The 55,902-nt window shown below is 67.2% G+C and carries 54 protein-coding genes, 1 other RNA gene and 2 pseudogenes (2 of these 57 running past the window's edge); 25 read left to right on the top strand and 32 right to left on the bottom strand.

Annotation, left to right across the window (positions count from 1 at the left end; translation table 11 throughout):
- From spt to ACS8Y6_RS03395, 4 genes and pseudogenes are all read right to left on the bottom strand, one after another.
- A pseudogene (gene spt / locus ACS8Y6_RS03410) lies at positions 1-466 on the bottom strand (serine palmitoyltransferase) (its annotated part extends 713 nt beyond the left edge of the window); the annotation flags it as partial.
- A gap of 11 nt (positions 467-477) precedes the next feature.
- Positions 478-597 (bottom strand): hypothetical protein, encoded by a 120-nt coding sequence (locus ACS8Y6_RS03405; protein ID WP_304572175.1) that lies wholly within the window; start codon positions 595-597, stop codon positions 478-480.
- 355 nt (positions 598-952) lie between these two features.
- A pseudogene (locus tag ACS8Y6_RS03400) lies at positions 953-1,672 on the bottom strand (NAD-dependent epimerase/dehydratase family protein); the annotation flags it as partial.
- 6 nt (positions 1,673-1,678) lie between these two features.
- On the bottom strand, positions 1,679-3,460 hold the full coding sequence (locus ACS8Y6_RS03395) for a fatty acyl-AMP ligase (protein WP_440851284.1): 1,782 nt from the start codon (positions 3,458-3,460) through the stop codon (positions 1,679-1,681).
- Positions 3,461-3,556: 96 nt separating this feature from the next.
- Between ACS8Y6_RS03395 and ACS8Y6_RS03390 the strand changes: the two genes are divergently transcribed.
- From ACS8Y6_RS03390 to ACS8Y6_RS03370, 5 genes are all read left to right on the top strand, one after another.
- Positions 3,557-3,772: a hypothetical protein gene (locus ACS8Y6_RS03390; protein WP_440851285.1), complete on the top strand. Its 216-nt coding sequence runs from the start codon at positions 3,557-3,559 to the stop codon at positions 3,770-3,772.
- A gap of 223 nt (positions 3,773-3,995) precedes the next feature.
- On the top strand, positions 3,996-5,144 hold the full coding sequence (locus ACS8Y6_RS03385) for an N-acetyltransferase (RefSeq protein ID WP_440851286.1): 1,149 nt from the start codon (positions 3,996-3,998) through the stop codon (positions 5,142-5,144).
- Complete coding sequence (locus ACS8Y6_RS03380) at positions 5,141-5,947, top strand: nucleotidyltransferase family protein (RefSeq protein WP_440851287.1); 807 nt, start codon at positions 5,141-5,143, stop codon at positions 5,945-5,947. Before ACS8Y6_RS03385 ends, ACS8Y6_RS03380 begins: the two co-directional genes overlap by 4 nt.
- A 78-nt stretch (positions 5,948-6,025) precedes the next feature.
- Positions 6,026-7,027, top strand: coding sequence for a diacylglycerol kinase family protein (locus ACS8Y6_RS03375; RefSeq protein ID WP_440851288.1), 1,002 nt, complete (start codon positions 6,026-6,028; stop codon positions 7,025-7,027).
- A gap of 7 nt (positions 7,028-7,034) precedes the next feature.
- The gene (locus tag ACS8Y6_RS03370) at positions 7,035-7,985 is read left to right on the top strand and encodes a hypothetical protein (protein WP_440851289.1); all 951 of its coding nucleotides are present in this window, start codon (positions 7,035-7,037) and stop codon (positions 7,983-7,985) included.
- Positions 7,986-8,195: 210 nt separating this feature from the next.
- Here the strand turns inward: ACS8Y6_RS03370 and lpxC are convergent, their stop codons facing one another.
- The 17 genes from lpxC to rsmI all read right to left on the bottom strand — a co-directional run bounded on the left by lpxC (position 8,196) and on the right by rsmI (position 26,789).
- Positions 8,196-9,125 carry a UDP-3-O-acyl-N-acetylglucosamine deacetylase gene (gene lpxC, locus ACS8Y6_RS03365; RefSeq protein WP_440851290.1) on the bottom strand — a complete coding sequence of 310 codons (930 nt, stop codon included), beginning with the start codon at positions 9,123-9,125 and terminating at the stop codon, positions 8,196-8,198.
- A gap of 246 nt (positions 9,126-9,371) precedes the next feature.
- Positions 9,372-10,520: a cell division protein FtsZ gene (gene ftsZ / locus ACS8Y6_RS03360; RefSeq protein ID WP_440851291.1), complete on the bottom strand. Its 1,149-nt coding sequence runs from the start codon at positions 10,518-10,520 to the stop codon at positions 9,372-9,374.
- 87 nt (positions 10,521-10,607) lie between these two features.
- Entirely contained in the window at positions 10,608-11,843 is a 1,236-nt protein-coding gene (gene ftsA / locus ACS8Y6_RS03355) for a cell division protein FtsA (protein ID WP_440851292.1), read from the bottom strand.
- Positions 11,840-12,577, bottom strand: a complete 738-nt coding sequence (locus ACS8Y6_RS03350; protein ID WP_440851293.1) for a cell division protein FtsQ/DivIB — start codon at positions 12,575-12,577, stop codon at positions 11,840-11,842. Before ACS8Y6_RS03350 ends, ftsA begins: the two co-directional genes overlap by 4 nt.
- Positions 12,578-12,677: 100 nt before the next feature.
- Positions 12,678-14,129, bottom strand: coding sequence for a UDP-N-acetylmuramate--L-alanine ligase (murC, locus tag ACS8Y6_RS03345; protein WP_440854966.1), 1,452 nt, complete (start codon positions 14,127-14,129; stop codon positions 12,678-12,680).
- Positions 14,129-15,217 (bottom strand): undecaprenyldiphospho-muramoylpentapeptide beta-N-acetylglucosaminyltransferase, encoded by a 1,089-nt coding sequence (gene murG / locus ACS8Y6_RS03340; protein WP_440851295.1) that lies wholly within the window; start codon positions 15,215-15,217, stop codon positions 14,129-14,131. The genes murC and murG overlap by 1 nt, the downstream gene beginning before the upstream one ends.
- Entirely contained in the window at positions 15,214-16,365 is a 1,152-nt protein-coding gene (gene ftsW, locus ACS8Y6_RS03335) for a putative lipid II flippase FtsW (protein ID WP_440851296.1), read from the bottom strand. Before ftsW ends, murG begins: the two co-directional genes overlap by 4 nt.
- Positions 16,362-17,702, bottom strand: coding sequence for a UDP-N-acetylmuramoyl-L-alanine--D-glutamate ligase (murD, locus tag ACS8Y6_RS03330; protein ID WP_440851297.1), 1,341 nt, complete (start codon positions 17,700-17,702; stop codon positions 16,362-16,364). The genes ftsW and murD overlap by 4 nt, the downstream gene beginning before the upstream one ends.
- On the bottom strand, positions 17,699-18,781 hold the full coding sequence (gene mraY, locus ACS8Y6_RS03325; protein ID WP_440851298.1) for a phospho-N-acetylmuramoyl-pentapeptide-transferase: 1,083 nt from the start codon (positions 18,779-18,781) through the stop codon (positions 17,699-17,701). The genes murD and mraY overlap by 4 nt, the downstream gene beginning before the upstream one ends.
- The gene (locus ACS8Y6_RS03320) at positions 18,775-20,160 is read right to left on the bottom strand and encodes a UDP-N-acetylmuramoyl-tripeptide--D-alanyl-D-alanine ligase (RefSeq protein ID WP_440854965.1); all 1,386 of its coding nucleotides are present in this window, start codon (positions 20,158-20,160) and stop codon (positions 18,775-18,777) included. Before ACS8Y6_RS03320 ends, mraY begins: the two co-directional genes overlap by 7 nt.
- Positions 20,157-21,662, bottom strand: coding sequence for a UDP-N-acetylmuramoyl-L-alanyl-D-glutamate--2,6-diaminopimelate ligase (locus ACS8Y6_RS03315; protein WP_440854964.1), 1,506 nt, complete (start codon positions 21,660-21,662; stop codon positions 20,157-20,159). Before ACS8Y6_RS03315 ends, ACS8Y6_RS03320 begins: the two co-directional genes overlap by 4 nt.
- A gap of 1 nt (position 21,663) precedes the next feature.
- Complete coding sequence (locus ACS8Y6_RS03310; RefSeq protein ID WP_440851698.1) at positions 21,664-23,391, bottom strand: peptidoglycan D,D-transpeptidase FtsI family protein; 1,728 nt, start codon at positions 23,389-23,391, stop codon at positions 21,664-21,666.
- The gene (ftsL, locus tag ACS8Y6_RS03305; protein WP_440851697.1) at positions 23,388-23,657 is read right to left on the bottom strand and encodes a cell division protein FtsL; all 270 of its coding nucleotides are present in this window, start codon (positions 23,655-23,657) and stop codon (positions 23,388-23,390) included. The genes ACS8Y6_RS03310 and ftsL overlap by 4 nt, the downstream gene beginning before the upstream one ends.
- On the bottom strand, positions 23,654-24,598 hold the full coding sequence (gene rsmH, locus ACS8Y6_RS03300; RefSeq protein ID WP_440855045.1) for a 16S rRNA (cytosine(1402)-N(4))-methyltransferase RsmH: 945 nt from the start codon (positions 24,596-24,598) through the stop codon (positions 23,654-23,656). Before rsmH ends, ftsL begins: the two co-directional genes overlap by 4 nt.
- A gap of 47 nt (positions 24,599-24,645) precedes the next feature.
- Complete coding sequence (mraZ, locus tag ACS8Y6_RS03295; RefSeq protein WP_440851696.1) at positions 24,646-25,107, bottom strand: division/cell wall cluster transcriptional repressor MraZ; 462 nt, start codon at positions 25,105-25,107, stop codon at positions 24,646-24,648.
- 382 nt (positions 25,108-25,489) lie between these two features.
- Positions 25,490-25,844: RNase P RNA component class A (gene rnpB, locus ACS8Y6_RS03290), an RNA gene on the bottom strand.
- Positions 25,845-25,946: 102 nt separating this feature from the next.
- A complete protein-coding gene (gene rsmI / locus ACS8Y6_RS03285; protein WP_440851695.1) occupies positions 25,947-26,789 on the bottom strand; it encodes a 16S rRNA (cytidine(1402)-2'-O)-methyltransferase in 843 nt (280 codons plus the stop codon).
- A 239-nt stretch (positions 26,790-27,028) separates the two neighbouring features.
- Here rsmI and ACS8Y6_RS03280 point away from each other — a divergent pair, with 239 nt between their 5' ends.
- Genes ACS8Y6_RS03280 through ACS8Y6_RS03270 form a run of 3 tightly spaced genes read left to right on the top strand, consistent with a single transcriptional unit; the run spans position 27,029 to position 30,025 of the window.
- Positions 27,029-29,077, top strand: coding sequence for a penicillin-binding protein activator (locus ACS8Y6_RS03280; protein ID WP_440854963.1), 2,049 nt, complete (start codon positions 27,029-27,031; stop codon positions 29,075-29,077).
- Positions 29,059-29,427, top strand: a complete 369-nt coding sequence (locus ACS8Y6_RS03275) for a YraN family protein (RefSeq protein WP_440854962.1) — start codon at positions 29,059-29,061, stop codon at positions 29,425-29,427. The genes ACS8Y6_RS03280 and ACS8Y6_RS03275 overlap by 19 nt, the downstream gene beginning before the upstream one ends.
- Complete coding sequence (locus ACS8Y6_RS03270) at positions 29,417-30,025, top strand: D-sedoheptulose-7-phosphate isomerase (RefSeq protein ID WP_440850247.1); 609 nt, start codon at positions 29,417-29,419, stop codon at positions 30,023-30,025. The genes ACS8Y6_RS03275 and ACS8Y6_RS03270 overlap by 11 nt, the downstream gene beginning before the upstream one ends.
- 29 nt (positions 30,026-30,054) lie before the next feature.
- Here the strand turns inward: ACS8Y6_RS03270 and ACS8Y6_RS03265 are convergent, their stop codons facing one another.
- From ACS8Y6_RS03265 to ACS8Y6_RS03230, 8 genes are all read right to left on the bottom strand, one after another.
- Positions 30,055-30,498: a ClpXP protease specificity-enhancing factor gene (locus ACS8Y6_RS03265; protein WP_440850252.1), complete on the bottom strand. Its 444-nt coding sequence runs from the start codon at positions 30,496-30,498 to the stop codon at positions 30,055-30,057.
- A gap of 35 nt (positions 30,499-30,533) precedes the next feature.
- On the bottom strand, positions 30,534-31,163 hold the full coding sequence (locus ACS8Y6_RS03260; RefSeq protein WP_440850246.1) for a glutathione S-transferase N-terminal domain-containing protein: 630 nt from the start codon (positions 31,161-31,163) through the stop codon (positions 30,534-30,536).
- A 180-nt stretch (positions 31,164-31,343) separates the two neighbouring features.
- Positions 31,344-32,642 (bottom strand): histidinol dehydrogenase, encoded by a 1,299-nt coding sequence (gene hisD / locus ACS8Y6_RS03255; RefSeq protein ID WP_440855044.1) that lies wholly within the window; start codon positions 32,640-32,642, stop codon positions 31,344-31,346.
- A 2-nt stretch (positions 32,643-32,644) separates the two neighbouring features.
- Entirely contained in the window at positions 32,645-33,304 is a 660-nt protein-coding gene (gene hisG, locus ACS8Y6_RS03250) for an ATP phosphoribosyltransferase (RefSeq protein WP_440850245.1), read from the bottom strand.
- On the bottom strand, positions 33,301-34,593 hold the full coding sequence (murA, locus tag ACS8Y6_RS03245) for a UDP-N-acetylglucosamine 1-carboxyvinyltransferase (RefSeq protein ID WP_440850244.1): 1,293 nt from the start codon (positions 34,591-34,593) through the stop codon (positions 33,301-33,303). The genes hisG and murA overlap by 4 nt, the downstream gene beginning before the upstream one ends.
- A gap of 1 nt (position 34,594) precedes the next feature.
- Positions 34,595-34,837 (bottom strand): BolA family protein, encoded by a 243-nt coding sequence (locus ACS8Y6_RS03240; RefSeq protein WP_440850243.1) that lies wholly within the window; start codon positions 34,835-34,837, stop codon positions 34,595-34,597.
- A gap of 320 nt (positions 34,838-35,157) precedes the next feature.
- Positions 35,158-35,913 carry an ABC transporter permease gene (locus ACS8Y6_RS03235; RefSeq protein WP_440850242.1) on the bottom strand — a complete coding sequence of 252 codons (756 nt, stop codon included), beginning with the start codon at positions 35,911-35,913 and terminating at the stop codon, positions 35,158-35,160.
- Entirely contained in the window at positions 35,910-36,842 is a 933-nt protein-coding gene (locus tag ACS8Y6_RS03230) for an ABC transporter ATP-binding protein (protein WP_440850241.1), read from the bottom strand. The genes ACS8Y6_RS03235 and ACS8Y6_RS03230 overlap by 4 nt, the downstream gene beginning before the upstream one ends.
- Positions 36,843-36,964: 122 nt before the next feature.
- Between ACS8Y6_RS03230 and ACS8Y6_RS03225 the strand changes: the two genes are divergently transcribed.
- The 14 genes from ACS8Y6_RS03225 (at position 36,965) to mgtE (ending at position 48,660) form a co-directional block, all read left to right on the top strand.
- Positions 36,965-37,942 carry a KpsF/GutQ family sugar-phosphate isomerase gene (locus ACS8Y6_RS03225; protein WP_440850240.1) on the top strand — a complete coding sequence of 326 codons (978 nt, stop codon included), beginning with the start codon at positions 36,965-36,967 and terminating at the stop codon, positions 37,940-37,942.
- A complete protein-coding gene (locus tag ACS8Y6_RS03220) occupies positions 37,939-38,463 on the top strand; it encodes a KdsC family phosphatase (protein WP_440850239.1) in 525 nt (174 codons plus the stop codon). The genes ACS8Y6_RS03225 and ACS8Y6_RS03220 overlap by 4 nt, the downstream gene beginning before the upstream one ends.
- Position 38,464: 1 nt before the next feature.
- Positions 38,465-39,019 carry an LPS export ABC transporter periplasmic protein LptC gene (lptC, locus tag ACS8Y6_RS03215; RefSeq protein WP_440850238.1) on the top strand — a complete coding sequence of 185 codons (555 nt, stop codon included), beginning with the start codon at positions 38,465-38,467 and terminating at the stop codon, positions 39,017-39,019.
- Entirely contained in the window at positions 39,000-39,548 is a 549-nt protein-coding gene (gene lptA, locus ACS8Y6_RS03210) for a lipopolysaccharide transport periplasmic protein LptA (RefSeq protein WP_440850237.1), read from the top strand. The genes lptC and lptA overlap by 20 nt, the downstream gene beginning before the upstream one ends.
- Positions 39,548-40,309, top strand: coding sequence for an LPS export ABC transporter ATP-binding protein (lptB, locus tag ACS8Y6_RS03205; protein WP_440850236.1), 762 nt, complete (start codon positions 39,548-39,550; stop codon positions 40,307-40,309). Before lptA ends, lptB begins: the two co-directional genes overlap by 1 nt.
- Positions 40,306-41,760: an RNA polymerase factor sigma-54 gene (locus ACS8Y6_RS03200; RefSeq protein ID WP_440850235.1), complete on the top strand. Its 1,455-nt coding sequence runs from the start codon at positions 40,306-40,308 to the stop codon at positions 41,758-41,760. The genes lptB and ACS8Y6_RS03200 overlap by 4 nt, the downstream gene beginning before the upstream one ends.
- 53 nt (positions 41,761-41,813) lie before the next feature.
- A complete protein-coding gene (gene hpf, locus ACS8Y6_RS03195; RefSeq protein ID WP_440850234.1) occupies positions 41,814-42,140 on the top strand; it encodes a ribosome hibernation-promoting factor, HPF/YfiA family in 327 nt (108 codons plus the stop codon).
- Positions 42,141-42,158: 18 nt separating this feature from the next.
- Positions 42,159-42,623 (top strand): PTS sugar transporter subunit IIA, encoded by a 465-nt coding sequence (locus ACS8Y6_RS03190; RefSeq protein WP_440850233.1) that lies wholly within the window; start codon positions 42,159-42,161, stop codon positions 42,621-42,623.
- 40 nt (positions 42,624-42,663) lie between these two features.
- Positions 42,664-43,662 (top strand): HPr(Ser) kinase/phosphatase, encoded by a 999-nt coding sequence (gene hprK, locus ACS8Y6_RS03185; RefSeq protein WP_440854961.1) that lies wholly within the window; start codon positions 42,664-42,666, stop codon positions 43,660-43,662.
- Positions 43,653-44,510, top strand: a complete 858-nt coding sequence (rapZ, locus tag ACS8Y6_RS03180; protein WP_440850231.1) for an RNase adapter RapZ — start codon at positions 43,653-43,655, stop codon at positions 44,508-44,510. Before hprK ends, rapZ begins: the two co-directional genes overlap by 10 nt.
- Entirely contained in the window at positions 44,510-44,917 is a 408-nt protein-coding gene (locus ACS8Y6_RS03175; RefSeq protein WP_440850230.1) for a PTS sugar transporter subunit IIA, read from the top strand. The genes rapZ and ACS8Y6_RS03175 overlap by 1 nt, the downstream gene beginning before the upstream one ends.
- Before the next feature lie 32 nt (positions 44,918-44,949).
- Positions 44,950-45,219 carry an HPr family phosphocarrier protein gene (locus tag ACS8Y6_RS03170; RefSeq protein ID WP_440854960.1) on the top strand — a complete coding sequence of 90 codons (270 nt, stop codon included), beginning with the start codon at positions 44,950-44,952 and terminating at the stop codon, positions 45,217-45,219.
- A 37-nt stretch (positions 45,220-45,256) separates the two neighbouring features.
- Positions 45,257-46,996, top strand: coding sequence for a phosphoenolpyruvate--protein phosphotransferase (gene ptsP, locus ACS8Y6_RS03165; RefSeq protein WP_440850228.1), 1,740 nt, complete (start codon positions 45,257-45,259; stop codon positions 46,994-46,996).
- Positions 46,997-47,295: 299 nt separating this feature from the next.
- Entirely contained in the window at positions 47,296-48,660 is a 1,365-nt protein-coding gene (mgtE, locus tag ACS8Y6_RS03160) for a magnesium transporter (RefSeq protein ID WP_440850227.1), read from the top strand.
- 41 nt (positions 48,661-48,701) lie between these two features.
- Here the strand turns inward: mgtE and pmbA are convergent, their stop codons facing one another.
- Positions 48,702-50,066: a metalloprotease PmbA gene (gene pmbA, locus ACS8Y6_RS03155; RefSeq protein WP_440850226.1), complete on the bottom strand. Its 1,365-nt coding sequence runs from the start codon at positions 50,064-50,066 to the stop codon at positions 48,702-48,704.
- A 94-nt stretch (positions 50,067-50,160) separates the two neighbouring features.
- Here pmbA and ACS8Y6_RS03150 point away from each other — a divergent pair, with 94 nt between their 5' ends.
- Genes ACS8Y6_RS03150 through ACS8Y6_RS03140 form a run of 3 tightly spaced genes read left to right on the top strand, consistent with a single transcriptional unit; the run spans position 50,161 to position 53,562 of the window.
- Entirely contained in the window at positions 50,161-51,654 is a 1,494-nt protein-coding gene (locus tag ACS8Y6_RS03150; RefSeq protein ID WP_440850225.1) for an ATP-binding protein, read from the top strand.
- Positions 51,620-52,201 carry a hypothetical protein gene (locus tag ACS8Y6_RS03145; RefSeq protein ID WP_440850224.1) on the top strand — a complete coding sequence of 194 codons (582 nt, stop codon included), beginning with the start codon at positions 51,620-51,622 and terminating at the stop codon, positions 52,199-52,201. The genes ACS8Y6_RS03150 and ACS8Y6_RS03145 overlap by 35 nt, the downstream gene beginning before the upstream one ends.
- Positions 52,198-53,562 carry a sigma 54-interacting transcriptional regulator gene (locus tag ACS8Y6_RS03140; protein WP_440850223.1) on the top strand — a complete coding sequence of 455 codons (1,365 nt, stop codon included), beginning with the start codon at positions 52,198-52,200 and terminating at the stop codon, positions 53,560-53,562. The genes ACS8Y6_RS03145 and ACS8Y6_RS03140 overlap by 4 nt, the downstream gene beginning before the upstream one ends.
- A gap of 912 nt (positions 53,563-54,474) precedes the next feature.
- Here ACS8Y6_RS03140 and mpl read toward each other — a convergent pair.
- A complete protein-coding gene (gene mpl, locus ACS8Y6_RS03135; protein WP_440854959.1) occupies positions 54,475-55,830 on the bottom strand; it encodes a UDP-N-acetylmuramate:L-alanyl-gamma-D-glutamyl-meso-diaminopimelate ligase in 1,356 nt (451 codons plus the stop codon).
- A gap of 8 nt (positions 55,831-55,838) precedes the next feature.
- Positions 55,839-55,902: the 3' portion of a hypothetical protein gene (locus tag ACS8Y6_RS03130; RefSeq protein ID WP_440850221.1), read on the bottom strand. Its footprint extends 467 nt past the window's final position; the window shows 64 of its 531 coding nt (coding positions 468-531); its start codon lies beyond the right edge, outside the window; the stop codon is at positions 55,839-55,841.

The raw sequence follows: 55,902 nt of genomic DNA, 5'->3' as shown, positions 1-55,902 counted from the left end.
CGGCCGGGTCGTTGTGCTTGAACAACAGCGTTCGGGCGCCGCCGAGCTTGAGTCCGTCGTAGATGCTGGCGTGGCAATCGGCATCGAGCATCACGGTATCGCGCGGGCCAGCCAGGGCCGCCAGCATGCCGAGATTGGCCTGATAACCGGTGGAGAACACGACCGCGTGGCCCATGCCGTAGAACGCGGCGAGCTCCGCTTCAAGCGCAACATGGCCGTCATAGGAACCATTGGCCATGCGCGAGCCGGTGGTGCCGGTACCCTGGGACCGCACGGCAGCGACCGCCGCCTCGACGCAGTTGTCGTCGAAGGTCAGGCCGAGATAATTGTTGGTGCCGGCGAGAATCATGCGACGCCCGCGGATCACGCCCTCGCTGGCCGAAATGACGCGCTCGATCGGCACACCCAGGGGATCGATGCCCGAGGCCTCGATGTCGCGACGCACGCGGGCGATCGGCTCGAACTTGTCGAACAGACTCAGGCCGCCAGACTGTCGTTCATCGCTTTCACCAGGTCGTCCATCGTCTCGACGTCCGGCAGGAAGTTCATCGGAATCGAGGCGTCCAGCCGATCCTCGAGCTCCATCAGGACTTCCATCACCTGGACCGAGTCCAGCCCCAGGTCGTCCACCAGCCGGGTCTGGGGCTCGATCGTCGTACCCGCAGGCACGAAAGGCACGAGCAATTCGTTCAGATGGGCGTAGATTTCGTCGTAGCGGTTGCTCATCGTTTGATCCGTTGTCGGGCGAAGCGCCGGCCCAGTCGCAGGTTGCGGCCAGGCCCGCCGGCAGATCCAGTTGCGGTTGCCAGTCGATGACGCCGGCCAGCGAGGCATTGTCGGCCACCCAGTCGGCATGACGCAGCTCGCGCAGCTTGCCCGGCGTGAACATGGGCGCCTGCCCCGCAAGGCGCGCCCAACCACTGTTGAGCGCCGCCGTCGCCCGCAGCGCGCTCAGCGGCAATACCATGCGGCGGATCGGCGCGCCGCGCAGCCGCCCCGCGATGGCCACGATCTCGTCCCAGCTGTAGCCGCCGGCGTGGCCGTCGTGAATCTCGAAAATCCCGCTCGCGCGCGCGCCGCCATCGACCCAGGCCACGATCGCGGCGGCGAGATCATGCACGTGGATCAGCGAAACCCGGGCGTGCGGATTACCGGGAATCGGCGCGAAGCCCCGCCCCATGGCCTCGAACAACGGGGCCAGCTCACGATCGCCCGGCCCATAGACCGCCGGCGGGCGCAGCACGAAGGCCGGCGCCGGCGCATCGGATTCGGCCAGCAGGCACTCCATGGTGCGCTTGCTCAGCGCGTAGTGCGACAGCGCGGGCTCGCGCGCGGCAAGGGACGACAAGGCGAGCACAGGGCAGCCGGCCCGGTGCGCGGCCGCAAACAGGCGGGCACTACCGGTCACATTGACCTCGGCGAAATCCCGATGCGACACGCCGCGAACCTGGCCGGCGCAATGCACCAGCGCATCGACGCGGTATACCAACTCGGCCAACCGCCCCGGACTGCACAGATCGCCGCGCACCGGGATCGCGCCCATGGCACGGACCGCGCCGGCGGCCTCCGGCGAGCGCGCCAGCGCCTGGACCCGATGCCCGGCGGCGCGTAACGCGCCGACCGTGGCGCGACCGATAAAGCCGGTGGCCCCGGTGACTGCTACAACCGCCACGGGGGTCTAGCCGGCCTGTCGATCGCTTTCGACCACCGCCGCCTCGGCGGGCGAAACCGCCTGTCGACGCCGGAGTCGCTCAGCCAGCCGCTCGATGTAGTCACGACGCGCGCCGGCACGCGAAAGCTTGCCCGACGACGTTCGCGGCAGGGTATGCGGCTCGACCGCCTCGACCAGGCACTCGACGCCGCACTCGCGACGCATCAGTCCTTCCAGCCGTTTGATCAAGGCCTCACGGTCCGCCGGATCGCGCACCCGGCACTGGATGACCAGCACCGCGCCATCGCTGCCGGACTCGGACGGCGCCGCGAAGGCCAGTGCATCGCCCGGGCGCAGCTCGGGCTGGGATTCGGCCAGCCACTCGAGATCCTGCGGCCAGATGTTGCGGCCATTGACGATGATCAGATCCTTGGCACGACCGGTAATCACGATGCGGCGGCCGATGCGATAACCCAGGTCGCCGGTATTGAGCCAGCCGTCGTCCGAGAGCACGCGCGCGCTTTCCTCGGGCTGCTCGAAGTAGCCGGACATGACGCTCGGGCCGCGCACATGCACGGTGCCGACCTGGCGCTCACCGAGCGCCTCACCGGCGTCGCCACGAATCTCGAAGTCGTATTCAGGCAGGATTTCGCCGCATTCGACAAAACGCGCCGCCCGCTGATCGCTTGCCGACGAGGCCGGCACGGCGACTCCGGACTCAGCCAACGCCTCGGCGTCGACATGATCAACCGCCAATCCCCGGTCCAGCGGCGCAAAACTGATCGCCAGCGAGCACTCGGCCATGCCATAGCACGCCACGAACGCGCGACGATCGAACTTGGCGGGTGCCAGCGTATCGGCGAAGCGATCCAGCGAGTCCGGCCGGATCGTTTCCGCGCCGGCACCGGCAATCCGCCAGCTCGACAAGTCGAAATCGTCGGCATTGTGCCGGATGCGACGCGAGCACAGCTCATAGCCGAACGACGGGCTGAACGAAATCGTGCCGCGATTGCGGCTGATCAGCGACAACCACTGACGCGGACGCATCGCGAAGTCGCGCGTCGCCAGATAATCGACCGAGCGCTGCGAGGTCAGCGCGGCCAGCATGAAACCGACCAGCCCCATGTCGTGGTACAACGGCAGCCACGACACCAGCCGATCGTCGGCGCGCATCTGCACGCCCAGCTCCAGGATACTGGACAGATTCTGCATGACCTGGGCCTGGGAGATCACCACCCCGCGCGGAAACTGCGTGCTGCCCGAGGTGTATTGCAGGTAGGCCGTCCGCGTGGCGTCCGGTGCCGGCCATTCAGCCTGGGCCGGCGACAGCGTATCCAGGGAGTCGTAACTGCCGAGATACGACAACGTCATACCATCGGCAGCGGACTCGAGAAAACTCATGAACGCCTCGGGCGCCAGGGCCACGTCGGCATGACACCCCAGAAGCAGAGAACGCAGCTGGCGGATGTAGGCATCTCGACTGCCCAGGCCCACGATCACCGGCAGCGGCACGGGCACATAGCCGGCGTACTGGCAAGCGAAGAAACACACCATGAAACCGGGCACCGTATCCGCAACGAGCGCGACACGCGCGCCCTCGCCCAGATTGAGCGACATCAGTCGCTGCGCCGTGTCGCGCGCACGGCGGCGCAGATCGGCATAGCTGAGCACGTCGGACAATTCACCGCGACCGGTGTAGAAATTGAAACCCGTCTCGCCTTCGCCCGCATAGTCGAGCGCGTCTCCAAGCGAGGCGAAATCGCCCCGACGCATCGATAGCCACTGTTCCGTGGGCGTTGGCTTGATCATCGATTTACCTGTTTTCTGAACGAACGTGGGGCAACCCCAAACGTAAGTGGCGTTGTCATATCGCAAGCGTGGGACGGGACGGCCCACGTCGGCATCATGGCCGCCACCGACTGCCCGCCGACAAAATTCGACTGGCCGCCAGACTGGCTGACAGACACTCCAACCGACGCATTTATTGTCGAGAACCGCACCGGCACGCAGCCTGAACGGCCCGGCCCCCGATCGACCATTGTTGCACGTGCCATCAATCCTCAAATTTTACTGCAAATCGGCGGCTTTTGCACTAGGCACGTAGCGCCGACGAGCTTGTGAGCGGGTGGATGCGAGGGCACCGCGGGCTGCCGGGTCACCGACAACGGGGTTTACGCCGCTCGACTGCGCGCGGATGCTGCCAGAGCTGACATGAATTTTTCGTTAATATAGAAGTGCCGCGGCATTAATGCGGCACGGCCGGCGCGCCGCGACCGGGCGTGCATTGGTCGCCGGACATAATCCTGACGTATATTGCCCGCGCGAGACCGACCGGGACCCACTCATGGCAGTTAGCGAACAACCCTCCGCCGTCACCATCACGCCGATCGCGTCGACCCGCGATCTCAAGCGCTTCATACGCCTGCCGCACGCCATCTATGCCGATCGCAGGGAATGGCGCGCGCCACTGCATATCGAACGGCGCATGCATCTGTCGGCGAAGCACAACCCTGCGTTCGAGCACCTGGACTGGCAGGCCTGGCTGGCGTGGATCGACGGGCGGCCGGTCGGCCGCATCACCGCCCAGATCGATCCGTTGCGCGAACGCGAACACGGCGACCGGGTCGGCTACTTCGGCATGCTGGAGGCGATCGACGACCCCCGGGTGTTCGCCGGTCTGCTCGCGACCGCCGAAGCATGGCTGGCCGAGCGTGGCATGGAAGCCGTACACGGCCCTTTCAATCTGACCATCAACGATGAATGCGGCCTGCTCGTGGACGGCTTCGACACGCCCCCCATGATGATGATGGGACACGGTCGCGACTACTACGCGCCCCACGTGGAAGCCGAGGGGTACAGCAAGGCCGTGGACACGCTCGCCTACTGGGTCGACCTGGCCTTCGAGCACCCGAAGGCGATGCAGCGGCTGCTCGCGCGCTACCAGTCCCGCATGCGCATCCGGCCGATCGACCGCTCGCGCTATACCGAAGAGCTCGACACCCTGCGCGATATCTTCAACGACGCCTGGGCCAACAACTGGGGGTTCGTGCCGTTCACGGCGGCCGAATTCCGCGACATGGGCAATACGCTCAAACTGCTGATCGCCGACGACCTGGTGCAGATCGCCGAGGTGAACGGAACGCCGGCCGCCTTCATCGTCGGCCTGCCCAACCTCAACGAGGCCTCGCGCGATCTCGACGGGCGCCTGTCCCCGGTCGCGGTGGCGAAACTGCTGTGGCGGCTCAAGGTGCGGTTCCCGCAGACCTCCCGGGTGCCATTGATGGGCGTGCGCCAGGCCTACCAGGACGGCCCGCTCGGTGCCGCCCTGGCCTTCGGCGTGATCGCCGCCATGCAGGCCAGTCTGCGCAAGCACGGCGCCACCGGTTGTGAGCTGTCGTGGATTCTCGAGGACAACAAGGGCATGCGCGATATCATCGAGCGCCTGGGCGCCAGCGCCTACAAGACCTATCGGATCTACCGGAAGGCACTGTGACCGGGCCGGACGCGGATGCCCGCGGCTGGGTGGCCATCGTCCTCGCTGGCGACCGCGGCGCCGACGATCCCGTGGCCCGCGCCACCGGGGCCGGGTGCAAGGCAATGGCCGACGTGGCCGGCCGGCCATTGCTGGGCCGCGTACTCGATACGCTGGCGCGCTGCGACGACATCAGCGAATGCCGCGTGGTCGGCCCGGATACCGCCATCGTCGATGCCAATCCCGCATTGCGCGCGCTGATCGCCGCGGCCGATGCGCGCTGGATCGCGCCCGGGCCCTCCCCCGTGGCCAGCGCCATGGCCGCGCTCGACACCATTGCCGCCGGACGCCCGGTGCTCATCACCACGGCCGACCACGCGTTACTCACTCCCGGCATGGTCGCCGCCATGTGTCGACCGGATCGCGATCTCGATCTCGGCGTCGGCCTGGTGGACTACGCGCGCGTGCGGGCGGCCTATCCCGCCAGCCGGCGCACCGCGACCCGGCTGGGCCCGGATGCCTACTGCGGCTGCAACCTGTTCGCCGTATACCGCCCGGCCGGGCGCCGCCTGGTCGAACGCTGGCGCCGGGTCGAGAGCGAACGCAAGCATCCCGCGCGTATCGTCGCCGGCATGCTCGGCTGGGTCGCGCTGGCGCGCTATGCCGCGCGCGCACTGTCACTCGAGGCCGCCTTCAACAGGCTGTCGAAACGCCACGGCCTGAAGGCCGGGCCGGTACTGCTGGACGAGCCCAATGCCGCCGTCGACGTTGATTCAGTCGCCGACCTGCGCCAGGTCGAGGCGATTCTGCGCGCCGGCAACTGAGTCTTCGGCCGCGCCCGCGGCCAGCGCCCGCCGGCAACTAAGATAGACTAAGCGTTTTTACTGAACGTCGATCCGCCGATGGCCGAAACCGAAGGTCTGTCCGCGTCGTATCCGCAGCATGCGCCGCGGCGACTGGGCATCATCTACAACTCGCAGAGCGGTCGCCACCGGCGGCGCTGGGGGCGACATCCGGTGCCGACCGATGTCCCCGCCATCGAGGCCAAGCAACCCGACGAGATCGCGCGCGCGGTTACCGAGCTGGCCGCGCTCGGCGTCGATACACTGGCCGTGGCCGGCGGCGACGGCACCGTGCAGTGCGTGCTCAGCCATGTGTTGCTCGACGATCTTTTCGATACGCTGCCGGTACTCGCCCTCGTACCCACGGGCAGCACCAACATGACCGCCCGCGACGTGGGTTTCGTCGATGTGCGGCGCCGCGGCTGGCAGCCCCTGCTCGACTGGGCGGCCTCGGGCGGCCGGCAAAGCCGGGCCACGATCGCCGATCGCGCCGTGCTGCGCATCCAGGCCTCGGACAGCCAGCCCCCCGTATGCGGGATGTTTTTCGGTGTTGGCGCGGTGCACCACGCCGTTCAGTACACCCAGCAGAACCTGCATAGCAAAGGCCTTCGGGGCGAGGCCGGCCCGGGCCTGGCGTTCCTGCGTTTCCTCAAATCGGTGGCTCTGCAGGACCGCCGGCATTTCGCCCCGACCCGGATTCGCCTGGTCGACGACGCAGGCCGCACGGTGGACGATCCCACCTTGCTGATGGTGGCCTCGACCCTTGATCGGCTGGTCTTGAGTTTCCACCCGTTCTGGGGCCGCGAACAGGCCCCGATCGCCTGGACCACGATCAGCCAGAATGCCTCGCGTTTCCTGCTGCGCCTGCCTTTTGTCGCGCGTGGCTGGTCGCGCGGCTTCAAGGCTGCGGAAGGCGCCGGCTACGTCAGCCACAACAGCCACGAGCTCCGACTGGCGTTCGACGACGGATTCATCGTCGATGGCGAATTTTACCGCAGTCGCCCCGACGACGGCCCGGTCCGCTTGTCCGTGGCCGGCCATGTCCCCTTTCTGAGTCTTTGACCGCGCCATGGATCAACCGCTCGCCGATGCCGCCGCCCTCCAGGCCATAGCCGGCCCCTGCGAAAGCGGGCAGGCCGACGCGCTCCGGCCGCTGATCGAGGCAGTGCGACGGCGCCATCGACAAGCCGTGCGCGCGATCGTGTATTACGGCTCCTGCCTGCGCGGCGGCGACCCGACCGCGGGGCTGGTCGATTTCTATGTGGTGGTCGATCGCTACCGCGCGGCACACGCCAGTCGTGCTGCTGCCGCGGCCAACCGAATGCTGCCGCCGAATGTCTATTACCTGGAGTGCGGGACCGCAGCCGCGACGCTGCGCTGCAAGTACGCGGTGGTCACCCTCGACGATTTGCGCGACGGCGTCGCCCGCGGCTGGTTGTCGAGTCTGTGGGGCCGGTTCGCGCAACCCGTGGCCATCGTGTACGCCGCCAATGACGCCATCCGCCAGGCGGTGCGCGCCTGTTGCGGCCAGGCCGTGATCACCCTGCTCGACCAGAGCCTGCCGGCACTGACACCCCCCATGCTGCCCGCCCAAGCGTTTGGCGCCGCACTCGCGCTCAGTTACGGCGGCGAGTTGCGCACCGAGGGGGGCGAGCGCGGCTTGCGCATCGCCGAACACGATCGTCCCGAATACGCCCGCCGCCTGCTCATGGCACGCGACCATCTGGGGTTCGAGACCGAACAATGCGCGGACGGTCGTATTGCCTGGCGGCCAAGCGCCGCCCAGCGCCAGCACGCCCTTCGCGCCTGGCGGCTGCGGGCGCCGGCGGGACGCGCGGTTTCGGTCCTGCGGCTGGCCAAGGCCTGCTTCACCTTCGACAACGCAATCGACTACGCCGCCTGGAAACTGGAGCGACACACCGGGGTCGCGATCGAGGTCAGCCCGCGGCTGCGGCGCCACCCGCTCATCTATGCCTGGCCGATACTCTGGCGGCTGTATCGCGACGGCGTTTTGCGCTAACGCCGACTGGGCCGCTGCGCATCACGGCCTGTCGCCGTTTTCTCGCGTAAAGCGAGCACAACGCCCTCGCCGCCGCGCCCGGGCAGCCGGGCCTAGAGTCTCCCGCAAGCGCAACGATCGCGCCGCACCGACCAACCCGGCGCCGTGGCCAAAAAAAAGCCGGCGCAAGGCCGGCTCGATGGGTACAGCAAGTCAGACGCCGGGCGGCCGCTACGCCGCGGCGGCCGCGGTCGCCGGCCGCGCATTGATATAGGAGATCGGCAAGGCCGCGCTGTCCTCGAAGGTGATCACCTCCCAGGCATGTTCCTGCTCAAGCAGCGCACGAACCAGCTTGTTGTTCAGACCATGGCCTGACTTGTAGCCGGAGTAGCTGCCGATTAAACCACGGCCCAACAGATACAGATCACCGATGGCATCCAGGATCTTGTGCCGCACGAATTCATTGTCGTAGCGCAGGCCGTCCGCATTGAGCACGCGATAGTCGTCGAGCACGACGGCATTATCCATCGACCCGCCGCGCGCCAGATTGTTCGAGCGCAGATATTCAATATCGCGCATGAAACCGAAGGTACGCGCACGACTGACCTCGCGAACGAAGGACGTGGTCGAGAAGTCGACGGTCGCGGACTGCGTCTCCTCGGCGAAGGCCGGATGATCGAAGTCGATGGCGAAGCTCACCTTGAAGCCATCGAAGGGGTCGAACCGCGCCCACTTGTCGCCGTCGGTCACTTCCACTGGCCGTTTGACGCGGATGAAACGCTTCGCTGCGTCGAGCTCCTGAATACCAGCCGACTGGATCAAAAACACAAAAGGGCCAGCGCTGCCATCCATAATGGGCAGTTCGTCGGCCGACAATTCGACAATTGCATTATCGATACCGAGGCCCGCCATGGCCGATAATAGATGCTCGACCGTCTTGATGCGCACACCGTCGCCATTGACGAGCGTTGTCGCCAGGGTGGTATCACCCACGGCAAAAGCGCTGGCCGTCACGTCCACGGCGGGATCGAGATCGCTGCGCCGGAAGACGATGCCCTGATTCGCCTCGGCGGGGCGCAACGTCATATAGACCTTGCGGCCCGTATGCAGCCCAACGCCGGTGGCGCGGATCGGGTTCCTGAGCGTGCGCTGTCGAAGCATGAGCGTCTTCCCTGGCATTCGTCGGGCCGCGCCGGGGCGACCGTAACCTTTCCGTCACAATGAGTTGTTATCTTGCGCCGGAGTGTATGATCGGTGTATTAACTCCGACTTAATTCCGCCGTTTCAACGCAAGACCGCGCGCAAAGCCGGCCAATATAACACCCGGCGACGCACCGCCACCGACCGATCCTGTAGATCGGCGGCGGCGTCGCGGCAACGCAATGTCGGTCGTGCGGCGCCCGTCCGTCAGTCGGCCTGGTTGCGCAAGAACGCCGGCACGTCAAAGTAATCCATATCGACCGCCGTGCTTTCGCGGTTGCCCTGGCGCGGCGACTGCCGGATCACGGTCGGACGATCCAGGTCCTCGTAACGCATCTGCCCCGCCGCATCGCGTTTGATCGCCTGGGGCGCTTCGCGCTGTTCGAGCTGCTGCTGGCCCAGACCGGTGGCGACCACGGTGACCGTAATTTCGTCGCCGGCTTCCGGGTCCTCGGCCATGCCGATGATGACTTCGGCGTTGTCACCACCCATCTCGGCCACGACCTCGTTGACGATCTGAAACTCGTGAATACCGAGATTCTCGTCGCCGGTGACGTTGACCAGCAGCCCCTGGGCGCCATGCAGCGACAGATCATCCAGCAGCGGGCTGGCGAGCGCGGCCTCGGCGGCTTCACGGGCCCGATCCTCGCCCTTGGCCGAAGCCCGGCCCATCATCGCCATGCCCTGCACGCTCATGACCTTGCGCACGTCGGCGAAGTCGACGTTGAGCATGCCCGGGCGCGTGATCAGGTCGGAGATGCCCTGCACTGCGTTGTGCAACACGTTGTTGGCGGCCTGGAAGGCGTTCTTCAGCGTGATCGACTTGCCGAGCGCGGTCAGTAGCTTTTCGTTCGGAATCACGATCAGCGAATCCACGAAGCCGCCGAGTTCGTCGATACCGCGTTGCGCCACTTCCATGCGCTTGCCGCGTTCGAACGGAAATGGCTTGGTCACCACGGCCAGGGTGAGAATCCCCATCTCGCGGGCGATCTCGGCCACGACCGGGGCGGCGCCCGTGCCGGTGCCGCCGCCCATGCCGGCGGTGATGAACAACATGTCGGCGCCCTCGATGGATTCGCGAATGCGATCGCGATCCTCTTCGGCGGCTTGACGGCCGACGGCCGGATCCGCGCCCGCGCCCAGCCCGCGGGTGATGTTCATGCCCAGCTGGACGAGCACATCGGCGTCACAGCGTTCCAGATGCTGTGCATCGGTGTTGGCACAGATGAAATCGACACCCTTGATGCCGCCGGCGACCATCTGGTTGACGGTGTTGCCACCACCGCCACCGACGCCGATAACCTTGATGACTGCTTGTGTATTGGCCTGATCCGCGAACTCAAATACTTCTGGCATGTTGCACCTCTTGCGTTGCCCTGCTTTTCCTTGCGGAAAACCGTTTGCATCCCTCGCGCCCCGAACGATAGCCCCGGAAACCGTGTCCTAGAAATTGCCCTGGAACCAAGCCTTCATGCGCTCCCAGACCTGGGCAAAACTGTTGTCCTGCGCCGGCACATGCATGCCACCCTTGGATTGTGTGCGATGACCGAATTCCAGCAGACCCACGCCGGTGGCATGGATCGGATTGCGCACCACGTCGGACAGGCCCCGCACCTTCTGCGGCGTGCCCAGGCGCACTGACATGTGGAAGACCTCTTCGGCCAGATCGGTCAGCCCTTCCATCTTGGAGGAGCCGCCGGTGATCACGACGCCGCCGGCCAGCAGATCCTCGAAGCCGGACCGTACCAACTCCTTGTGAATCAGCATGAACAACTCTTCGTAGCGCGGCTTGATCACCTCGGCCAGGGTGTAGCGCGACAGCCGCCGTGGCGGGCGCTCGCCGACACTCGGCACTTCGATGGCGTCGTCGTCGGTGATCAGTTCCGGCAGCGCACAGCCATAGCGGATCTTGATCTGCTCGGCATGCTGGGTCGGCGTGCGTAACGCCACGGCGATATCGTTGGTGACCTGGTCGCCGGCAATCGGAATCACCGCCGTATGCCGGATCGAGCCGTTGACGAAAACGGCGATATCGGACGTGCCGCCGCCGATATCCACCAGCGCCACGCCGAGATCCTTTTCGTCGTCGGTGAGCACCGCATACGACGAAGCCAGTTGCTCCAGCGACAGCTTGGACACCTCCAGACCACAGCGCGCCACGCATTTCTGGATGTTGTGGGCGGAGGTCACCGCGCCGGTGACGATATGCACCTTGGCCTCGAGCCGCACCCCGGACATGCCGACCGGCTCCTGGATGCCTTCGTTGTCGTCGACCGCGAATTCCTGGGGCAGTACGTGCAGAATCTTCTGATCGGCCGGAATGGCGACCGCGCAGGCGGCATCGATCACGCGCTCGATGTCGGACTCGGTGACTTCCTTGTTGCGGACCGCGACAATGCCGTGCGAGTTCAGCGAGCGCACATGCGCGCCCGAGATGCCGCAGTGCACCGACTGGATACGGCAGCCCGCCATCAGCTCGGCTTCCTCGACGGCACGCCGGATCGAGTCCGTGGTCGACTCGATATTGACCACCATCCCCTTCTTCATGCCCTTGGACGGCGCGGTGCCCAGGCCGATGATCTCGATTTCGCCGTTGTTGGACTCGGCAACGATGCATGCGACCTTGGACGTGCCGATATCCAGACCGACGATGAGATTCTGTTCAGGCCGTTTGCTCATCCGACTGACTCCTCATGACTCGCCGAAGCGGTCTCGTGGCGACTGCCGCCCACGGCAAAACCGTCGCTGTAACGCAGATCGACGTAACCGGCGCCGGCCAGCGCGTGGCGCGCCTGCGGACGCGCAAGCGCGAAGCGAACGAAACGCTGCATGCGCGCCGCCAGCTGATCGCGGCCCAGCCGAAGCTCGAGCCCATCGTCGAGTCGAGCCTGCCAGTCACCGCTCGCCTTCAACTCAAGCGACGCAAGATGTACACCATGACCGGCGAGGATACCGGATAGATGGCGATATTGTGCATAGACTTTAGCGCTGTCCTTCGCCGGCCCGTTCAGCTGGATCAACCCCGGCGGACGTGTATCCGGCGTGAACACTTGGCCGTCGGCGGCCAGTACGCTCTTGTCCCCCCAGGCCGCGACCGCCCTGTGATCGGCGACATGCACCACCACGCCATCGGGCCAATGGCGTGAGACGCGCACATCGGTCAGCCATGGCCGGCTCGCGATGCGCGCCTTGAGCGCTGCGGTGTCGACATCGAAGAACGACGCCTTGAGGTAAGGCGCGGCCATCCGGGCGATCTGCTGGTCCGAAACATGCGCCGATTTGCCGCTGATATACAGCCGGCGCGGCCCCGCGTTGTCGGGCTTGATGCCCTGCCAGGTACAGGCGGCCACCCCCAGCAGCACAATGGCGCCGAGGGCACCGTCGCGCAGACGCCGTGCATTGATCCATTTCATGTCCGTCCTCCCCGATCATTGTTCTGACCGAGCACGTCAAACGCTGTCGCCACGCGCGCAGCGGCCGCCGGCTGCCTGTGCAGACCGCTGCCGCGCGCGCTCATTGATTCCCCCCCCGGCCGCGGGCGACCAGGCGCTGAGCCACGGCGCCGATATCGCCGGCGCCGAGCGTCAACACCACATCGCCTTCGGCGACCACGCCGTCCAGCACCGTCGGCAAGGCCTGCACGTCGTCGACGAACACCGGATCGACCCGCCCGCGGGCACGCACCGCGCGCGCCAGCGCCCGGCCATCGGCACCGGTAATCGCGGTTTCGCCGGCCGGGTAGACCTCGCACAGAACGAGCACGTCGAGATCCGCCAGCACCTGGGCGAAGTCCTCGAAAAGGTCGCGGGTGCGGGTATAGCGATGCGGCTGGAAAACCACGACCAGACGGCGATCCGGCCAGGCCGTGCGGGCGGCGGCGATGGTCGAGGACAGCTCGCGCGGATGATGACCGTAGTCGTCGACCAACAGCGCCGACTTGCCGCCGAAATCGATCTCGCCGCGTACCTCGCAGCGTCGGCCGATGCCGGCAAATTTCGACAGACTGGCGCCGATCGAGGCCATGTCCACCCCGAGTTCGTGGGCCACGGCCGCTGCCGCCAATGCGTTGAGCACGTTGTGGCGGCCGGGCAGATTCAGATGCACGTCGAGACCCTCGTCGCCGTTGTGGCGCAGCGTGAAACGCGTGCCCGTGCCGTCGAAGCGCAGGTTCTCGGCGCGGAAATCGGCCGCCTGATCGATGCCGTAGGTGGTAATCGGGCGGCCGACATCCGGCAGGATCTGGCGCACGACCGGATCGTCAACACACAGCACCGCCAGACCGTAGAACGGCAGGTGGTGCAGGAACTCGACGAAGGTGTCGGTGAGCTTCGCGAAGTCGCCGCCGTAGGTTTCCAGATGATCGGCGTCGATATTGGTCACGATCGCCATCATCGGCGTGAGAAACAGAAACGACGCATCCGACTCATCGGCCTCGGCGACCAGATACGGGCCCTCGCCCAGACGCGCGTTCGAGCCCGCACCCAGCACCTTGCCGCCGACGATGAAGGTGGGGTCGAGATGACCGTCGGCCAGCAGCGAGGCCACCAGGCTGGTGGTCGTGGTCTTGCCATGCGTGCCGGCGACCGCGATGCCGTAACGAAAGCGCATCAGCTCGGCCAGCATCTCGGCGCGCCGCACCACCGGCACCAGCCGGTCGTGCGCGGCCACCACTTCCGGGTTGTCCTGCGCCACCGCGGTCGACACCACAACCACATCGGCCCGGGCCACGTTGTCGGCACTGTGGCCGAGATAAATCGTGGCCCCGAGCGCGGCCAGCGACTGCGTCGTCGCGCTGTCCTTCACATCGCTGCCGGTGACGCCGTAGCCGAGATTGATCAGCACACGTGCGATGCCGGCCATGCCCACGCCGCCGATCCCCACCATGTGCACCGTGCGCACACGACGCATCGGGCGGTGCATGAGCGGCTCGAAGCCGTGATGGATTGCGGGTCCGTCCAGCGCCATCACGCGACCTCCAGCGTCTGGTAACAGGCATCGACGATGTCATTCGTCGACTCGCGCCAGGCCACTGCCCGGGCGGCCTCGGCCCGGGTCAGCAAGGCCGCGCGATCGGGCATGAGTTCGGCCAGCTCCCGTGCCAGCCGCTCGGCGCTCAGTTCGCCCTGATCCACCAGCCGTGCCGCGCCGGCCGTGACCAGGTACTGGCCGTTGGCCCGCTGGTGATCGTCGACTGCATGCGGATACGGCACCAGCAGGGCGCCCACGCCGGCGGCGGCCAGTTCCGCCACGGTGAGCGCGCCGGAACGACAGACCACCAGATCGGCCCAGCCGTAGGCTTCGGCCATATCGTCGATGAACGCTTCCACGCGCCCGGGCACGCCGTGTTCGGCGTAGGCGGCCTCGGCGGCGTCCAGCGTACGCCCGGCCTGATGCCAGACCTGCGGCCGCTGCGCCTGGTCCAGCCGTGCCAGCGCCGCCGGCACGCGCTCGTTGATCGCCAACGCCCCGCCGCTGCCGCCGAGCACCAGCAATCTTATCGGGCCCCGGCGCTCGGCCCAGCGGGCCGCCGGCGCGGGCAGCGCGAGAATATCGGCGCGTACCGGATTGCCCACCGTTCGCGGCCGGCGTGCGGCGTCGAACGTCTCCGGGAACGCCTGCAGCACCGTCTGCGCCAGCCGCGCCAGCACGCGATTGGTCAGCCCGGCGGCGGCATTCTGTTCGTGGATGAGCAGCGGCGTGCCGGTCATGCGCGCCATCAGGCCGCCCGGGCCCGAGGCGAAACCGCCCATGCCGACGACCAGCGCCGGCCGCACGGCCTTGAGCACGCGCCGGGCCTGCCACAGGGCCCGCGCCATGCTCGTGGGCGCGGCCAGCAGCGTGGTGAGCTGCTTGCCGCGCAGGCCGCCGACGTCGATGGTATGCAGCGTCAGTCCCTCGGCCGGCACCAGACGGGCCTCGATGCCGGACGAGGTGCCCAGCCACGACACCGTCGCGCCACGGGCGATCAGCGCGCGCGCCACGGCCAGCGCCGGGAACACGTGGCCGCCGGTGCCACCGGCCATGATCAGTACATGCGGACTGGACACGTTCATCGGCCCCGCTCCCGCACCGCCGCGGCGCTTTCCAGGTCCACGCGCAGGATCAACGCACACAGCGTGCACATCATCACCAGCGACGATCCGCCATAGCTCATCAGCGGCAGCGTGAGGCCCTTGGTCGGCAACAGCCCCATGTTGACGGCCATGTTCACGAACGCCTGCAACGACAGCCAGCCCGACAGGCCATAGGCGAGAAAGCCGCCGAAGAACTGGCCCACGTCGATCGCGCGTCGCGCCACCACAAAGCCGCGCCAGACCACGATCGAGAACAGGCCGACCAGCACCAGCGCCCCCAACAGACCGAACTCCTCGGCATAAATCGCGAACAGGAAATCGGTATGGGTTTCCGGTAGATACGACAGTTTCTGTACCGAGTTGCCGAGGCCCACGCCGAACAGGTGCCCGCGCCCGATGGCAATCAGCGATTGCGTGAGCTGGAAACCGCTGGCGAACGGATGGGCCCAGGGGTCGGAAAAGCTCACCAGTCGCTCCATCCGATACGGCGACGAAAACACCACCGCGGCCAGCGCCACCGCCGCGCCCGTACCCAGCACGGCCAGATGGAACAGGCGGGCGCCGGCCACGAACAGAATGATGCCGGCCACGGCCACCAGGATGGCCCCGGCGCCGAAATCCGGCTCGAGCAGCATCAGGAAGCAGGCGATGACCAGGAACACCATCGGCCGGAACAGCCCGGCCCAGGTGCGGGCCAGATCCATCTGCCGCCGCGAAGCATAGCCCGCGATATAGAGAACGAGGCACAGGCGCGCCGGCTCCGAGACCTGCATCGCCACCGGCCCCAGATGGAGCCAGCGCTGGGCGCCGTTGACCGAATGACCGATACCGGGAATCAGCACGATCACCAGCATCGCCAGGCCCGCGCCCAGCAGGGTGAAAGTATTCGCGGCCAGCACCCGGGTCGGGATGTGCAGGGCCACGAATGCGACGATCAACCCGATCAGGGCATAGATCGTCTGGCGATAGAAGAAATACATCGGGTCGCCGGACAGGCGGTCGGCGACGGCGACCGAGGATGAGCCGACCATCACCAGACCAAGGCAGGCGATGACGATCAGCGTCGACAGCAGCCACACATCGGGCCGGACCCGGGGCAGATAAGCGGCGGCGAGGAGATTCTTCATGCCGCAAGCTCCCGGACGGCTGCCGTGAAGGCCTCGCCCCGCGCCTGATAGTTGTCGAATTGATCAAAGCTCGCGCAGCCGGGCGACAACAGCACGACATCGCCGTCCTCGGCGATCTCGGCGGCGCGGCGGACCGCGACCGCCAGCGTGTCGACGCGCTCGACCGGCACATGATCGGTCACCGCGGCGGCGATCAGGTCGGCGTCCTCACCGAAAACCAGTACCGCGCGCGCGCGCGCGCCAGCCGCGGGACCCAGAGCCGCGAAGTCGGCGCCCTTGCCCTGTCCCCCGGCGAGCAGCACCACCGGGCCGTCCATGCCGGTCAGCGAAGCGAGCATGGCGCCGAGATTGGTGCCCTTGGAATCGTTGACCCAGCGCACGCCGTTGATTTCCGCGACCAGCTGGCAGCGATGGGCCAGGCCCTCGAACTGCTGCAGCCCGTCGCGAATCGTGGCCGCATCGATGCCGAGCGCTTCGGCAAGCGCCCAGACCGCGGCGGCATTGGCCGCGTTGTGGCGCCCGGCCAGTTGCAGTCGACGCGCATCGAACCAGGGCGTGTTCCCGCGCGCCAGCCACAGGCCGTCGCCGGCATCGATTACCCGATAATCGGCCGTCTCACGGGTGCCGAAACGTACAACGCGGGCATCGTGGGTGTCCATGGCGGCCACCCGCGCGTCGTCGGCGTTGACCAGCGCGATCTCGGCCGCGCGAAAGATACGGGCCTTGAGTCCGGCGTAATGATCGAGGCTGCCGTGGCGGTCGATATGATCGGCGCTAACATTGAGCACGGTGGCGGCGACACAGCCCAGCCGCTCGGTCAGCTCGAGCTGGAAACTGGACAACTCCAGCACATAGAGATCGATATCCGCGGCCAGCAGATCGAGCGCCGGCGTGCCGAAATTGCCGCCGACAGCCACCCGGCGCCCGCTGGCGGCAGCGATTTCGCCGATCCAGGCCGTGACCGTGGATTTGCCATTGGAGCCCGTGATCGCCACCACCGGAGCATTGGCCGCGCGGGCGAACCACTCGATATCGCCGATGATTTCGTGACCGGCGGCGCGCGCCGCCGCGATCAGCGGCTCGCGCAGGTCGATACCCGGCGAGACCACGACATGGTCGACGCCCTCGAGCATGGCCGGATCCAGCCCGCCGGCCACGATGCCGATCGCCGGCCAGTCGCGGGCCAGCGCGTCGGCCGCCGGCGGCTTCTCGCGGCTGTCGACCACACGCACGCGCGCACCGGCGGCCGCGGCAAAGCGGGCCGCCGAGGCGCCGGTCGCGCCGCAGCCCACCACCAGCACCCGGGCATTCGCGAGTTGTGCTTTCCAGTCGTTCATCGGATTTTCAACGTCGACAGACCGATCAGCACCAGCACCAGGGTGATGATCCAGAACCGCACGATGATCTTGGGCTCGGCCCAGCCCTTGAGTTCGAAGTGATGATGCAGTGGCGCCATGCGGAACACGCGCCGGCCGGTCAGCTTGTAACCGGCGACCTGGATCATCACCGACAGCGTTTCGGCGACGAAGATCCCGCCCATCACGACAAGAATCAGCTCCTGGCGCACCACGACGGCCACCACGCCGAGGGCGGCGCCCAGCGCCAGCGCCCCCACATCGCCCATGAAGACCTGGGCCGGATAGGCGTTGAACCATAGAAAGCCCAGTCCGGCGCCGGCGATCGAGGTACAGAAGATCAACAGCTCGCCCGCGCCGTGGATATAGGTGAAACCGAGATAGCGCGAGAATTCGGCGTGTCCGGTGACATAGGCGAAGATGCCCAGCGCCGAGGCGACCAGCACGCAGGGCATGATGGCCAGCCCGTCGAGGCCATCCGTGAGGTTGACCGCATTGGACGAGCCCACGATCACCAGATAGGTCCAGATGATGTAGCCCGATCCCAGCGGAATGGCCACATTCTTGACCATCGGGATCAGCACGCTGGTCTCGGCGCCGGAGCCGGCCACCATGTACAGCCACAGCCCGGCGGTCAGGCCGATGACCGTCTGCGCGCCGTATTTCGCCCGCGCGGACAGGCCCTTGCTGTTGCCGAACTTGAGTTTCTTGTAATCGTCGACGAATCCGACCACGCCGAAGGCGGTGGTCACGAACATCACCAGCCACACCCAGCCGTCGGTCAGATCCGCCCAGAGCAGCGTGGAGACCAGTACCGCGGCCAATATGAGCGTACCGCCCATGGTGGGCGTGCCGGCCTTGACCAGATGACTCTGCGGCCCGTCGTCGCGCACGAACTGGCCGATCTGGTGGAAGGTCAGCTTGCGGATCAGGATCGGGCCGAACACGAAGCTGAAGATCATCGCCGTCAGCACGCCGAGAATGGCCCGGAAGGTCAGGAACTGGAACACACGAAAGCCCGAGAAGACAGGCTCCAGCAAATGCGCGAGGTACATCAGCATGACGCGCCCACCCTGGGTTCGCCGTCGGCCCGTAGCGCCGCGGCCACCCGGTCCATGCGGGCACTGCGCGAGCCCTTCACCAGCACGATCACGTCGTCGCCCCCGGCGGCGGCGAGCGCACCGCTCAGGGCGGCGTTCAGGCTGTCGTGATCGGGGTACCAGGCCGCGCCTTCGCCGAAGGCCGAAACCGTCAGCCGGCTGTGCTCGCCGGTGGCGAACAGGCGCTCGATGCCCGCTTCACGCGCGGCCACCCCGGCGTCGTGATGCGCCGACTCGGTGACGTCGCCCAGCTCCCCCATGTCGCCGAGCACGGCCCAGCGCGCCCCGCGCTGCTGACCGAGCCAGGACAACGCAGCCGCGAGCGACCCCGGATTGGCGTTATAGCTGTCGTCGACCAGACGCGCGCCGTGGGCGGCGGGCGTGATCGCCAGCCGCCCGGCGACCGCCGCCGTGCGGGCCAGGCCCGCCGCGATGGTCGCGCCATCGAGCCCGACCGCGACGGCCACGGCCGCCGCGGCCAGCGCGTTGGCCACATTGTGGCGTCCGGCCAGGGCCAGCGTGATCGGCGTGGCCGCGCCCGGGGTATGCAGGGTGAACCGGGCGCCGTCACCGGCCAGTTCGATGTCGTCGGCGTAGACGGTCGCGGCGCGCCCGGCATCCAGCGAGAAGGTCACGATGCGCCGGCCCTCGGCGAGTTCGCGCCACAGCCCGGCATAGTCGTCGTCGGCGTTGATCACCGCCGTGCCACCCTCCGGCAGCCGGATGAACAACTCCCCCTTGGCACGCGCGATGCCCGCGCGCGACCCGAAGCCTTCGAGATGCGCCCAGCCGGCGTTGGTGATCACCCCGACATCCGGACGCGCAACCGCCGCCAGCTGGCCGATCTCGCCGGGATGGTTGGCGCCCATCTCGATCACGGCCCGCTCGGCCGCGGCGTCCAGCCGCATCAGGGTCAGCGGCACGCCCAGGTGATTGTTCAGATTGCCATCGGTGGCCATGACCGGCCCGGCCACCGAGAAAATGGCCGAAATCATCTGCTTGACCGTGGTCTTGCCGTTCGAGCCGGTGACGCCCACCACCGGCCCGGCGAAACCGGCGCGGGCCAGGCGCGCAGCGCGCCCGAGCGCGTCCGTGACGTCGTCGACCACCAACTGCGAGACATCGGCCGCCACGGCATGATCCACCACGGCAGCAGCGGCGCCGGCGGCACCGGCGGCGGCAACAAAGTCATGGCCGTCGGCGTGTTGGCCGGCCAGAGCGAAGAACAGCGCGCCGCGGGTGATACGCCGGGTATCGATGCTGGCGCCGTCGAATACGGCGTCGTCACCGATCAAACGGGCGTCCAGCGCGAGCGCGAATTCGGACAGCCGGCCCTTCATGCCGCCTCCAGAGCGTGGCGGGCGGCCACGCGATCGTCGAAAGGAAGAGTGTCGTCGCCATACTGCTGGCTGGACTCATGGCCCTTGCCCGCAATCAGCACCACGTCGCCGGGTGCGGCCGCGGCGATCGCCGCGGCGATCGCGTCGCCGCGCGAATGCACGATGTCGTAGCGCGCGGCCGCAGTGACCGCCTCGGGAATCCCGTCGAGCACATCGGCCACGATCGCGGCCGGATCCTCGCTGCGCGGATTGTCGTCGGTAATCCAGAAGCGATCCGCGTGGCGTGCGGCGATCGCGCCCATCAGGCCGCGCTTGCCGCGATCGCGGTCGCCGCCGCAGCCGAAAACACACAGCAGCCGGCCTTCGACATGGGCCGAGAGCGCCGACAGCGCTGCCTCGAGCGCGCCGGGGGTGTGCGCATAATCGACGATCACCAACGGTTGCTCGTCGGTCACGTCGATGCGTTCCATGCGGCCCGGCACGGTGGGTACCGCGGCCAGCGCCTCGACGGCCTCGACCAGCGACACGTCGCGAACGAGCAACACGGCCAGCGTGGCGGCCAGGTTCCAGGCGTTGAATGTCCCGACCAGCGGGCTGGCCAGCGTCGCGCCGCCGAGATGCGTGGCGAAATCGACCACCAGGCCGTCGGCGCGGGCCGCCACGCGTTCGATGCGGACGAAGCGGGCATGCTCGGTCACGCCGGCACCCTGCCCATAGGCGATATGCAGCACGCCATCACGCCCGCGCGCCAGCCACTCGCGCCCGGTGGCATCGTCGGCGTTGAGTACGGCCGCTTTCAGATCCGGACTGTCGAACAGGCGCCGTTTGGCTGCCACATAGGCCGCCTGGTCGCCGTGATAATCCAGGTGGTCGCGCCCGATCTGGGTCAGCACGGCCACGTCGAAGACTATCGCGTCGGTGCGCCGTTGCGCGAGCGCGTGCGACGACACCTCCATCGCCGCGGCGCTGTAATCGGCCGCGACCATGCGGGCCAGCCAGCGCTGCAGGCGCGCGGCGTCGGGGGTGGTGTGGGTGGCCGCGGCGAGGTCGTCCATCGCGCCGAAACCCAGCGTGCCGAGATAACCGCAGCCGACCCCGAGCGCGTCGAGTGCTCGGGCGATCAGCCAGGCGCAGGAGGTCTTGCCGTCGGTGCCGGTCACGCCGGCCACGAACAAGCCAGCGGACGGGTCGGCATACAGGCGGGCCGCAATCGCGCCGACATGTCGCGACAGATCGGGCACCGTCACCACCGGCAACGCATCGCCGAGCGTTACGCCGGCGGCGGGCTCGACCAGCATGGCCACGGCGCCGGCCTGTGCCGCCGCGCGGGCATGCGTCGCGCCGTGGCCACAGGCGCCGGCACAGGCGGCGAATAGCGCGCCCGGCGCGACCTGACGGCTGTCGAGCACCAGATCGTTGACCTCGACATCGGGCACGTCCGCCACCGCGAAACCGGCCAGCAAGCGCGGCAGATTCGCGCTGACTTGGATATCGGCCAGCACGCTAGCCTCCCGCCGTCGATGAGTCGGCGGCTGCCGTGAGCACGCCCGGCTTGTCGGGTGGCACATGCAGGATGCGCAGTGCGCTCTGCATGACCCGGGAGAACACGGGCGCGGCGACGGTGCCGCCATAGTAGGAGCCCTTGGTCGGGTTATCCACCACCACCAGCGTGACCAGCCGGGGGTGCTTGGCCGGGGCCATGCCCACGAACAACGCGCGGTGCTGATTGTGATGGTAACCGTCGTCGCTGGTCTTGCGCGCGGTACCGGTCTTGCCGGCCACGGTGTAGCCGGGAATCTTGGCCCGCTCGGCGGTGCCCTGCGGGCTGATCACACCGCGCAGCAACTGGCGCATGGTCGCAGCCGTGGACGGCTTGATCGCCTGCTGCGGCGGCGGGTGCATGTCCGCTCCCTTGCCGAGAATCAACCGCAGGCTGCGCAGCTTGCCCTTGTCGGCAATCGCCCCGTACGCCCGGACCAGCTGCAGCGGGGTGACCGCGAAGCCGTAACCGTAGGAGGCGGTCGCGGTGTCGACCTTGTCCCATTTGTAGTAGGGGCGCAGTACGCCGAAGCGTTCACCCGGGAAACCGCTGCCCGTGGTTTCACCGAAGCCGAAGTTGCGAAAATCCTGCCACACGGCCTTCGCCCCCATCTTCAGGGCGACGTGCGCGGCCCCCACGTTGGACGATTTCTGCAGGATCTTGGCGAAATCCTCGTCGCCGTAATTGAGTTCGTCCTTGACTGTGAGCCGGCCGACCATGAACCAGCCCTTGGTATGGATGATGCTCGACGTGGTGTAGAGCCCCTTGTCGAGCGCGCCCGAGAGTACGATCGCCTTGGCCGTCGAGCCCGGCTCCATCACGTCGGTGGCGGCCCGCAGGCGCATGCCGGCCTGATTGATCGTGGCGCGGTCGTTCGGGTTGAAGCTCGGGTAGGAGGCCACCGCCAGCAGCTGGCCGTTATCCGGGTTCAGCATGACCACGGTGCCGTCGTCGGCCTTGTGGCTGATCACCGCCTCCTTGATGTCGCGATAAGCCAGGTACTGCAGCCGCGAATCGATCGTCAACTTGAGATCATGACCGGGATGGGGCGCCTTGAACTCGTCCAGGTCGTCGACCACGCGGCCCAGGCCGTCCTTGATCACCTTGCGCTCGCCGGGCGAACCCGACAGAAAGCTGTTGCGCGCCAGTTCCAGGCCCGATTGCCCCTTGCCGTCGATATTGGTCAGCCCCACCAGCTGGGCGGCGGCCTCGCCGGCCGGGTAATAGCGCTTGTATTCGCGCTGCAGGAAAATGCCCGGCGCCCCCACCGCCATCACCCGGTGCGCATCGTAGGGCGACAACTGACGCTTGAGATACAGGAACTGGCGGCTCTTGTGCTGCTGCAGGTCGCTTTTCAGGTCGCTCGGGGTCATGCCGAGACGCGACGCCAGCGCGCCGAGTTTCTGCGGTGCCTTGAGTACCGCCGAGGGCACCGCCCAGACCGACTCGGTGGGCGCCGACAGCGCCAATGGCCGGCCGTTGCGATCAACGATCGCGCCACGATGCGCCGGCACCTTGACCGTGCGCACATGGCGGATGTCGCCCTGATGGGTCAGGAACTGCTCGTCGAAAACCTGCAGATCGACCGCGCGCCAGACCAGCGCCGACCCGAACACGACGAACACGCCGAGCACGAACCAGGCGCGCCAGCGCGAGGGCGTGAAGTGTTGCGGCTCGTCATCCCGGCTCACTGCTTGTCTCCGAGCACGACGTAGTGGCGCGGCTGGATCATGCCGAGCTTGTTACGGGCCACCTGGGAGACCCGGTCCGGGCTGGCCCAGGCACTGTCCTCGAGCTGGATCTGCGCCCACCTGGTGGTCAGCTGGTCCCGGGTCAGGCGGGCCGACTGCAACTGGTGAAACAGTTCGCGCGTGTCGTGCGTGGATTCCACCACCCCGATCGCGCTGATCACGTTGAGCGCCAGCAGGCTGAGCAGCACCAGCACGCGGCGGGTCACGGCGCCACCTCAGCGGCCGCGGTGCGCTCGGCCACCCGCATGATCGCGCTGCGGGCGCGCGGGTTGGCGGCCAGCTCGGCCTCGCTCGCGGTCGCCGGCTTGCCCACCAGACGCAACGCCGGCTCGATCGCCGGTGCCATCGGCAGCTCGGGCTGCGGCGGCCGCGCCTGATGCCGGAAAAACCGTTTGACCCGCCGATCCTCCAGCGAGTGAAAACTGATCACCGCGATCCGCCCGCCGGGCGCGAGCGCGGACAGGCCGGCTGCCAGACCGGCATCCAGCGCGCCGAGCTCGTCGTTGACATGCATGCGAAACGCCTGGAAGGTGCGCGTGGCCGGATGCACGCGCTTGCCCGCGGCCACGCGCGCCGGAATGGCGCGCTTGATCACGGCGGCCAGCGCCGCGGTGTCGGTCAGCCGACCCTCGGCACGGGCGTCGAGAATGGCAGCGGCGATGCGCCCGGCCATCGGCTCCTCGCCCAGCGTCTTGATCACGCGGGCGATTTCGCCGTGGCTGGCGCGCTCCAGCCAGTCCGACAGCGGCGCGCCGGCCTCCGGGTTCATGCGCATGTCCAGCGGCCCGGCATGGCGGAACGAGAATCCACGCTCGGCCACGTCGAACTGGGGCGACGACACCCCCAGATCGAACAGCACGCCGTCGACATCGTGAATCGCGCGCGCGGCCAGGGCATCGGCCATATCGGCGAACGAGGCGCGCACGAAGACAAGCCGGCCATCGGTGTCCGCCAGCGCCTGCGCATGGCGCTCGGCGTCCGGATCCTGATCGAACGCAATCACCCGGCCGCCCGGCCCCAGACGGTCGAGAATGGCGGCGGCATGCCCGCCGCGCCCGAAAGTGGCATCCACATAGACGCCGTCCGGGCGCAGGGCGAGTGCCGCCAGCGCGGCATCGAGCAGAACCGGTTGATGTTCGGCGGCCATGGCGGGGGCGAACCTCGGCGCGGTGGCGGTGGATGGTCGACGCACGTTCATAGACTGATGTCCATCAACACGTCGGGCAGATCGCCGTTGGCCGCGTCATCGGCCAGCGTGTCCGCGGTATCGGCATTGCGCTGGTTGAAGGTGTCCTCGTCCCAGAGCTCGAACAGATTGCCGATGCCTGACAACACGGCCTTGGCCTCCAGCCCGGCCGCCGCTCGCAGCGTTGCCGGCAGCAATAGCCGACCCTGGCGATCCATGTCGATATCGCGTGCATTGCCAATGAAAAACCGCTGAATGTCGCGCACCTTCGGATTCAAGCTGCCGCGGGACAGCAACTGCTGTTCGAAAGCCTGAAATTCGGGGCCGGGATAAATCAGCAGGCAGCCATCCCAGTGGCGCGTGATCACAAGCCGGCCGCCGCAGTCATCGATCAACGACTGCCGATAAGACGCCGGGATCGCAATACGACCCTTGGCGTCAATCGTGACCGAATGCGACCCCTTGAACACTGGAGGTTCCTGCTCGTCGACTTAAACCACTTTACCCCACTTCTCGCCCTTCGACGCCACTATAGGCAGTGCCAAAACAGAGTGTCAAGTTTCTCGGCACGGCAAAAAACCCCGCCAATCAGCGGGTTCCAAGCCATTTGCGACCCTGTTTCGTCAAGCTAAAAAGCAATTCTTTCGACTTTACGTTCAACCGCTTGGCTTAAATTTATGTATATGCATACAGTTAAAACAGGCCTGAAACAGGCAAAACCGAGCGCACGAGCACGCCGGCTCGACATTGGTGGGAGAAAGTGGGTGGGATCGAGTGGCGGTGGGTCGACGGCCCTGCCCGCCTCGAGGGCGCGCCCCGTCGGCCCACTCGGGGCGCGCCATGACAAAAGAGAATCGGAGTCGGCCTGTAAGCCGGGTTCTGTCGCGCGCAGCCATTCATCTGGGACTGCCGTCACCGGCAGCCTCATGCGACCTACCCGAGGACTGTGCGGGCCGCACGTCGTCCTCCTATTTGGTCTTGCTCCGGACGGGGTTTACCGTGCCACGAACCGTTGCCGGTCGCGCGGTGCGCTCTTACCGCACCGTTTCACCCTTACCGGGTTCGCTTGCGCGAACCTTAGGCGGTCTGCTCTCTGTTGCACTTTCCGTAGACTCACGCCTCCCAGGGGTTACCTGGCGTCCTGCCCTGTGGAGCCCGGACTTTCCTCGACGCCGCAAGGCGGCGCCGCGACTGCGCGGCCGACTCCGAGCGGCGGATTCTAGGCGCTCGCGGCCCGTGACGCGAGCCCTGCGCCCGAGGCCATGCGCCAACGCCGGTCGCTCGCGGCCGGAATCGCGGCGAGGCGTCGCTAACCGGCCAGTTCCAGCGCGCGCTGATAGGCGGCATTGCGCGCCGTGCCGGTCAGGCGTGCGGCGATGGCGGCCGCCTTTTTGGTGCCGGCGACGGGCACGAGCTCGGCGAGCAGTGCGTCCAGGGTGATCTCCCCCGTGGCGGCCGCGCGCTCCGGCGCCCCCGCGATCACCAGCACGAACTCGCCGCGCCGGCGATTGTCGTCGCCGGCCAGCCAGGCCGGCAGCTCGGCCGCGCTGAGCGCCACGCTCTGCTCATGCAGTTTGGTCAGTTCGCGCGCCAGTACTACCCGGCGCTCGCCGAAGCGCGCGGCGAGATCGGCGGCGGTCGCCGCGATGCGATGGCTGGATTCGTAACACACCAGCGTGCGCGGCTCATCGGCAAGCGCATCGAGCCGGGCCCGACGCGCACCGGCCCTGCCCGGCAGGAATCCTTCAAAGGCAAATCGATCGGTGGCCAGCCCGGCGACCGACAGGGCCGCGATCGCAGCACACGGCCCCGGCACCGCCACCACGGCATGACCGGCCGCGCGCACGGCCGCCACCAATGCATAGCCCGGATCGCTGATCAGCGGGGTCCCGGCGTCGCTGATCAGGGCCACGCGCTCGCCCGCCGCCAGCCGCTCGAGAATGGGCCCGATCCGCGCGGCCTCGTTGTGTTCGTGCAGCGACATCAACGGCGTGCCGATACCCAGATGCGCGGTCAGCCGCCGGCTGTGTCGGGTATCCTCCGCCGCGATCACATCGGCCGTGGCCAGCACGTCGCGCGCACGGGCGGACATGTCATCGAGATTGCCGATCGGCGTGGCGACGATTGAAAGGGTTGCCGCGGGCGAAGGCATGATGACGTCCTTTTCGGTAAAACCAGATCGAGGCGAGCGGGGCGGCGCCCGAACGCCTGTTGCGGCTTCGTGCGGGCAGCGCATCGAAGACCGCGAATCGCGGGCTGCAGGGCGCGGGCGCTGCGTCGTGGCCGGCCACGACCCATACGCGCGACGCCGCCGCTTGCGCGCTGATATTATGCGGCAACCGTCGCGCAGCGGGGGGACTGCGTGGCTTGACCCTCTCGGGAGCAATCATCATGACAGTGTTCAAGGCAGGCCTGCGGGCCGCAGCGATCGTGGCCGCCGCCGTGGCCATGGCCGGTTGTGCGTCGCAGATGGCCGGCGGCCCGCCCTCGCAGCCGACCCGCCCCGCCGACGCCGCGGCCGACGCCGCCGCCACCGGCCACTACAAGGCCGCCGTTCACGACTACATGCGCGCGGCGCACCAGGCCGGCCCGACCGCTGCCCGGCGCCATTACCGCTTCGAGGCCGGCCTGGCCGCGGCCCAGGGCGGCGACGCCCAGACCGCTCGGCAGCTGCTCGCCGACATCGATCCCGGCCGCCTGAATCACACCGACCGGGCCCGCTACAACCTGGCGCAGCGCGAGATATCGATCGCCAATCTGTCGCCGGACGAGGCCCTGGCCCGGCTGCCCCGGCCGGCACGCAACACGCCGCCAGCCGTGGCCCAGCGCGTCTGGGAAAAACGCGCCGATCTGCACTTCGCCAACGATGACCTGGTGCAGGGCATTCAAGCGCTGGTCCAGCGTGATGTCTGGCTGATGCACGACCGCGCCGTACGTGCCAATGACAATCGCATATACGACAAGGCGCTGGATGCAATCGGGCTGGGCATTGGCCCCCACAGCCGCGCCGCTGCCGACGCGGGCCGGACCACGCGCGGCTGGCTGGCACTGGCGGCCATTGGCCAGCAGCAGTTCCCGGATCGCGCTGCGCGCAACAAGGCGCTGTCGAACTGGCAGAAGCAGTACCCCCGACACCCGGCGAATCGAAACATCCTGACCCAGCGCTTTCACTATGCCGGGGCGACCCAGCTCGCGCCGCACCAGCCGGGCCGGCCCAACGGCGCGCCATCGGGCCCGGGGCCCCAGCCGAGCAGTAATCAGGTCGCCATCGCCCTGCCCTTGACCGGCCAGTTTCAGAACGCAGCCCAGGCCATTCGCGATGGCTTCATGTTCGCCTACCAGAACAAGCCGGCGGGCATGCCGCAGCCGCTGATCTACAACAGCGATAACATGTCGCCCCAGGCACTGGTCTCGCAAGCGCAAAACGACAACGTCGGCATCCTCGTGGGCCCGCTGGACAAGACCAAGGTTACGGCGATGTCCGAACTGTCGACGCCGATGCCGGAGATCGCCCTCAACACGCCGGACAACGACAACAAACGGCCGGGCTTCTATCAATTCAGCCTGGCGCCGGAAGACGAAGCCAAATCGGCCGCCGCCCATGCCGTACAGGCGGGCTACAGCCACGCGCTCGCGCTGGTACCCAGCAGCGACTGGGGCAATCGCGTGCTGGACGCGTTCCACAGCGCCCTGACCGCGCGCGGCGGCCAGCTGATCGGTTATCAGACCTATGACGAAAGCAGCCACGATCACAGCAAGACGATCCAGGCCGTACTGCAGAACCAGAACCAGGCGGACTTCATCTTCGTCGCCGCGCAACCGGTTCAGGCGCGCCTGATTCGCAGTCAGCTCAAGTACTACCACGCGACCGATCTGCCCATGATCACCACCTCGCACGCCTTTTCCGGCACCGTCAATCCGGGCGAGGATGTGGATCTGGATGACGTTCACTTCGTGGACATGCCCTGGCTGCTCGGCCACGGCGGCACCATCACGCGCCTGCGCGCGGAAGCCGCCCAGGCCTACGGCGCAGAGGCCACGTCCTATTCGCGACTGTTCGCCATGGGCATGGATGCCTGGCTGCTGGCGCACCGCCTCGACCACAGCGGGCTGTCGTCGGACCAGCCCATCGAAGGCATGACCGGCGTGCTGTCGGTGCAGCCGGATGGCCGCATCAAACGCTATCTCGGCTGGGCCGTATTCCACGGCGGCCGCCCCCAGACGCTGGCGATGCCGTCGGTCAGCCAGGCCAAGGCCGGTGACGCCGAGTCCCGGCAGCCCGGCCCTGCCCTGCCCGCGGGCGCGAACGCGCCCGCGAGTTCGGCGTCAGGCTCGACGACCGGCGCCGGCTCAACCCCGGGGCCGGTATCGGGTCAGTCCCAGCCGCAACCCCAACCCTCGCCGTCGATCGGCAACGGTTCGTGGTCGTCGGGCGGCTGAGCCGGCTGACGGTCGGGCGTGACGCCGAGGCCCGCGTGGACCGCGCGGCCCGGCGTCACGGCTGGAAGCGCGTCGCGCGCAACTACACCGTGCGCGGCGGTGAGCTGGACCTGGTCTATCGCACGGCGGATTTGCTGGTCGTGGTCGAGGTGCGCTATCGCAGCCGTGACGACTATGGCAGCGCGGTCGCCAGCGTGACCCCGCGCAAGCAGCGGCGCATCGTGCTCGCCACGCGACATCTGCTGGCCAAGCACCCCGAGTACGCCGATCTTGCCGTGCGCTTCGATGTGGTCGGGGTGGACGATAGCGACGATTTCAACTGGATAGAGAATGCCTTCCATGCCGAATGATGCCGCGCCGGGCGATGCCGAGCGCATCGTCAGCCAGCTGTTCGCAGACAGCCGGCGGGCGAATGAAGACACCCTCGCGAGGACGCGCGCCGCGCTTCCCGAAGTGGCCGAACGCGTGTCCGCCTGTTGCGATGCCGGCGGCAAGATCCTGGCCTGCGGCAACGGCGGATCGGCCGGCGACGCCCAGCATTTCGCCTCGGAACTGGTCAACCGCTTCGAGCGCAACCGTCGTGCGCTGGCGGCGATATCGCTGGTGACCGAGAGTTCGACCGTGACGGCGATCGCCAACGATGCCGGCTACGAGCGCATATTCTCCCGCCAGATCGAAGCGCTCGGCCAGCCGGGCGACATCCTGCTCGCGATCTCCACCAGTGGCCATTCGCCGAACGTGGTCCACGCCATCGACACGGCGCACGCGCGCGGCATGTCGGTGATCGCACTCACCGGTCGCGACGGCGGCACCATCGCCGGCCAGCTCGGTCGTGCCGATATCGAGTTACGCGCTGCGTCCCAGGTGACCGCCCGCATTCAGGAGATGCACCTGCTGCTGATCCACTGCGTCTGTCGGTTGATCGAGGATGCGCTGGCGGCCGAATGACGGACGGCCGCCGGGTGGCGTCGCCGGCGCTATTTCACGACCTTGAGATGCGGATGCTTCTTGCGCGCCGGGGCGCCGTCCCCGCCATCCGCATCGTCGCCGGTCTGACCGGCATCGGTCGACGGGCCGGCGATGGTCTCCTCGCTGGCGGTCTCGGTTTGCTCGACCTCTCCGAACAGCATCCCCTCGCCGTTCTCGCGGGCATACAACGCCAGTACCGCGCCCGGCGGTATGGCAATATTGTGGTTGGCGCCGGAAAAACGCGCGGAGAAACTGATCAACTGGTTCTCCAGCGCCAGTCCCCGGACCGCGGTCGGGCTGACATTGATCGTGATCTTGCCGTCGTCGGTCACGAACTGGCGCGGCACGTCGACGCCCGGGGCATCGGCGGCCACCAGCAAATGCGGCGTCAGGTCGTTGTCGAGCACCCAGTCATACAGCGCCCGGATGAGATAGGGGCGTCGCGAAGTCAGTTCGGCCATGCGGGTTTCGCCTCGTCGTCGTTGGCTCAGTGAGCCGCCAGCGCCGGCCGCATGTCGGCTTCCTCGGCGGACAGACTGGCCTCGAAGGCCGGCCGTGCGAACAATCGCGCGGCGTACTGCCCGAGCCGCTCGCCATGCCTGGCCGGCAGGCTCACCTGATAATGATCCAGCCGCCACAATATGGGCGCCAGCGTACAATCCAAGAGCGAGAATTCCTCGCCGATGTAGTGCTTGGGCGCGAATTCGGCGGCCAGCGTGGTCAACAGTTCGGTCATGCGCGCGCGCGCCTTGCGGGCCACCGCCGGCGTGCCTTCCAGATCCTCGCACAGCGCATAAAGATCGGACTCCATGCGGAAGATCGCCAGCCGGTACTGAGCCCGCAGCACCGGGTCGACCGGCATCAGCGGCGGATGTGGGTAGCGCTCGTCGATGTACTCGACGATGATCCGCGGATCGTAGACCACCAGCTCGCGATCGACCAGCGTCGGCACCGTGTTGTATGGATTCAGATCGATCAGATCCTCGCTCTGCTCGTCCTCGCGCAGTTCGACGACATCGTAATTCGCCACGCCCTTCTCGGCCATGACCAACCGGACACGATGACTATGCACCGAGTTGGGGTGGCTGTAGAGAGTAATCGAGGAACGGCGAGCCATACTTGTTTCCTGTTCGACACCGGCGGGCGGCAGGGATGCCGGCCCGCGCGCGAGTCATCGCGCGGATGCCTGTGATCGTCCGCCCGACTATAGCACGCCGGCGTGCGCTCGAATGCGCGCAACCATCCCCGGGCACGGACTGCAAAACGACGCCGGGGCGAGCGTTGCGCCCCGTTCGGGTCACTCCGGCTTCGCACCTCGCGCCGCGGCGGAGGCCGCGTGCGCATGCAGCCCCTCGCCCTCGGCCAATCGCACCGCAATCGGCGCCAGACGCCGGGCGCCGGCCTCGCTGGCCGAGACCAGCGAGATGCGCTTCTGGAAATCGTAGGCGCCGAGCGCCGATGAGAACCGCGCCGTGCGTCCGGTCGGCAGCACGTGGTTGGGCCCGGCGCAGTAGTCGCCGAAGGCTTCCGGCGTGCGATGACCCATGAAGATCGCCCCGGCATGACGGATACCGTCGAGCAAAGATTCCGGTTCGGCCACCGCCAGCTCCAGATGCTCCGGGGCGATGGTGTTGACCAGGCCGATCGCCTCGTCCAGATCGACGCAACGAATCAGGGCGCCATGGCCGTCCAGCGCAGCCCGGATGATCGCCGCGCGCGGCTGGTCGTGGATCAGACGCGCCACGGCCGCTTCCACCGCGGCAAGGTAATCGGCATCGGGGCTGACCAGGATGGCGCGGGCCATTTCGTCATGCTCGGCCTGGGCGAACAGGTCGAGCGCGGCCCAGTCCGGATTGCCCGTGCCATCGGCGACGATCAGCACTTCCGACGGGCCCGCTACGGATTCGATGCCGACGCGCCCGAACACCTGGCGCTTGGCCGAGGCGACGTAGGCATTGCCGGGGCCGACGATCTTATCGACTTCGGGGATGCGTGACGTACCATAGGCCAGCGCGGCCACGGCCTGGGCGCCCCCGATGGTGAAAAAGCGATCCACCCCGGCGACCGCAGCTGCGGCCAGCACCCATTCATTGACCGCACCCTCGGGGGCCGGCGACACCAGCACGATTTCGGCCACACCGGCGACTTTCGCCGGCACGCTGTTCATCAACACGCTGGAGGGGTAGGCCGCCTTGCCGCCGGGGGCGTAGACGCCGGCCCGCTCGATCGGGCGCACGATCTGGCCGAGTTCGTTGCCATCCTCGTCGTGGTAACGCACAGGCGCAATCTTCTGCGATTCGGCGAACGCCGCGATCCGATCGGCCGCGGCCTCGAGCGCACGGCGATCCTCGACCGCCAGCGCAGCGCGGGCCGCGGCCATGCGCGAACGCGGGATTTCCAGCACATCGAACGCGACATCGGGGCGTCGATCCAGGGTCCGGGTGTATTCGAGCACGGCCTCGTCGCCGCGGCGGCGCACGTCGGCGATGATCGCCGCGGCCCGCGCATCGATCTCGGTCTGGGCCGGGCTGTCGCGGTCGGTCAGGGCCGCGAAACGCGACGCAAAGTCCGCCGCAGCGGTATCCAGTCGCCGCATGCTCACGCCGCCCGCCCCGCGGCGCCCCGGTCGAACAACTCGACCAGTTCGCCGATGGCGGCGTGTTTCATTTTCTGGGCGGCCTTGTTCACGACCAGGCGCGCACTGATCTGCTCAAGCACTTCGAATGGCTCCAGGCCGTTGGCCCGCAGGGTGTTGCCGGTATCGACGAGATCGACGATGACATCCGCCAGGCCGACCAGGGGCGCCAGTTCCATCGAGCCATACAGCTTGATGATCTCGACCTGGCGGCCGATGTGTGCGAAATGGGCACGCGCCGTTTCCACGTACTTGGTCGCCACCCGCAGCGGGCGATGGCGGGCCGCCTCCATCGCGCCGGGCAGCCCCGCCGTCATCAACCGGCAAGTGGCGATGCCCAGATCCAGCGGCTCGTAGAGATCCGAGCCGCCGTGCTCGATCAGCACGTCCTTGCCGGCCACACCGACATCGGCCGCGCCGTAGGACACGAACGTGGGCACGTCCGAAGCCCGGATCACCAGCAATCGCAGGCCGGGTTTGTTGGTCTCGAACACGAGCTTGCGTGACGCGCCCGGGTCCACTTCGGGCTCGATGCCGGCGGCGGCCAGCACCGGCAGCGTATCTTCCAGGATCCGGCCCTTGGACAGGGCCAGCGTCACGATATCCGGATCGGCGCTACTCATACCGCCACACCTTTTGCTGTTACCGGGGCACGATCGGGCACCCGCTGGATGGTGCCGCCGAGCTGCGCCATCTTCTCCTCGATACATTCGTAGCCGCGATCGATGTGATAGATGCGCCGGACTTCGGTGATGCCCTCGGCGATCAGCCCGGCGATCACCAGCGAGGCCGATGCCCGCAGGTCGGTCGCCATGACCGGCGCGCCGGTGAGCTTCTCGACCCCGGTCACGCGCACGGTATGACCTTCCTGGCGAATCCTGGCGCCCATGCGCTCCAACTCGGAGACATGCATGAAGCGATTTTCGAACACGGTCTCGGTGACCATGCCGACGCCGTCGGCCACGGCGTTGAGCACGCAGAACTGGGCCTGCATATCGGTCGGAAAGCCCGGGTGTGGCGCCGTACGCACGTCGACCGGCCGGGGGCGCTTGCCGTGCATGTCCACGCTGACCCAATCCGCGCCCCGCGTCACCTCGGCGCCCGCGTGCGCCAGCTTGGCCAGCACCACGTCGATCAAGTGCGGATCGGTATGCGTGACGGTGACCCGGCCGCGGCTGGCCGCGCCCGCCACCAGAAAGGTGCCGGTCTCGATCCGGTCGGGCACTACCCGATGGGTGGCCCCGTGCAGCTTCGGCTTGCCGCGAACGGTGATGGTCGAGGTGCCGGCGCCCTCGATTTCGGCGCCCATGGCGATCAGGCAATTCGCCAGATCGACCACCTCCGGCTCGCGCGCGGCGTTTTCCAGCACTGTCACCCCGTCGGCGAGCGTCGCCGCCATCATCAGGTTCTCGGTGCCGGTGACCGTGACCGTGTCCATGGGGATGCGCGCGCCGCGGAGGCGGCTGCATTTCGCCTTGACGTAGCCGGACTCGACGCGAATCTCGGCCCCCATGGCCTCGAGACCGCTCAGATGGATATCCACCGGGCGGGCGCCGATCGCGCATCCGCCCGGCAACGAGACCTCCGCCTCGCCGCGCCTGGCCAGCAGGGGTCCGAGCACGAGAATCGAGGCCCGCATGGTCTTGACCAGATCATAAGGCGCCAGGCACGAGGTCAGAGACGAGGCATCGGCCTGCATCGCCATATGGTCGCCGACGGTCACCGACACTCCCATGTGCGCCAGCAGGACATTGGTCGTGGTCACATCCTCGAGATGCGGCACGTTCTCGATGAACAACGGCTCGTCGATCAGCAGCGCCGCCGTCATGATCGGCAGCGTGGCATTTTTCGCACCCGAGGCGCGCACGGTCCCGTTCAGAGGCGGCCCACCCTCGATACGCAACAGGTCCATGCTACGACGCGGTGCCGGCCTGTTCCGGCGTCATGGTCTTGAGCGACAGGGCGTGTATTTCGTCGCCCATGCGTTCGCCGAGCGTGGCATACACCATGCGATGCTGCTCCACGATGCCCTTGCCGGCAAAGCTCGGGCTGATCACGCGGGCGGCGAAATGGGTGCCGTCGTCACCGACGACCTGGACGTCGGCATCCGGCAGTCCGGCTTCAATGAGTTCGCGTATGGCGTCTGGGCTGTACATGGCTCTGGCCTCCTGTGAATGGCGCAAGATGCTAGAGCCTGTCGATGTTTCGTACAAGGCTCGCATCGCTGCCCCGGATATCCCGTGACGCGGCGCGCGCAGCCGATCCGGGCGGCACCGCGATCAAGCCGGGCACCGCCGGCCCGCGGCATCCGTCACGCCATCCTGACAGACAGGGGTACCGGGGAAACACCGCGGGCGCGACATCCGGCGGCGCGATACCGGCATTCAGGCTCGCTGCGGCATGCTCGCGACAGCCGCGCCTGCGCCGAAACCCCGCCGGGCGAACCGGCGACCGGGCACCGCGCCCCGGATACCCATCAGCCACGGATCTTGTAGCCGCGCGCGAGCATGGTGATGGCGATCACGGACACCAGCGTGAAGAACACCGCCGCCACGATCAGGCTGACCAGCGGGTTGGCGTCGCCGACCCCGAAGAAGCCGTGTCGAAATCCGTCGATCATGTAGAAGAACGGGTTGAAGTACGACGCCTGCTGCCAGAACGGCGGCAGATTGTGAATGGAATAGAACACGCCCGACAGAAAGCTCATCGGCAGGATGAAGAAATTCTGGAATGCCGCCAGATGATCGAACTTGTTGGCGACGATGCCGGCGATCAGCCCCATCACCGCGAGGGTGCCCCCGGACAAGATCAACATCGCCAGCATCAGCAGCGGGTCGTGGATCGGCACGTGCACGAAGAACTGGGTCACGATATAGAGCACGATCGCGACCAGCACCGCGCGCACCAGCGACGCCGCGATATAGGCCAGATAGATCTCGAAGGCCGACAGCGGCGTCATCAGCAGAAACACCAGATTGCCCATGATCTTGGACTGGGTGATCGACGACGAGGTATTGGCGAACGAGTTCTGGATGATGCTCATCATCATCAGCCCCGGCACCAGGAATTCCACCGCGCGCACGCCCTCGATGGTCTGGCCGGCCAGCACCTGGCCGAACACCGCCATGTACAACAGCGCGGTGATCACCGGCGCGCCCACGGTCTGGAGAATGACGCTGTAGAAGCGCCGCACTTCCTTGATGAAGAGTGTGTAGCAGCCGCGCCAGTTCATGCCGACACCTCGTCTTCGGAATCCATGGTCAGCTCGACGAAAATATTCTCCAGCGACGGCTCGCGGGTATGCACATCGGTGATGCGATAGCCCGCACCGCGAATGCCTTCGATCACGTCGCCGATGAAGTCCTCGCCCTGCTTCAATCTGAGGTCGAGCGTATCGCCGCGCCGCTCCTCGATCAGGCGTTCCACCCCGGCCGGCAGCGTGCCGCCCTCGCCGGTCAGTTCCAGCGACAGGAAGCGATAGGGGTGGCGATCCAGCAACGCCTGTTTTTCCTCCAGCACCTGCAGCTCGCCGCGGTTGAGGATGGCGATGCGATCGCAAAGCTCCTCGGCCTCTTCCAGGTAATGCGTGGTCAGCACAATGGTGTGGCCGGCCTGATTGAGCTCGCGGGTGAACTTCCAGAGCGTACGCCGCAGTTCGACGTCCACGCCGGCGGTGGGCTCATCGAGGATCACCACTTCCGGCTTGTGCACCAGCGCCTGCGCGATCAGCACGCGGCGCTTCATGCCGCCGGACAACTGGCGGATGGAATCCGCGCCCTTGTCCTCGAGCTCGAGCCGTTCGAGCAGTTCGTCGATCCAGGGCCAGACTTCCTTGCCGCAGCCCTGATAGCCGGCCTGCAGGCGCAGCATCTCGCGGACCGAGAAAAACGGGTCGTAGACCAGCTCCTGCGGTACGACGCCCAGCGCGCGGCGGGCAGCGCGGTAGTCGGCCACGACATCGTGGCCCAGAACCGCCACCGAACCGGAGGTCGCCTGGGCCAGCCCGGCGGTAATGGAGATCAATGTGGATTTACCGGCGCCGTTCGGGCCCAATAGGCCGAAATATTCGCCGCGCCGGATATCGAAGGACACGCCCTTGAGCGCATGCGTGGTCGCATAACGCTTCTGGACATCCCGAAAGGATATCGCCGTATCGGTCATGGCATGGGATTTGAGTCGGGGCAAGACGATGGATTATACGCCCCGCGTGTCGGGGCCCCAAGCCGCACGGTCCGGTCTCCCGGGTTGGCCTTTGTACATCTTGGCTGAGATAGAATGCCGCCATGGAAGCCGACACCCTCATCGCCGCCGGACGGCGTACCGTCAATATCGAGGCCGCTGCCGCTGCGGCGCTGGAGTCCCGCATCGACGGCGAATTCGCCCGGGCGGCCGAGCTGATAATGCGCTGCAGCGGCCGCGTGATCGTCACCGGCATGGGCAAGTCCGGGCACATCGCGGGCAAACTGGCGGCCACCCTGGCCTCGACCGGCACGCCGGCGTTCTTCGTGCACCCGGGCGAGGCCAGCCACGGCGATCTCGGCATGATCACCCCCCAGGACGTGGTCATCGCCCTGTCCTACTCCGGCGAAACCGGCGAGATCCTCACGATCCTGCCGCTGCTCGGCCGACTCGGCGTGCCCATGATCGCCATGACCGGCAAGCCGGAATCGACGCTCGCCACCCGGGCCCACGTGCATCTGGACATTTCGGTCGAGATCGAGGCCTGCCCGCTGGAACTGGCGCCCACCGCTTCGACCACCGCCACGCTGGTCATGGGCGACGCGCTGGCCATCGCCCTGCTCGAGGCGCGCAACTTCACCGCCGAGGATTTTGCACGCAGCCATCCCGGCGGCTCGCTCGGCCGGCGGCTGCTGCTCACCGTGGCCGACGTCATGCACACCGGCGACGCGCTGCCGCTGGTCGACGAAAACGCGATGATGCGGGAGGCACTGCTGGAGATGACCGCCAAGGGGCTGGGCATGACCGGCGTGATCGATGCCGACGGCCGATTGACCGGCCTGTTCACCGACGGCGATCTGCGCCGGGCGCTGGACCGCGACCTGGACATCAAACGCGCGGTAATCGTCGACTACATGACGCGGGCGCCGAAGACGGTCGATCCGGCCATGCTCGCCGCGGAAGCCGTGCGACTGCTGGAAACCCATCGCATCGGCGGCGGCGCGCTCATGGTGGTGGACGCCGACACGCGCCCGATCGGCGCCCTCAACATGCAGGACCTGCTGCGGGCGGGCGTGATATGACGTTTCTCGACCGCCCGGACGACGCGCGCACGCCCGCGCTGCGCGCCGCGGCCATCCGTCTGGCCGTATTCGACGTCGATGGCGTGATGACCGATGGCCGGCTCTATCTCGGCCCGGATGGCGCCGAGACCAAGACCATGCATATACGCGACGGTCTCGGCCTCAAGCGCCTGGCCGGCGCCGGCGTGGAGATCGCCGTCATCAGTGGCCGGCCCTCGCCGCCGGTGGCCGCGCGGCTGGCCAGTCTCGGCGTGGCCGAAGTGCACATGGCCTGCGACGACAAGGCCGCGAAACTGGCCGCACTGCGCCAGGCCCGCGCGCTCCACGCCGACCAGATCGCGGTCATGGGCGACGACCTGCCGGACCTCGAGATCATGCGCGCGGCCGGGCTGGCACTGACGGTCGCCGACGCGGTCCCCGAGATCCGCAGGGTCGCACACTGGGTCAGCGCCGCACCGGGCGGCCACGGCGCCGTGCGCGAAGCCTGCGAGCTGATCATCGCGGCGCGCGAAGCACCCTGACGTGCTGCGGATCGGCGTGCTGCTGGCGCTTGTCTGCGTGGCCCTGTTCGGGGTCGGCAGCTGGCTGGGCACACTCAGGCACTCGTCGTCCCGGCCCGGCCCCGTCCACACGCCCGATAACAGCGACTACTACATGCAAGGCGCGACGGTGTATCAGCTGTCGCCGCAGGGTACGCTGGCTTATCGCATGACGGTTGCGCAAACACTGCACTTTGCCGACGACTCGGCTCGCCTGACCGATATTCACGTACACTACGTCAAAGACACGAAAACCTATTGGAACCTGCATGCCGACAAGGGACGCGTCCCGGCCGGCCAGCATGATATCTATCTCTACGACGGCGTGATCATCCATCACCCGCGCGAAAGCGGGAACGTGGTGAAAGTGACCACGACGCACGCCTGGGTGCGGCCCCGGATCAACCGGGTTGAGTCGGATGCGCACGTCACTGCCATCGAGCCGGGGCAGAAGGTCACCGGGGACGGCATGCGGATCAATCTGGATACGAACAAGCTGAATCTGCTCAATAATGTGCATGTCACCTACACGCCCTGATCGCCGCGGCACGCGTTCGATGCTGATCGCGCTGGCGATGCTGGCCACGATGCTGGCCTCCGGCCTGGCGCAGGCGGCCGGCTCGGACAAATCGCAGCCATTGCCCATCAACATCCGGTCCGACAACGCCGATTTCGCCCAGAAGTCGGGCGTGAGCACTTATACCGGCAACGTGCACCTCACCCGCGGCGGGCTGACGCTGACCGGCAACAAGCTCGTGGTCACACGGCTCAAGGACCGCAGCCGGATCAAGGCCGTGCTCACCGGCAATCCGGCGCATATCGACAAACAGCCCGATTCGAGCGATAACGAAGTCGTGACCGGACATGCCAACCAGATCGAATACAGCAACGCCAGCTCGGTGATCACCCTCCGGGGCGACGCCGTGGTCAACCGCAACGGCGACCGGATCCGCGGCCCGGTTATCACGCACAACATCGATACCGGCGCAACGCACGCCGAGCGCAGCCAGGGCAGTGACCAGCGCGTACACATTACGCTCCAGCCCGCCAAGAACGACGGTTCCTGATGGCTGCCCCCGCCTCCCCGACCGTTGTCGCCGACAACGCGGAACTCACCGCGACCGGCCTGCGCAAGCGCTACAAGGGCCGCGATGTGGTGCGCGACGTCAATCTGCGCGTCGCCCGCGGTGAAGTGATCGGCCTGCTCGGCCCCAACGGCGCCGGCAAGACCACCTCGTTCTACATGATCGTCGGCCTGGTATCGCCCGATGCCGGCACGATCGAGCTCGCAGGTCGGCGTCTCGTCGGCCTGCCCATGCACCGCCGCTCGCAGATGGGCATTGGCTACCTGCCGCAGGAAGCCTCGGTCTTTCGCAAGTTGCGCGTAGCCGACAACATTCGCGCGATCCTGCAGGTGCGAAAGGATCTCGACCGGGCCGGCATCGAGCGCGAGCTGGTCGACCTGATGGACGAACTGTCGATCGGCCACATCGCCGATTCCAAGGGGCTGAATCTTTCCGGCGGCGAACGCCGGCGCGTCGAGATCGCGCGCGCGCTGGCGGCCAGGCCCACGTTCATGCTGCTGGACGAGCCATTCGCCGGCATCGACCCGATTTCCATCGGCGACATCCGCGGCATCATCCGCCACCTGCAGAACCGCGGTATTGGTGTACTGATCACCGACCACAATGTGCGCGAGACCCTGTCGATCTGCGACCGGGCTTATATCCTGGCCGACGGCACCGTGATCGCCGAAGGCCAGGGCGAGCATATCCTGGCCGATCAGAAGGTCCGCGACGTGTACCTGGGTGAGGATTTCCGGCTATGAAGCAGGGACTCAGCCTCAATTTGGGCCAGACGCTGACGATGACGCCTGCATTGCAGCAGGCGATCCGGATGCTGCAGCTGTCCACGCTCGATCTCAAGACCGAGATCCAGGATGCGCTGGAGTCCAACGTCATGCTCGAGGCCGACGACGGCCACGACGAGATCGATACCAACGCGGCCATCGAAGCCCAAAAGAGCGAACGCGAGCAGGCATCGGGCAAGGACGGCGAGATTCCCGAAAACCTGCCGGTCGATGCCGACTGGAACGACATTTACGCCGGTTCCGCGGCGCCGGCCGCGCCCGCCCCCACGGCCGACGACGAGGACTACTGGGACTACCGCCAGGCCAACCTGTCGAGCACGCCCGACCTGCATGCACACCTGACCTGGCAGGCCGACATGCACTCGTTCACGCCCGAACAGCGCGCGATCGCGGCCGTGATCATCGATGCGATCGACAGCAACGGCCTGTTGCTGGATTGGGACGACATCGGCCCGCGCATCGTCGACGAATTCGAGATCGCGCCCGCGCAGGCCGAGGCCGTGCTGCGCCAGATCCAGGATTTCGATCCGCCCGGTGTGGCCGGCCGCAACCTGGCCGAATGCCTCGCCATCCAGCTGCGCGGTCTGCCGGCCGATGTGCCCGGGCGCGAGATCGCGCTGACACTGGTGGACCGCGAGTCGCTGGAACAACTGGCCGACCCGAATCGCGATGCCCTGGCGCGGCGGCTGTCGGTGACGCGCACCGAGCTCGAGACCGCCGTCGAACTGATCCAGACCCTGCAACCGCACCCCGGCGAGGCATTCAGCCAGCACGAATCCGACTATGTGATTCCCGAGGTGTTCGTCACGCGCAATGCGAACGGCTGGCATGTCGCGCTCAACGCCGATATCGCGCCCCGGCTGCGTATCAACAGCCAGTACCTGGCGCTGATCAAGCGCGCGGACAAGTCGGCCGATCAGACCACGCTGAAATCGCATCTGCAGGAAGCGCGGTTCTTTCTCAACAGCCTCAAATCGCGCAACGACACCCTGCTCGAAGTCGCGCACTGCATAGTTGAAGCCCAGCGCGCTTTTCTGGAATATGGGGAAGAGGCAATGAAACCGCTGGTGTTGCGCGACGTGGCCGAACAACTCGATATTCACGAATCGACCGTATCCCGGGCGACGGCCAACAAGTACATGCAGACGCCGCGCGGGATCTTTGAACTCAAGTATTTCTTCTCCAGTCACGTATCCACCACCGACGGCGGCTCGGCTTCGGCCACGGCGATCCAGGCGATGATCAAACGCATGGTCGCCGGCGAAGCGCCGAACAAGCCCCTGTCCGACAGCAAGCTCGCCGAGGCGCTGCTCGACAACGGCATACAGGTTGCGCGCCGTACGGTGGCCAAATACCGCGAAGCGCTTTCGATTCCGCCCTCGCACGAGCGGCGCCGTAAGGTCAGCTGAACCGGGTACCTGTTAATCCTTGTTCGTCCACACACGCTGCCAAGGAGTACGCGATGAACCTGAACATCTCCGGCCACCACGTCGACATGACGAACGCACTGCATCAGTACGTGGCCTCAAAGATGGAACGCATCGAGCGTCATTTCGATCATGTGCTCGACGCTGAAGTGGTTCTCGAAGTCGAAAAACTGCGGCACAAGGCCGAAGTGACCGTGCAACTGCGCGGTGCGACCCTGCATGCCGAGGCCACCAAGGACGACATGTACGCCGCCATCGACTGCATGGTGGACAAGCTCGATCGCCAGACACTCCGGCACAAGGAAAAGGCCTGCGATCATCACAATAACCAGGCGCGGCACATCGACATGAGCACCGACTAGCCCGCGGGCTCATTCGCCATGAATATTGCCGATATCGTCGCCCCGGATCGGGTGCAGCTGGCCGCGGATGTGCAATCCAAAAAGCGCGCCCTCGAACAGCTCGCCGACATCCTGGCCGAGGGCACGCCGTACCTGACGGCGGCCGATGTATTCAACGGTCTGATCGGGCGCGAAAAACTCGGCAGTACCGGCGTGGGGGATGGCGTGGCCATCCCCCACGCCCGCCTCAAGGGCATCGACGAGTGCATCGGGGCCTTCATCCGACTGCCCCAGGGCGTCGACTTCGAAACCGCCGATGAACAGCCGGTCGACCTCATTTTCGGGCTGCTGGTGCCGGAGGACGCGACCGACGAACACCTCAAGCTGCTGCGCCAGCTCGCCGAGATCTTTTCCGAGACCGACACCCTGTCGGACCTGCGCGACGCCGGCGACGATCGCCGCCTGTACCAGACCCTGCTCGATCACGACACGATCACGATCTAGTTTTTATTCAAGCGCCACCGCGACCACGCACCGCCCGCCTATGGACAATCTTCGCGTCGAGGCCGGCGAGGACGCCGACCGCCGGGTCGCCATCGAAACACTCTACGAACGCCTCGCCGATTCGCTCGAACTGCACTGGGCGGAGCCGCACATCGGCGCGGCCGGCACCCTCGGTGCCACCCGGCACGACGGCTGGCGCGTACCCACGGTCGGCTATCTCAACTTCATCCATCCGCCGCAGGTGCAGATCGTCGGGCAGCCGGAGATCGCCTATCTGGGTCGACTGTCCGACGCGCTCGCCGCGCATCTGCGCGCCCAACTGACCCAGGGCGCGACGCGCCTGGTGGTGGTCGCCGACGGCCAGCACCTGCCGGATTATCTGCGCACGGCGCTGCGCGCAGCCGACATCGCGGTGTTCACCACCCGGGCCAGCGGCCACCGGGTGGCGTATCGGCTGCGGCATTTCCTCGGCGAGACGCTGGCCCGCCAGATCACCCTGCACGGCGTCTTTCTCGAGGTGCTGTCGATCGGCCTGCTGGTGGTCGGCGATCCCGGCGTCGGCAAATCGGAACTCGCGCTCGAGCTGATCAACCGCGGCCATCGCCTGGTCGCCGACGACGCGCCCGAATTCGTCCTGCTCGGACCGGACGATCTCAACGGCGGCTGCCCGCCGCTGCTGCAGGATTTTCTCGAAGTGCGCGGGCTCGGCATCCTCAACATCCGCGCGATGTTCGGCGAGGCGGCGATCAAGCGGCGCAAGCAGCTCGGTCTGATCATCCGCCTGGTGCGCGGCGACACCGGCGATACGGCCCCGCCCGACCGCCTCACTGGCGCCCGCGCGACCCGCGAGATCCTGGACACATCGATTCCGGAGATCACACTGCCGGTGGCCGTCGGGCATAATCTATCGGTATTGGTCGAAGCCGCCGCGCGCGATCACCTGCTGCGCATGCAGGGCCAGTACAGCGACGAACAATTCGCCGCGCGCCAGGCACAGGTGATCGGGGCGGACCCCACAGGAGTGAGTTCATGCGACTGATCGTGGTCAGCGGACTGGCCGGCGCCGGTAAATCGGTGGCGCTGAACATGCTCGAGGATCTGGGCTACTACTGCATCGATAACCTGCCGCTGGGGCTGTTGCACGAGGTCTCGGCCGCCACCCTGCGCCGTCAGGGGCTGGACTTCGATCGACTGGCGGTGGGGGTCGATGCACGCGCGCGCAAGAATGAAATCGCCGAGTTCGGCGAGCGCGTGGATGATCTGCGCAGCGCCGATCTCGATATCGAGATCATCTATCTCTATGCCGACGAAGACACTATCCTGCGGCGCTATTCCGAGACGCGCCGCCGGCATCCGTTGTCCAGCGAGCAGCGTTCCCTGATCGACGCCGTCGCGCTGGATGTGGAACTGACCCAACCGATCGCGGCCAAGGCCGATATCTCGATCGATACCAGCCGGCTCAACATCCATCAGTTGCGCGACATCATCCGCAATCGGGTGGAAAGCGCCGCCTCGGGCGAATTATCGATCCTGGTGCAGTCGTTCGGCTTCAAATACGGGCTGCCGCCGGCGGTGGACTTCGTGTTCGACGTGCGCTGCCTGCCCAACCCGCACTGGGTGCCCGAACTGCGCGCGCTCACCGGCCAGGACGCGGCGGTCGCCGCACATCTGGCCGCCCAGCCGGCCACACACGAAATGCGCGACGACATCCTGCGGTTTTTCGCCCGCTGGCTGCCCGACTTCGCGCGCGAGGATCGCACCTACATCACCGTGGCGATCGGCTGTACCGGCGGCAAGCACCGCTCGGTCTATCTGGCCGAGCAGATCGGCGAACACTTGCGGCGTGAGTACGCCAACGTGCTGGTTCGCCACAACGAACTGCACTGATGAGCGCGGCAACGACAACGCGCGTCGGGGTATTGCTGATCGGCCACGGGGCACTGCCCGCGGCGCTCCAGGCGGCGGCCACGCACATCGTCGGCACGCCGTCTCTGGCCACGCACGCCATCGGCATCGCGGCGGACGAAAACACCGACGCCGCCCGCGCGCGCATCGCCCGTGCCGTCGCGACACTGGACAGCGGCGCCGGCGTGCTGCTACTCATCGACGCACTGGGGGCGACGCCCTACCAGCTGGCACACGCCGCCACCGAGAACCGCGACCGTATCGCGACGGTGACCGGCCTGAACCTGCCCATGCTGGTTCGCGTCTACAATTATCCGGAAATGGAGCTGGCCGAACTGGCCGACTCGGCCGCGACCGCCGGCCGACGCGGCGCCACACGCGCGCCGTAGCCTGTATCGACCACCACAACAAGAGCCGTGCCATGCCAACTCGCGACCTGCCGATCGTCAACAAGCTGGGCCTGCACGCACGCGCGGCCAGCCGATTCGTCACGGTCGCCTCGCAGTTCGATGCCCGCATTACGGTGACCAAGGACGGCCGCGAAGTCTCGGGCAAGTCCATCATGGGCGTAATGATGCTGGCCGCGGCCCGCGGCAGCACGATCCACGTCCAGGCCGAGGGCGACGACGCTTCGGAGGCGCTCGACGCACTCGACGCACTGGTTGCCGATCGCTTCGGCGAGAGCCAGTGACCGCGCCTGCCACCAACCCGGCCGGAGCCCGCCGCCGATGAGCCTGTGGCTGTCGGCCATCGGCGCCTCGCGCGGTGTCGCGATCGGGCCCGTGCATCGCATGCACGGCACCGATCTGGACATCCCCGAATATCACATCGCCGCCGAAGCGGTCGACGACGAGAGCGCGCGCTTTCACGCCGCCGCCCGTGAAGCGCGCGAGCAGCTGGCCGCCGTGCGCGAGCAGATCCCGGCCAATGCCCCCTCGGAGATCGGCGCGTTCATCGAAACCCATCTGCTGATGATGGACGATGCCGCGCTGATCGATACCGTCACCACCCGCATTCGCGACGACCGCGTGAACGCCGAATGGGCGCTCAAGCTCCAGGCCGAGGAACTGATCGACGTGTTCGAGCAGATGGACGACAGCTATCTGCGCACACGCCGCGACGATATCGCGCACGTCACCGCGCGCCTGCAGCGGGTGCTGCTGAAACAGGAACACCCGATCGGCGGCGGCAGCGCCGACGACACCGGCGAACCGCCGGTGATCGTGGCCGATGAACTCACCCCGGCCGACATCATCCTGTTGCACCAGCAGGGCGTGGCGGCGTTCGTCACCGAACACGGCGGGCCACTGTCGCACAGCGCGATCCTTGCCCGCAGCCTGCGCATCCCGGCGTTGATGGGCGCGGTTGGTGCGCGCCGTATTCTCGGTGACGACGAAACCGTGGTCGTCGATGGCGAAGCCGGCCACCTGCTCGCCGGGCCGGACGAAGCGGCGCTCGATTTCTATCGCCATCGCCAGCAGCGCGACGCCCGCTATCAACGCATGCTGACCGTGCTGCGCGACGAGGCCGCGGTCTCCGCCGACGGCGTGCGCGCCACCATGCTCGCCAACGTGGAACTGCCGGGCGACGCGATCGAGGCCTGCAAGGTCGGCGCCGAGGGCGTCGGCCTGTATCGCACCGAGTTTCTATTCATGAACCGCGAGGACTCGCCCAGCGAGGACGAACAGTTCGAGGTCTATCGTCAGGTCGTGGCCTCCATTGACGGCCCGGTCACCATCCGCACGCTGGATGCCGGCGCCGACAAGAGCCTCGGACGACCGGACAAGGTCTCGCCCAATCCGGCGCTGGGACTGCGCGCGATCCGCCTGTGCCTGAAGGAGACCGCCCTGTTCCGCACCCAGCTGCGGGCCCTGCTGCGGGCCTCGGCCGAGGGCGAGATGCGCATCATGCTGCCGATGATCTCCACCGTCGGCGAGATGCGCCAGGCGCGCCATCTGATCGACGAGGCCGCCGCCGAACTCGCCGCGGAAGGCATCGCCTACGACCGCGAGCTGCCGGTGGGCGCCATGATCGAGGTGCCCGCCGCCGCCCTGGCCGCCCCGACGCTGGCGCGCTATTGCGATTTCTTCTCGCTCGGCACCAACGACCTGATCCAGTACACACTGGCCATCGATCGCATCGACGACGAGATCAACTATCTCTACGATCCGCTGCATCCGGCCGTGCTCCATCTCATCCGCATGACCATCGATGCCGGGCGCGCGGCCGGCATCAGCGTGTCCATGTGCGGCGAGATGGCCTCCGACAAGCGCTATACGCCGTTGCTGCTCGGACTCGGCCTGACCGAGTTCTCCATGCATCCGGCCAGCGTGCTGGAGGTCAAGCGCGCGGTGATGGGCGCCGACGTGGCGCGCCTGCGCCGGCGCACGGCTGAAATCCTGTCGCTGACCGACGCCAACACCTATCGCGAGGCCCTGGACGGCCTGACCCGTGAACACAGCGCCTGAGCGCGCGGTCACAGGGCGCCCCGGCCGCCGGTCCGGTCACGCCCGCACAGGCAACGCGATCCACGGCGCGAAACCCTGATGTGCCCGACGGTGTTCAGCCCGCTGTTGCTGTATCGTAGCCTACCGCGCGGCCATCCGAAACGCCGCGCGCGCGGTCGACCGGCCGCCCGGGGGCCGGCGTGGCGCAGCATGGGCGAACCGGCCCGTAAGCGGGCCGGGTTGCGATCGCGCGCCGCGCAGGCCAGCCTCGAAACACGGCACGCCGCCGTCATTCCCGCCCCTCTGCCAAGGCCCGTTACATGAGCGAGCCCGCCGTCCGGACCGATATCCTCGAACAACGCCTGGCGTCGCTCAACGCCGCCCTTGAGTCGGGGCGAATGCGCCGGCTCAAACCGATGCTGGCCTCGTTGTCTCCGGCCGAAATCGCGCTGCTGCTGGAAGCCGTGCCACGCGCCAAGCGCGAGGTGGTGTGGGCACTGGTACCCGACGAGGACCACGGCGAGACGCTGCTGCACGTCAACGACGAGGTCCGCGCCGAGCTGATCGACAGCCTCGACAGCGCCACCCTGCTGGCCGCTACCGAAGGCCTGCCGATCGACGATCTGGCCGACCTGATCGAGGATCTGCCCGAACAGGTCACGCGCGAAATGCTGCGCTCGATGGACGCGCAGAATCGCGAGCGGCTCAAGGTGGTCATGGCCTATGCGCCGAATTCCGCCGGCGGCCTGATGAACAACGACACGGTCACGGTGCGCCCGGATGTCTCGCTCGATGTGGTCTCGCGCTATCTCAAGCAGCGCAGCTGGCTGCCGGACGATACCGAGTCGTTGTTCGTGGTCTCGCGCTATGGTCGCTATCTCGGCATGCTGTCGCTGGCCAAGCTGGTCACGCTCGACCCCGAGCGCGATGTCTCCGAGGTGATGAACACCGACATCGACGCGCTGCCCGTCGACATGGCGGCCGCCCAGGTCGCCAAACGGTTCCAGGATCTCGACCTGATCTCGGCGCCGGTGGTCGACGCCGAGGGCGGCCTGCTCGGGCGCATCACCATCGACGACGTGGTCGACGTGATCCGCGACGAAGCCGAGCACAGCATCATGAGCCTGGCCGGCCTGGACGAGGAAGAAGACGTGTTCGCGCCGATCATGCGCAGCGCGCGCCGGCGTGCGGTGTGGCTCGGCACCAACCTGGCGACCGCGTTTCTGGCCTCTGAGGTGGTGGGCCTGTTCTCGGACGCCCTGTCCCAGATCGTCGCCCTGGCCGTCCTCATGCCGATCGTGGCCAGCATGGGCGGCATCGGCGGCTCGCAGACACTGACCCTGATGATTCGCGGGCTGTCGCTGGGCCAGATCGGTTTTTCCAACGCGCGGGCCCTGCTGCTCAAGGAGTTGGCCGTAGCGCTGATCAACGGCCTGCTCTGGGGCATCGTGGTCGGCGGGGTCGCCCTGGTGTGGTTCGATAACCTGGGCCTGGCGATCATCATGGCAGTAGCGCTGGTCATCAATCATCTCAACGCCGCCGTCACCGGCGTGGCGATCCCGCTGGCCCTGAAGAAGCTGGGCATCGACCCCGCCCTGGCCGGCTCGGTGGTGCTGACCACGTTCACCGACGTGATCGGCTTCGCCTCGTTCCTCGGTCTCGGCACGCTGTTCCTGCTGCACTGACCGCCGCCCCGGTGCCGGCGGGCCGCCGGCATTGACGCCATCTACTGCCCGGCAATCGTCATCCGGTCGATCACCACGGAGGGCGTGCGTACCGCGCTCTGGTATTCGACATCATTGCCGAGCGCGGCGATGCCGTTGTACATATCGGCCAGATTGCCGGCGACGGTGGCGTTCTCCACCGGATAGGCCAACGCCCCGTTTTCCACCCACCAGCCGGCGGCACCGCGGGAATAATCGCCGTTGACCAGGTTCACGCCCTGTCCCATCAACTCGGTGACGACCAGGCCCCGGCCCATGCCCGCCACCAACGCATCGAAATCGGCGTCGCCCGGCGCGACATCGATGTTGAATATGCCGCCGGCGTTGCCCGTGCTCGCCAGCCCCAGCCGGCGCGCCGAGTAAGCCGACAACAGATACGAGCGCAGTACACCTTCGGCCACCAGATCGCGTTCGACAGTGGCCACACCGTCATCGTCGAAGCCGGTGCTGGCGAGTCCATGCCGGCGGTGCGGGACCTGGCGCAACGTCAATCCGGGCACGGCGATACGCTGGTCGAGCCTGTCCTTGAGGAAACTGGCATTGCGATACAGCGTACCGCCGCTGATCGCGCCGAACAGATGGCCCCACAGACTGCGCGCGACGCGCGGCGTGAACAGCACCGGCGCCGTCAGGGTCGGCACCGCGCGCGAACCGAGGCGGGCCAGCGCGCGATCGGCAGCCAGCCGGCCGATCTCGGCCGGGGCGAACAGCTGCTCGGCCCGGCGCGCCTGCGAGAACGCGATCTCGCGCTGCATGCGGCCGGCCGCATCGCGGGCGATCGCCGTACAGGACGCCGCATGCCGGCTGGCGCGTTCGATGCCGATGAAGCCATGACTGTTGCCATAGGCGCTGATCGCATCCTGGGTGGCCACGGTCGCGCCTTCGGTCTGGACGATGCGCCGGTCGGTGGCGAGCGCGGCCGCCTCCACGGCCAGCGCCTGGTCCTGGGCGGCCGCCGGGGTCAGCGCCCAGGGGTTGTACAGGCCCAGATCCGGCCAGTCGCGCGCCATCAGAGCGGCATCGGCCAGGCCCGCATACGCATCCGGCTCGGTGAAACGCGCGATGGTCAGCGCCTGATCGAGGGCGGCGGCCAGGCCTGCCGGCGTCAGGTCGGTGGTCGAGGCGCTGCCGCTGGCGCGGCCGCGATAGACCGTCACCGCCGCCGTACGATCGCCTTCATATTCCAGCGATTCGCGATGCCGATCGCGCACCGACACCGACAGGCTGCGCGAAGCCGACAGACTCGCCTCGGCGGCATCCGCGCCGGCCGCGGCCGCGCGGTCGAGCATGGAAGTCAGCGATTCGCGGAGCGCGTCCGCGCCGGGCAGTTCACGGGAGTCGGCAGGTACGGCAAGGGTATCGGTCATGCAGCAGGATCCGGGCAGGCAAACCGCCAAAATAGCGGGCGCACGGCCCCCCGCGCAATAAGCGCGCGGTGCGGCGAGCGGTTATGCTGACGGCATGCCCAGAGGCGATTCCCACAACGAGACCTCGGCCCGCCGCCGGCTGCTCGGCGTGCTGCTGCGTCCGCGCTCGATCAACGGCCTGGTGCTGGCCAGCTTCGCCGTCGTGGCCACGCCGCTGATGGTCGCGATCGTGGCCAGCGTGGTCTATGTCAATCAGCTCAATGCCCAGAGCGAGCGGCTGGTGATGCAGGGGGTCGCCGTCACGCGCGACAGCAAACGCCTCAACAGCCTGCTGATCAGCATGGAACGCAGCGCCCGCCAGTATCGCGTACTCGGCCAGGCCGACCTGGTCGCTCGCTTCCGCTCGCAGGCCCGGGCATTCGAGGGCGAACTCAAGTCCCTGGCCCGCCTGCATCTGGATACGGTGCCGAGCTGGAACCTGTCAGCGCTGCGCGAGCAGGTGGCCGGCCTGGCCCGGCGACTCGGCACCGGCGACAAGCAGACCGACCAGGTCATCAGCACGCTGAACACGATCCGCGATTCGACCAATGCCATCGCCGACCAGGGCGCCCGGTTCGTCGACCAGGAGCTCGATCATCTGCAGCGCACGGCGCGCCATGCGCGCCTGTTCCTGCTCGTCTGCGTGTTTGCCCTGATTCCCGCGGCCATGGCGCTCGGGTTATTTTTGACCTTTGTCATCGCGCGGCCGCTGCGCCAGATTCTGGATGCCGTCGGTCATCTGGGCACGGGCGATTTCTCGCGCCCGGTGTCGATCGTCGCGCCGGCTGCCGAGCTCGATCGCCTGGGTGAACGCCTGGACTGGATGCGCCAGCGCCTGGCCACGCTCGACGAGGAGAAACAACAGTTCATCCGGCACATGTCGCACGAACTCAAGACACCGCTGGCCAGCATCCGCGAAGGCACGGAACTGCTCGCCGACGGCTCGGTCGGCGTTTTGAGCGAGGCGCAGCGCGAGGTGGCGACGATTCTGCAGAGCAACAGCCAGGATCTGGCGGCTCTGATCGACAATCTGCTCAACTCGGCAACCTGGCAACAACAGCGAGCGCGCCTGGAGTACACCGAATTCGATCTGACGGCGCTGATCGAACGCATGGTCGAACGCCAGAAGCTGGCCATCGAGGCACGCGATCTGCGCGTCGAGCGACCGCGGTCACCGATCGTACTCAGCGCCGACCGGGATCGATTGCACCTGATCGTGGATAATCTGCTGGCGAATGCAGTCAAATTTTCGCCGATGGGCGGCACTATCCGTATCGAGGTCGAACACGGCCCGACAGAGGGGACGGATTTATATGTATCGGATGACGGGCCCGGCGTGGCGACAGCCGAACGAGAACGTATCTTCGAAGCCTTCGTCCGCGGCAGCAGCACGCCCGGCGGCAAGTCCGCGGTCAAGGGGACCGGCATCGGCCTGTCGGTGGTGCGCGACTGCGCCGAAGCCCATGGCGGCTGCGCGCAGGTCGTGGAGCGCGGGCCTCGCGACAGCGTTTTCCATGTGCATATCCCGCCCTGGAACGGGCGCGCCTGAGCAGCGCCCGCCACCACGGGGGCTGGCGGTCGCGCTCGCTCTGGCTGCGGCCCTGGCCGTATCGGGCTGCGCGCACGACAAGGGCAACCCGCTGGCAACCGCGCAGACACCGCCTGAAATGTCCGCCCCCGCGTTGACCCTGCTCGGCTATGCCCGCCGGCTGGCGGACACAACGCCGGCCGGGCGCGAAGCCGCCGTACGCGCAGCCCGGCGCCAGGTTCGGACCAGCCCGAGCGCGATCAGCTATGCCTATCTGGCGCTGGCGCTCGGATCACCGCACCAGCGGTTGTATACGCCAGACGAGGCCGCGCGCTACGCCAGGCTGGCGCTCAACACCAAGCCGGCGCCCTGGGATCCGGATGCGCGCCAGTACCTGAGCGACTATGCCCGCCTCTACGGTGAGCTGACCCAGGCCAACGGCGATGAGCCCAGTGACGCGGCGCAGAAGATCGCGGATCTCAAGGCGCGCCTGGCGAAAGCCCAGAACAAACTCAAGGCGCTGTCGAACATCGAAGACCGCCTGGATACCGTCGAGAAACACCCGTGACCGAACACCGAAAGGGCCGGCTGCTGCTGGTCGACGACGACCCGAGCCTGCGCCGCCTGATGACGATTCGCCTCGAAGGCGTCGGACACACCGTGGCCAGCGTCGAAAGCGCCGACCGCGCACTCGACATCCTGGGCGACTTCGCCGCCGAGTGCGTGATCACCGATCTGCGCATGGACGGCATGGACGGGCTCGACCTGCTGCAACGGCTGTCGGCCAATCACCCCAATATTCCGGTCATCGTCATCACGGCCCACGGCACGATCCCCGAAGCCGTGTCGGCGACCCAGGCCGGCGCGCTCGATTTCCTGTCCAAACCGGTGGACAAGGAAACGCTGCTGGCCCGCGTCGACCAGGCCCTGGCCCAGGGCGGCTTGCCCAGCCGCGATTGGGAATCGATCTGGCAGGCGCGCATCGTGACCCGCTCGCCGCTCATGCGGGAACGGCTGGCCGAGGGCCGAATGGTGGCCGAGACCGACTCCAGCGTGCTGATCACCGGCGAATCCGGCACCGGCAAGGAAGTCATGGCGCGTGTCATGCATGAAGCCAGCCCGCGTGCCCAGCGCGCGTTCGTGGCGCTGAACTGCGGCGCCATGCCCGAGCAGTTGCTGGAGTCGGAACTGTTCGGCCACGAAAAAGGCGCATTCACCGATGCCAAGAGCGCCCAGCCGGGGCTGTTCCGCTCGGCCGAGGGCGGCACCCTCTTTCTGGACGAAATCGGCGATATGCCGATCGCTCTTCAGGTCAAGCTCCTGCGCGTCCTCCAGGAACGCGAGATCCGGCCGGTCGGCGGCCGGCACAGCATCCCGGTGGACGTGCGTGTGATCTCGGCCACCCACCGCAATCTGGATACGGCCATCAACGAGGGCACGTTCCGCGAGGATCTCTACTATCGTCTGGCGGTGGTCAGCCTGGCCCTGCCCTCACTCGCCGAGCGACCCGAAGACATCGCGCCGCTGGTGCGGCATTTCCTGGATCGCCTCGCGCGCCGGTCGGGGCGACGGGCCAAGGTCTATGCCCCGGAAGCCATGGAACGGCTCACGGCGTACAGCTGGCCGGGCAATATTCGGCAACTGTCCAACGTCGTCGAACACAATGTCGCGCTCACGCGCGGCCCGGTGATCGGCCGTGCCGCCGTGGACAAGGCGCTGGCCCAGCACGGCGGCCCGGACGCGTCGGCCTCGAGCATCCGGCCCCTGGCACAGGCGCGGGACGAGTTCGTGCACGACTACCTCGTCCAGCTATTGCGCATCACCGAAGGCAACGTCGCCCGAAGCGCCCGGCTCGCCCAGCGCAACCGCACCGAATTCTACAAGCTGCTGGCGCGTCACGATGTCGATCCGGGGCAGTTCAAGTCCTGAATCCGGCTGTTGCCTGTAGACGACAACCATTGGCGCCGTTCCCGTGCTTGATGTCGCTCTATGGCGACATATTTTTATATTAATATTCAATAACTTAATTAATTCCTGAGTGATCCGTCGTTGATCAGCGACGGTTTTCCGCGCCACCGGGTCCGATCCGCTGGCCGGACGCGCCTCAAGGGCCCGATTTAATTTATAATTTATTGATATTAATATATTTTTATTTTTTGGCACGGCGGTTGCTAAACCCTGATCAAATTCGGACGACAGACCGCACTTGCAGCAGCGATAGCCAATCGGCCGAAAGGCTTCGAGACCGCCGCCCCACGCTTCCAGCGCCCGGGGTGGCACGGACTGGCGATGAGCGTCGCCGTCATGTCGAGGATTCGGCTATTCGGGCGGATGACTGCCGCAAGCGGCCATCGGATCGCAACAAAGGAGTTTGAACAGTCGGAACAACCCACGGATCGTCGGCCACCGCCCAGTCGAGCCGGCGCCTGGTGGTTTGTTCAACAGAGTTCGCGTGCTTGCGCGACATGGTTTCGCCTGGTCGGGCCGGTTTCCCCGGTCCCCCCCTCGTGCCTCGGCGTTAACGGCCCGGCCAGTGCGAATTATTCCGATGTCCTGCAGCGCAGCCACGCACCCGTTTCGCCGGTTGGGCCGGAGTTTCTCCCGGTCCCCCCCCTCGTGCCTCGGCGTAGCCCGGCCCGACTCGGCGGATTATCAAAGAAGAAAAGCACGGGCGGGTCACCCGCCCTCTCAAGGCCGCGAATCGCGGCCTTTTTTATGCCCGCCCCGGGGCCGGTGTCTCAACGCGCCGGCGCCGACGGCCCGGGCCGCCTTGCGAACCGGTCGCAGGATACCCGTGGCGCCTGTTTCAACTGGTGCTTGTGCCGCGGCCGGGTGCGCCCGTCAGGCGCGGGGTTCGAGCGCGGTGAGCAGTTTGTCGTGGATACCGCCGAAGCCGCCATTGCTCATCACCACGACCACATCACCCGGGCGCGCCTCGGCCGTGATCGCCGCCGCCAGCGCGTCGATATCATCGATGGCACGGAAACGGTCGCCGAGGGCGCGCATGGCGCCGGCCAGGTCCCAGTCGATGCCGGCATCGTAGCCGTAAACACGGTCTGCGCTTTCGAAGCTGGCCGCCAGGGTGTGCTCGTGCACGCCGGCCCGCATGGTATTCGAGCGCGGCTCGAAGGCCACCAGCACACGGCCTTGCGACCGCCCCGCGCTCAGACCATCCAGCGTGGTGCGGATGGCGGTCGGGTGATGAGCGAAATCGTCATAGACCGCCACCCCGCCCGGCGTGCCGCGGAGTTCCAGCCGCCGCTTGACGCCGCGAAATCCGGCCAGCGCGCGGATGGCAGCGCGTGGCTCGACGCCGGCATGCTCGGCTGCGGCGATCGCGGCACAGGCATTCGCGGCGTTGTGGGCGCCCTTGAGCGCCCAGGCCAGTTCGCCGACGACTTCGGGTCCCCAATGAATGCACAGCCGACCATGATCCGGGTGCAGGGGCTCGACATGCCACCCCGCCGTGCCGTTGAACGGCACCCGCGGCGTCCAGCAGCCCTGTGCGATGACGGTATCGAGCGCCGCGTCGGTCGCGTTGTGCACGATACGCCCCGAGCCCGGCACGGTGCGAAGCAGATGATGGAACTGGCGCTGGATCGCGGCCAGGTCATCGAAAATATCGGCGTGATCGAACTCGAGATTGTTGAGAATCAGCGTGCGCGGCCGGTAGTGAACGAACTTCGAGCGCTTGTCGAAAAAGGCCGTGTCGTACTCGTCGGCCTCGACCACGAACAACCTGGAATCACCGATCGCTGCCGAGGCCCCCAGATCCGCGGCGATGCCGCCGATCAGCCAGCCGGGTGCGGCCCCCTGGTCGACCAGTATGTGCGCGAGCATGCTCGCGGTGGTGGTTTTGCCATGCGTACCGGCCACCGCGAGCACCCAGCGATCGGCGAGCACGTTGTCCGCCAGCCACTGCGGGCCCGAGGTATAAGCGAGCCCCGCGTCGAGCATGTACTCGACCGCGGGGTTGCCGCGGGCCATGGCGTTGCCGACCACGACCTGATCCGGCGGCGGCTGCAGATGGCTCGGCGCATAGCCGTCCATGACCGCGATGCCGGCCTCGGCCAGCTGAGTGCTCATGGGCGGATAAAGACCCTGATCGGAGCCCGTGACCGTATGCCCGGCTGCCCGCGCCAGCAGCGCCACACCGGCCATGAACGTGCCGCCGATTCCCAGAATATGGATGTGCATCGCGAGCGCTAGCCGAGGGCCGAAAAGACCAGCATCAACAACAACTCGAAGCCGAGCGTTACGGTCACGCCG

This window comes from Salinisphaera sp. RV14 (genome assembly GCF_052044135.1).
GTDB lineage: Bacteria > Pseudomonadota > Gammaproteobacteria > Nevskiales > Salinisphaeraceae > Salinisphaera.
Note: the sequence above shows the minus strand (reverse complement) of the source record. Positions and strands in the feature narration are given on the sequence as shown.

What these genes read in the sequence shown, in the direction of transcription:
- ACS8Y6_RS03240 (WP_440850243.1), bottom strand. Translation starts at nt 34,837, where the DNA reads ATGTACAGCCCAGACGCCATACGCGAACTCATTGAAGCCGGACTGCCG.
- ACS8Y6_RS03260 (WP_440850246.1), bottom strand. Translation starts at nt 31,163, where the DNA reads ATGGCTCGCCGTTCCTCGATTACTCTCTACAGCCACCCCAACTCGGTG.
- ACS8Y6_RS03370 (WP_440851289.1), top strand. Translation starts at nt 7,035, where the DNA reads ATGGATCAACCGCTCGCCGATGCCGCCGCCCTCCAGGCCATAGCCGGC.
- mpl (WP_440854959.1), bottom strand. Translation starts at nt 55,830, where the DNA reads ATGCACATCCATATTCTGGGAATCGGCGGCACGTTCATGGCCGGTGTG.
- ACS8Y6_RS03190 (WP_440850233.1), top strand. Translation starts at nt 42,159, where the DNA reads ATGAATATTGCCGATATCGTCGCCCCGGATCGGGTGCAGCTGGCCGCG.
- ACS8Y6_RS03390 (WP_440851285.1), top strand. Translation starts at nt 3,557, where the DNA reads ATGGCCGCCACCGACTGCCCGCCGACAAAATTCGACTGGCCGCCAGAC.
- hisG (WP_440850245.1), bottom strand. Translation starts at nt 33,304, where the DNA reads ATGAGTAGCGCCGATCCGGATATCGTGACGCTGGCCCTGTCCAAGGGC.
- ACS8Y6_RS03220 (WP_440850239.1), top strand. Translation starts at nt 37,939, where the DNA reads ATGACGTTTCTCGACCGCCCGGACGACGCGCGCACGCCCGCGCTGCGC.
- ACS8Y6_RS03175 (WP_440850230.1), top strand. Translation starts at nt 44,510, where the DNA reads ATGAGCGCGGCAACGACAACGCGCGTCGGGGTATTGCTGATCGGCCAC.
- ACS8Y6_RS03230 (WP_440850241.1), bottom strand. Translation starts at nt 36,842, where the DNA reads ATGACCGATACGGCGATATCCTTTCGGGATGTCCAGAAGCGTTATGCG.
- ACS8Y6_RS03280 (WP_440854963.1), top strand. Translation starts at nt 27,029, where the DNA reads ATGACAGTGTTCAAGGCAGGCCTGCGGGCCGCAGCGATCGTGGCCGCC.
- rapZ (WP_440850231.1), top strand. Translation starts at nt 43,653, where the DNA reads ATGCGACTGATCGTGGTCAGCGGACTGGCCGGCGCCGGTAAATCGGTG.
- lpxC (WP_440851290.1), bottom strand. Translation starts at nt 9,125, where the DNA reads ATGCTTCGACAGCGCACGCTCAGGAACCCGATCCGCGCCACCGGCGTT.
- ptsP (WP_440850228.1), top strand. Translation starts at nt 45,257, where the DNA reads ATGAGCCTGTGGCTGTCGGCCATCGGCGCCTCGCGCGGTGTCGCGATC.
- ftsA (WP_440851292.1), bottom strand. Translation starts at nt 11,843, where the DNA reads ATGAGCAAACGGCCTGAACAGAATCTCATCGTCGGTCTGGATATCGGC.
- mgtE (WP_440850227.1), top strand. Translation starts at nt 47,296, where the DNA reads ATGAGCGAGCCCGCCGTCCGGACCGATATCCTCGAACAACGCCTGGCG.
- ACS8Y6_RS03270 (WP_440850247.1), top strand. Translation starts at nt 29,417, where the DNA reads ATGCCGAATGATGCCGCGCCGGGCGATGCCGAGCGCATCGTCAGCCAG.
- murA (WP_440850244.1), bottom strand. Translation starts at nt 34,593, where the DNA reads ATGGACCTGTTGCGTATCGAGGGTGGGCCGCCTCTGAACGGGACCGTG.
- ACS8Y6_RS03150 (WP_440850225.1), top strand. Translation starts at nt 50,161, where the DNA reads ATGCCCAGAGGCGATTCCCACAACGAGACCTCGGCCCGCCGCCGGCTG.
- hprK (WP_440854961.1), top strand. Translation starts at nt 42,664, where the DNA reads ATGGACAATCTTCGCGTCGAGGCCGGCGAGGACGCCGACCGCCGGGTC.
- ACS8Y6_RS03395 (WP_440851284.1), bottom strand. Translation starts at nt 3,460, where the DNA reads ATGATCAAGCCAACGCCCACGGAACAGTGGCTATCGATGCGTCGGGGC.
- ACS8Y6_RS03170 (WP_440854960.1), top strand. Translation starts at nt 44,950, where the DNA reads ATGCCAACTCGCGACCTGCCGATCGTCAACAAGCTGGGCCTGCACGCA.
- ACS8Y6_RS03350 (WP_440851293.1), bottom strand. Translation starts at nt 12,577, where the DNA reads ATGAAATGGATCAATGCACGGCGTCTGCGCGACGGTGCCCTCGGCGCC.
- ftsW (WP_440851296.1), bottom strand. Translation starts at nt 16,365, where the DNA reads ATGAAGAATCTCCTCGCCGCCGCTTATCTGCCCCGGGTCCGGCCCGAT.
- ACS8Y6_RS03145 (WP_440850224.1), top strand. Translation starts at nt 51,620, where the DNA reads ATGTGCATATCCCGCCCTGGAACGGGCGCGCCTGAGCAGCGCCCGCCA.
- rsmH (WP_440855045.1), bottom strand. Translation starts at nt 24,598, where the DNA reads ATGGCCGCCGAACATCAACCGGTTCTGCTCGATGCCGCGCTGGCGGCA.
- hisD (WP_440855044.1), bottom strand. Translation starts at nt 32,642, where the DNA reads ATGCGGCGACTGGATACCGCTGCGGCGGACTTTGCGTCGCGTTTCGCG.
- lptA (WP_440850237.1), top strand. Translation starts at nt 39,000, where the DNA reads ATGTCACCTACACGCCCTGATCGCCGCGGCACGCGTTCGATGCTGATC.
- pmbA (WP_440850226.1), bottom strand. Translation starts at nt 50,066, where the DNA reads ATGACCGATACCCTTGCCGTACCTGCCGACTCCCGTGAACTGCCCGGC.
- ACS8Y6_RS03225 (WP_440850240.1), top strand. Translation starts at nt 36,965, where the DNA reads ATGGAAGCCGACACCCTCATCGCCGCCGGACGGCGTACCGTCAATATC.
- ACS8Y6_RS03385 (WP_440851286.1), top strand. Translation starts at nt 3,996, where the DNA reads ATGGCAGTTAGCGAACAACCCTCCGCCGTCACCATCACGCCGATCGCG.
- murC (WP_440854966.1), bottom strand. Translation starts at nt 14,129, where the DNA reads ATGGCGCTGGACGGACCCGCAATCCATCACGGCTTCGAGCCGCTCATG.
- mraY (WP_440851298.1), bottom strand. Translation starts at nt 18,781, where the DNA reads ATGCTGATGTACCTCGCGCATTTGCTGGAGCCTGTCTTCTCGGGCTTT.
- rsmI (WP_440851695.1), bottom strand. Translation starts at nt 26,789, where the DNA reads ATGCCTTCGCCCGCGGCAACCCTTTCAATCGTCGCCACGCCGATCGGC.
- murG (WP_440851295.1), bottom strand. Translation starts at nt 15,217, where the DNA reads ATGAACGTGTCCAGTCCGCATGTACTGATCATGGCCGGTGGCACCGGC.
- murD (WP_440851297.1), bottom strand. Translation starts at nt 17,702, where the DNA reads ATGAACGACTGGAAAGCACAACTCGCGAATGCCCGGGTGCTGGTGGTG.
- ACS8Y6_RS03375 (WP_440851288.1), top strand. Translation starts at nt 6,026, where the DNA reads ATGGCCGAAACCGAAGGTCTGTCCGCGTCGTATCCGCAGCATGCGCCG.
- ftsZ (WP_440851291.1), bottom strand. Translation starts at nt 10,520, where the DNA reads ATGCCAGAAGTATTTGAGTTCGCGGATCAGGCCAATACACAAGCAGTC.
- ACS8Y6_RS03200 (WP_440850235.1), top strand. Translation starts at nt 40,306, where the DNA reads ATGAAGCAGGGACTCAGCCTCAATTTGGGCCAGACGCTGACGATGACG.
- ACS8Y6_RS03320 (WP_440854965.1), bottom strand. Translation starts at nt 20,160, where the DNA reads ATGAAGGGCCGGCTGTCCGAATTCGCGCTCGCGCTGGACGCCCGTTTG.
- lptB (WP_440850236.1), top strand. Translation starts at nt 39,548, where the DNA reads ATGGCTGCCCCCGCCTCCCCGACCGTTGTCGCCGACAACGCGGAACTC.
- hpf (WP_440850234.1), top strand. Translation starts at nt 41,814, where the DNA reads ATGAACCTGAACATCTCCGGCCACCACGTCGACATGACGAACGCACTG.
- ACS8Y6_RS03405 (WP_304572175.1), bottom strand. Translation starts at nt 597, where the DNA reads ATGGAAGTCCTGATGGAGCTCGAGGATCGGCTGGACGCCTCGATTCCG.
- ACS8Y6_RS03235 (WP_440850242.1), bottom strand. Translation starts at nt 35,913, where the DNA reads ATGAACTGGCGCGGCTGCTACACACTCTTCATCAAGGAAGTGCGGCGC.